This window comes from Enterobacter sp. IF2SW-B1, assembly GCF_001743375.1.
Taxonomy (GTDB): domain Bacteria; phylum Pseudomonadota; class Gammaproteobacteria; order Enterobacterales; family Enterobacteriaceae; genus Enterobacter; species Enterobacter bugandensis.
The window spans coordinates 1-57,671 of record NZ_MJAA01000015.1; the positions used below are offsets into that span (position 1 = coordinate 1).

General features: G+C 56.9%; 53 protein-coding genes and 4 tRNA genes (1 of these 57 running past the window's edge). 14 read left to right on the top strand and 43 right to left on the bottom strand.

The genetic code is table 11. The features are described from left to right. Positions 1–283 precede the first annotated feature (283 nt). The 4 genes from hemG to pepQ are packed head-to-tail and all read right to left on the bottom strand — an operon-like array spanning position 284 to position 4,277. Positions 284–829 (bottom strand): menaquinone-dependent protoporphyrinogen IX dehydrogenase, encoded by a 546-nt coding sequence (hemG, locus tag A6013_RS22425; protein WP_048959733.1) that lies wholly within the window; start codon positions 827–829, stop codon positions 284–286. Positions 830–839: 10 nt separating this feature from the next. Further along, the gene (trkH, locus tag A6013_RS22430; RefSeq protein ID WP_013099227.1) at positions 840–2,291 is read right to left on the bottom strand and encodes a Trk system potassium transporter TrkH; all 1,452 of its coding nucleotides are present in this window, start codon (positions 2,289–2,291) and stop codon (positions 840–842) included. A 40-nt stretch (positions 2,292–2,331) separates the two neighbouring features. Beyond that, positions 2,332–2,946, bottom strand: coding sequence for an IMPACT family protein (locus A6013_RS22435; protein WP_059357721.1), 615 nt, complete (start codon positions 2,944–2,946; stop codon positions 2,332–2,334). Continuing rightward, positions 2,946–4,277 carry a Xaa-Pro dipeptidase gene (pepQ, locus tag A6013_RS22440; protein ID WP_028014769.1) on the bottom strand — a complete coding sequence of 444 codons (1,332 nt, stop codon included), beginning with the start codon at positions 4,275–4,277 and terminating at the stop codon, positions 2,946–2,948. The genes A6013_RS22435 and pepQ overlap by 1 nt, the downstream gene beginning before the upstream one ends. Before the next feature lie 190 nt (positions 4,278–4,467). Between pepQ and fadB the strand changes: the two genes are divergently transcribed. Then, positions 4,468–6,657, top strand: coding sequence for a fatty acid oxidation complex subunit alpha FadB (gene fadB / locus A6013_RS22445; RefSeq protein WP_045260977.1), 2,190 nt, complete (start codon positions 4,468–4,470; stop codon positions 6,655–6,657). Positions 6,658–6,666: 9 nt separating this feature from the next. After that, positions 6,667–7,830, top strand: coding sequence for an acetyl-CoA C-acyltransferase FadA (gene fadA / locus A6013_RS22450; protein ID WP_008501515.1), 1,164 nt, complete (start codon positions 6,667–6,669; stop codon positions 7,828–7,830). Between the two features lie 182 nt (positions 7,831–8,012). On the opposite strand, the gene fre is transcribed toward fadA, so the two are convergent. Together fre and ubiD are read right to left on the bottom strand one after the other, a co-directional pair. Next, a complete protein-coding gene (gene fre, locus A6013_RS22455; protein WP_028014772.1) occupies positions 8,013–8,714 on the bottom strand; it encodes an NAD(P)H-flavin reductase in 702 nt (233 codons plus the stop codon). Positions 8,715–8,756: 42 nt separating this feature from the next. Continuing rightward, positions 8,757–10,250, bottom strand: coding sequence for a 4-hydroxy-3-polyprenylbenzoate decarboxylase (gene ubiD, locus A6013_RS22460; protein ID WP_028014773.1), 1,494 nt, complete (start codon positions 10,248–10,250; stop codon positions 8,757–8,759). A 170-nt stretch (positions 10,251–10,420) separates the two neighbouring features. Between ubiD and rfaH the strand changes: the two genes are divergently transcribed. Further along, positions 10,421–10,912, top strand: a complete 492-nt coding sequence (gene rfaH, locus A6013_RS22465; RefSeq protein ID WP_047366709.1) for a transcription/translation regulatory transformer protein RfaH — start codon at positions 10,421–10,423, stop codon at positions 10,910–10,912. On the opposite strand, the gene tatD is transcribed toward rfaH, so the two are convergent. The 9 genes from tatD to udp all read right to left on the bottom strand — a co-directional run bounded on the left by tatD (position 10,909) and on the right by udp (position 18,819). Beyond that, positions 10,909–11,691 carry a 3'-5' ssDNA/RNA exonuclease TatD gene (gene tatD, locus A6013_RS22470; protein WP_069733801.1) on the bottom strand — a complete coding sequence of 261 codons (783 nt, stop codon included), beginning with the start codon at positions 11,689–11,691 and terminating at the stop codon, positions 10,909–10,911. The two genes, rfaH and tatD, sit on opposite strands and share 4 nt — an antisense overlap. A 41-nt stretch (positions 11,692–11,732) precedes the next feature. Continuing rightward, a complete protein-coding gene (gene tatC / locus A6013_RS22475; RefSeq protein ID WP_069733802.1) occupies positions 11,733–12,503 on the bottom strand; it encodes a Sec-independent protein translocase subunit TatC in 771 nt (256 codons plus the stop codon). A 2-nt stretch (positions 12,504–12,505) separates the two neighbouring features. Next, a complete protein-coding gene (gene tatB / locus A6013_RS22480; protein WP_028014776.1) occupies positions 12,506–13,048 on the bottom strand; it encodes a Sec-independent protein translocase protein TatB in 543 nt (180 codons plus the stop codon). A 3-nt stretch (positions 13,049–13,051) separates the two neighbouring features. After that, complete coding sequence (gene tatA, locus A6013_RS22485) at positions 13,052–13,306, bottom strand: Sec-independent protein translocase subunit TatA (protein WP_013099238.1); 255 nt, start codon at positions 13,304–13,306, stop codon at positions 13,052–13,054. A 76-nt stretch (positions 13,307–13,382) separates the two neighbouring features. Continuing rightward, on the bottom strand, positions 13,383–15,023 hold the full coding sequence (gene ubiB / locus A6013_RS22490) for a ubiquinone biosynthesis regulatory protein kinase UbiB (protein WP_028014777.1): 1,641 nt from the start codon (positions 15,021–15,023) through the stop codon (positions 13,383–13,385). After that, the gene (gene ubiJ, locus A6013_RS22495) at positions 15,020–15,625 is read right to left on the bottom strand and encodes a ubiquinone biosynthesis protein UbiJ (RefSeq protein WP_028014778.1); all 606 of its coding nucleotides are present in this window, start codon (positions 15,623–15,625) and stop codon (positions 15,020–15,022) included. Before ubiJ ends, ubiB begins: the two co-directional genes overlap by 4 nt. A 13-nt stretch (positions 15,626–15,638) precedes the next feature. Further along, on the bottom strand, positions 15,639–16,394 hold the full coding sequence (gene ubiE, locus A6013_RS22500; protein WP_028014779.1) for a bifunctional demethylmenaquinone methyltransferase/2-methoxy-6-polyprenyl-1,4-benzoquinol methylase UbiE: 756 nt from the start codon (positions 16,392–16,394) through the stop codon (positions 15,639–15,641). A gap of 66 nt (positions 16,395–16,460) precedes the next feature. Next, the gene (rmuC, locus tag A6013_RS22505) at positions 16,461–17,918 is read right to left on the bottom strand and encodes a DNA recombination protein RmuC (protein ID WP_063944120.1); all 1,458 of its coding nucleotides are present in this window, start codon (positions 17,916–17,918) and stop codon (positions 16,461–16,463) included. Positions 17,919–18,057: 139 nt separating this feature from the next. After that, positions 18,058–18,819 carry a uridine phosphorylase gene (gene udp / locus A6013_RS22510; RefSeq protein ID WP_003860792.1) on the bottom strand — a complete coding sequence of 254 codons (762 nt, stop codon included), beginning with the start codon at positions 18,817–18,819 and terminating at the stop codon, positions 18,058–18,060. 255 nt (positions 18,820–19,074) lie between these two features. On the opposite strand from udp, the gene A6013_RS22515 reads away from it, so the two are divergent. Beyond that, positions 19,075–19,881, top strand: a complete 807-nt coding sequence (locus A6013_RS22515) for a dienelactone hydrolase family protein (protein ID WP_045631330.1) — start codon at positions 19,075–19,077, stop codon at positions 19,879–19,881. A 43-nt stretch (positions 19,882–19,924) separates the two neighbouring features. Here the strand turns inward: A6013_RS22515 and metE are convergent, their stop codons facing one another. After that, positions 19,925–22,186, bottom strand: coding sequence for a 5-methyltetrahydropteroyltriglutamate--homocysteine S-methyltransferase (metE, locus tag A6013_RS22520; protein WP_069733803.1), 2,262 nt, complete (start codon positions 22,184–22,186; stop codon positions 19,925–19,927). A gap of 115 nt (positions 22,187–22,301) precedes the next feature. Here metE and metR point away from each other — a divergent pair, with 115 nt between their 5' ends. Beyond that, positions 22,302–23,255, top strand: a complete 954-nt coding sequence (metR, locus tag A6013_RS22525; protein ID WP_028014783.1) for an HTH-type transcriptional regulator MetR — start codon at positions 22,302–22,304, stop codon at positions 23,253–23,255. Here metR and A6013_RS22530 read toward each other — a convergent pair. The 3 genes from A6013_RS22530 to pldB form a co-directional block, all read right to left on the bottom strand. After that, positions 23,143–24,042, bottom strand: a complete 900-nt coding sequence (locus A6013_RS22530; RefSeq protein WP_032644934.1) for a carboxylate/amino acid/amine transporter — start codon at positions 24,040–24,042, stop codon at positions 23,143–23,145. The two genes, metR and A6013_RS22530, sit on opposite strands and share 113 nt — an antisense overlap. Before the next feature lie 82 nt (positions 24,043–24,124). Next, entirely contained in the window at positions 24,125–24,925 is an 801-nt protein-coding gene (gene yigL / locus A6013_RS22535) for a sugar/pyridoxal phosphate phosphatase YigL (RefSeq protein ID WP_028014784.1), read from the bottom strand. Positions 24,926–24,950: 25 nt separating this feature from the next. Continuing rightward, positions 24,951–25,943 (bottom strand): lysophospholipase L2, encoded by a 993-nt coding sequence (gene pldB, locus A6013_RS22540; protein WP_041911835.1) that lies wholly within the window; start codon positions 25,941–25,943, stop codon positions 24,951–24,953. Positions 25,944–26,054: 111 nt separating this feature from the next. Between pldB and rhtB the strand changes: the two genes are divergently transcribed. Continuing rightward, positions 26,055–26,675: a homoserine/homoserine lactone efflux protein gene (gene rhtB, locus A6013_RS22545; protein WP_028014786.1), complete on the top strand. Its 621-nt coding sequence runs from the start codon at positions 26,055–26,057 to the stop codon at positions 26,673–26,675. Here the strand turns inward: rhtB and rhtC are convergent. The 3 genes from rhtC to pldA all read right to left on the bottom strand — a co-directional run bounded on the left by rhtC (position 26,672) and on the right by pldA (position 30,143). Next, a complete protein-coding gene (rhtC, locus tag A6013_RS22550; RefSeq protein ID WP_010426287.1) occupies positions 26,672–27,292 on the bottom strand; it encodes a threonine export protein RhtC in 621 nt (206 codons plus the stop codon). The two genes, rhtB and rhtC, sit on opposite strands and share 4 nt — an antisense overlap. 61 nt (positions 27,293–27,353) lie before the next feature. After that, positions 27,354–29,183: an ATP-dependent DNA helicase RecQ gene (gene recQ / locus A6013_RS22555; protein ID WP_032644788.1), complete on the bottom strand. Its 1,830-nt coding sequence runs from the start codon at positions 29,181–29,183 to the stop codon at positions 27,354–27,356. A 90-nt stretch (positions 29,184–29,273) separates the two neighbouring features. Further along, the gene (gene pldA, locus A6013_RS22560) at positions 29,274–30,143 is read right to left on the bottom strand and encodes a phospholipase A (protein WP_047362648.1); all 870 of its coding nucleotides are present in this window, start codon (positions 30,141–30,143) and stop codon (positions 29,274–29,276) included. A 162-nt stretch (positions 30,144–30,305) separates the two neighbouring features. Here pldA and yigI point away from each other — a divergent pair, with 162 nt between their 5' ends. Further along, the gene (gene yigI, locus A6013_RS22565; RefSeq protein WP_028014789.1) at positions 30,306–30,773 is read left to right on the top strand and encodes an acyl-CoA thioesterase YigI; all 468 of its coding nucleotides are present in this window, start codon (positions 30,306–30,308) and stop codon (positions 30,771–30,773) included. 51 nt (positions 30,774–30,824) lie between these two features. Further along, positions 30,825–31,721, top strand: coding sequence for an EamA family transporter RarD (gene rarD / locus A6013_RS22570; protein WP_041911834.1), 897 nt, complete (start codon positions 30,825–30,827; stop codon positions 31,719–31,721). A gap of 42 nt (positions 31,722–31,763) precedes the next feature. Here rarD and corA read toward each other — a convergent pair whose 3' ends face one another. From corA to A6013_RS22605, 8 genes are all read right to left on the bottom strand, one after another. After that, positions 31,764–32,714 carry a magnesium/cobalt transporter CorA gene (corA, locus tag A6013_RS22575; RefSeq protein WP_008501540.1) on the bottom strand — a complete coding sequence of 317 codons (951 nt, stop codon included), beginning with the start codon at positions 32,712–32,714 and terminating at the stop codon, positions 31,764–31,766. Between the two features lie 150 nt (positions 32,715–32,864). After that, a complete protein-coding gene (gene ysgD / locus A6013_RS27400) occupies positions 32,865–32,921 on the bottom strand; it encodes a YsgD/CorL family protein (RefSeq protein ID WP_212743980.1) in 57 nt (18 codons plus the stop codon). A gap of 149 nt (positions 32,922–33,070) precedes the next feature. Continuing rightward, a complete protein-coding gene (uvrD, locus tag A6013_RS22580; RefSeq protein ID WP_069733804.1) occupies positions 33,071–35,233 on the bottom strand; it encodes a DNA helicase II in 2,163 nt (720 codons plus the stop codon). 79 nt (positions 35,234–35,312) lie between these two features. After that, positions 35,313–36,029, bottom strand: coding sequence for a 5-amino-6-(5-phospho-D-ribitylamino)uracil phosphatase YigB (gene yigB, locus A6013_RS22585; protein ID WP_069733805.1), 717 nt, complete (start codon positions 36,027–36,029; stop codon positions 35,313–35,315). Beyond that, positions 36,029–36,931: a tyrosine recombinase XerC gene (xerC, locus tag A6013_RS22590; protein WP_059357714.1), complete on the bottom strand. Its 903-nt coding sequence runs from the start codon at positions 36,929–36,931 to the stop codon at positions 36,029–36,031. Before xerC ends, yigB begins: the two co-directional genes overlap by 1 nt. Beyond that, the gene (locus tag A6013_RS22595; RefSeq protein WP_045260992.1) at positions 36,928–37,635 is read right to left on the bottom strand and encodes a DUF484 domain-containing protein; all 708 of its coding nucleotides are present in this window, start codon (positions 37,633–37,635) and stop codon (positions 36,928–36,930) included. Before A6013_RS22595 ends, xerC begins: the two co-directional genes overlap by 4 nt. Next, positions 37,632–38,456 carry a diaminopimelate epimerase gene (gene dapF, locus A6013_RS22600; RefSeq protein ID WP_041911831.1) on the bottom strand — a complete coding sequence of 275 codons (825 nt, stop codon included), beginning with the start codon at positions 38,454–38,456 and terminating at the stop codon, positions 37,632–37,634. Before dapF ends, A6013_RS22595 begins: the two co-directional genes overlap by 4 nt. 35 nt (positions 38,457–38,491) lie before the next feature. Further along, positions 38,492–38,695 carry a lipoprotein gene (locus tag A6013_RS22605; RefSeq protein WP_041911830.1) on the bottom strand — a complete coding sequence of 68 codons (204 nt, stop codon included), beginning with the start codon at positions 38,693–38,695 and terminating at the stop codon, positions 38,492–38,494. Between the two features lie 135 nt (positions 38,696–38,830). Here A6013_RS22605 and cyaY point away from each other — a divergent pair, with 135 nt between their 5' ends. Continuing rightward, positions 38,831–39,151 (top strand): iron donor protein CyaY, encoded by a 321-nt coding sequence (cyaY, locus tag A6013_RS22610; RefSeq protein ID WP_003860816.1) that lies wholly within the window; start codon positions 38,831–38,833, stop codon positions 39,149–39,151. A gap of 43 nt (positions 39,152–39,194) precedes the next feature. On the opposite strand, the gene cyaA is transcribed toward cyaY, so the two are convergent. Then, positions 39,195–41,738 carry a class I adenylate cyclase gene (gene cyaA / locus A6013_RS22615; protein ID WP_069733806.1) on the bottom strand — a complete coding sequence of 848 codons (2,544 nt, stop codon included), beginning with the start codon at positions 41,736–41,738 and terminating at the stop codon, positions 39,195–39,197. A 350-nt stretch (positions 41,739–42,088) separates the two neighbouring features. Here cyaA and hemC point away from each other — a divergent pair, with 350 nt between their 5' ends. From hemC to A6013_RS22640, 5 genes are all read left to right on the top strand, one after another. Further along, complete coding sequence (gene hemC / locus A6013_RS22620) at positions 42,089–43,030, top strand: hydroxymethylbilane synthase (RefSeq protein WP_032644935.1); 942 nt, start codon at positions 42,089–42,091, stop codon at positions 43,028–43,030. Further along, positions 43,027–43,767, top strand: a complete 741-nt coding sequence (hemD, locus tag A6013_RS22625) for a uroporphyrinogen-III synthase (RefSeq protein ID WP_045631336.1) — start codon at positions 43,027–43,029, stop codon at positions 43,765–43,767. Before hemC ends, hemD begins: the two co-directional genes overlap by 4 nt. Before the next feature lie 20 nt (positions 43,768–43,787). Next, entirely contained in the window at positions 43,788–44,975 is a 1,188-nt protein-coding gene (gene hemX, locus A6013_RS22630; RefSeq protein WP_041911826.1) for a uroporphyrinogen-III C-methyltransferase, read from the top strand. Positions 44,976–44,977: 2 nt separating this feature from the next. Then, positions 44,978–46,177, top strand: a complete 1,200-nt coding sequence (hemY, locus tag A6013_RS22635) for a protoheme IX biogenesis protein HemY (RefSeq protein ID WP_069733813.1) — start codon at positions 44,978–44,980, stop codon at positions 46,175–46,177. Between the two features lie 173 nt (positions 46,178–46,350). Further along, the gene (locus A6013_RS22640; RefSeq protein ID WP_069733807.1) at positions 46,351–47,562 is read left to right on the top strand and encodes an MFS transporter; all 1,212 of its coding nucleotides are present in this window, start codon (positions 46,351–46,353) and stop codon (positions 47,560–47,562) included. Between the two features lie 506 nt (positions 47,563–48,068). Here A6013_RS22640 and A6013_RS22645 read toward each other — a convergent pair. From A6013_RS22645 to wecC, 12 genes are all read right to left on the bottom strand, one after another. Next, positions 48,069–48,145, bottom strand: a tRNA-Pro gene (locus A6013_RS22645). Positions 48,146–48,191: 46 nt separating this feature from the next. Continuing rightward, positions 48,192–48,277: transfer RNA gene (locus A6013_RS22650), tRNA-Leu, on the bottom strand. A 21-nt stretch (positions 48,278–48,298) separates the two neighbouring features. After that, positions 48,299–48,374: transfer RNA gene (locus tag A6013_RS22655), tRNA-His, on the bottom strand. A gap of 68 nt (positions 48,375–48,442) precedes the next feature. After that, a tRNA-Arg gene (locus A6013_RS22660) sits at positions 48,443–48,519 on the bottom strand. Positions 48,520–48,621: 102 nt separating this feature from the next. Then, on the bottom strand, positions 48,622–50,007 hold the full coding sequence (locus A6013_RS22665; protein WP_069733808.1) for an amino acid permease: 1,386 nt from the start codon (positions 50,005–50,007) through the stop codon (positions 48,622–48,624). Between the two features lie 197 nt (positions 50,008–50,204). Next, positions 50,205–50,945, bottom strand: a complete 741-nt coding sequence (gene wecG / locus A6013_RS22670) for a lipopolysaccharide N-acetylmannosaminouronosyltransferase (protein ID WP_045631338.1) — start codon at positions 50,943–50,945, stop codon at positions 50,205–50,207. 12 nt (positions 50,946–50,957) lie between these two features. Beyond that, entirely contained in the window at positions 50,958–52,310 is a 1,353-nt protein-coding gene (wzyE, locus tag A6013_RS22675; RefSeq protein ID WP_028014806.1) for an ECA oligosaccharide polymerase, read from the bottom strand. Further along, the gene (locus A6013_RS22680; RefSeq protein ID WP_041911821.1) at positions 52,307–53,386 is read right to left on the bottom strand and encodes a TDP-N-acetylfucosamine:lipid II N-acetylfucosaminyltransferase; all 1,080 of its coding nucleotides are present in this window, start codon (positions 53,384–53,386) and stop codon (positions 52,307–52,309) included. The genes wzyE and A6013_RS22680 overlap by 4 nt, the downstream gene beginning before the upstream one ends. Further along, complete coding sequence (gene wzxE, locus A6013_RS22685) at positions 53,383–54,633, bottom strand: lipid III flippase WzxE (protein WP_045260999.1); 1,251 nt, start codon at positions 54,631–54,633, stop codon at positions 53,383–53,385. Before wzxE ends, A6013_RS22680 begins: the two co-directional genes overlap by 4 nt. Before the next feature lies 1 nt (position 54,634). After that, the gene (gene rffA, locus A6013_RS22690) at positions 54,635–55,765 is read right to left on the bottom strand and encodes a dTDP-4-amino-4,6-dideoxygalactose transaminase (protein WP_041911819.1); all 1,131 of its coding nucleotides are present in this window, start codon (positions 55,763–55,765) and stop codon (positions 54,635–54,637) included. Between the two features lie 4 nt (positions 55,766–55,769). Beyond that, on the bottom strand, positions 55,770–56,447 hold the full coding sequence (gene rffC, locus A6013_RS22695; RefSeq protein WP_069733814.1) for a dTDP-4-amino-4,6-dideoxy-D-galactose acyltransferase: 678 nt from the start codon (positions 56,445–56,447) through the stop codon (positions 55,770–55,772). Then, on the bottom strand, positions 56,444–57,671 hold the 3' portion of the coding sequence (gene wecC, locus A6013_RS22700; RefSeq protein WP_069733809.1) for a UDP-N-acetyl-D-mannosamine dehydrogenase. The gene runs 35 nt beyond the window's last position; 1,228 of the gene's 1,263 nt are visible here — the last part of the coding sequence; its start codon lies off the right edge, out of view; the stop codon is at positions 56,444–56,446. Before wecC ends, rffC begins: the two co-directional genes overlap by 4 nt.

Genomic DNA, 57,671 nt, shown 5'->3' on the forward strand with positions numbered 1-57,671 from the left:
TTTCGTCCGAGGACGTTAAGAATCCATGTCACTTTGAGTGCCCACACAGATTGTCTGATAAATTGTTAAAGAGCAGTGCCGCTTCGTTTTCGCTGCGGCGCGGGGTGTGCATATTACGCTTTCCCGCTTCAGAGTCAAGCGTTTATTTTGCTTTTCTCTGCTGACCCGGCGGCGTGTGTGCCGTTGTTCCGTGTCAGTGGAGGCGCATTATAGGGAGTTATTCTGAAGTGACAAGCACAAAATACAAAAAACTTTTCGTTCGCTCACTTTTCAAACTTAACGCTTATTTAAGTCGCGAATCGCCCGCTAAATGGGCAATTTCCCGCGCAAAACTGGCCACCTGCGACCAGTCGGTATAAACCACTTCTTTACGCGTATCGGTTTCGCCACCCGTCATCTTCATTATCAGGCGAATCATGAAGCGGTCATACCAGCGGTAGCGAGGATAGCGCAGCGCACCGGCAAAGACGGCGCACAGATCCGGTTGCCACGGCGAGCTGAGTAAAAACTTACGCGTGTAGCTGTTGGTCTGCGGCGTACGCTTCTCAGCTTTACGGGCAACCAGATTGACCGAGTAAAACGCGCCCGGCAATGTGTTGAGTACCGCCGTATGCTTTTTCACAAAGCGATCCAGCGCCGGATGGAAGTGTCCGTAACGAATGGAGGCGCCAATCACCACGCGATCGTACTCCTGCCAGGCAATCTCCTCCGCGCGATTCAGGTTCACCACATCCGAGTAAATGCCCAGCTCTTTTAATTCCGACGCCAGATACGCGGCAATCTCACGCGTTTGTCCGTCTCGCGTAGAGAAAAGAATCAGTGTTTTCATCAACGGCTCCTTATTCGCGCCAGAATGTTGGGGTAAACAGTACCAGCAGCGTAAAGACCTCAAGACGACCAAACAGCATATTGGCAATAAGGATCCATTTCGCAACCGGGTTCATGCTGGCAAAGTTATCCGCCACAACCCCCAGGCCAGGCCCGAGGTTGTTCAGTGTTGCGACGACGGACGCAAAGGCGGAGAAATCATCCACTCCCGTCGCGATGATCGCCAGCATGCTGACGATAAAGACCAGCGCATACGCCGAGAAGAACCCCCACACCGCTTCGAGGATACGTTCCGGCAGCGCGCGGTTCCCCAGCTTAATGCTGTAGACCGCGTTCGGGTGGACCAGGCGCTTCAGCTCACGGTTCCCCTGTTTGAACAGCAGCAGAATACGAATCACCTTCAGGCCACCGCCCGTCGACCCGGCGCAGCCGCCGATAAACGCGGAGCACAGCAGAAGTACCGGCAGGAACAGCGGCCAGCGCGCGATGCTGTCCGTGGTAAACCCGGCGGTCGTCGCCATCGACACCACCTGGAAAAACGCCTGATTGAGCGTGGTCAGCGCCGAGTTGTAAACATCATGGAACCACAGCACCAGGGTGCAGATGACGACCAGGGTAAGCTGGACGCCAATGAACATGCGAAACTCAGGATCGCGCCAGTACACCTTCAGACTACGTCCGCTCAGTAAAGAGAAGTGCAGGCCGTAGTTACAGCCAGAGATCAGCAGGAAAATCGCAATGATGGTGTTAATCGTTGGGCTGTCGAAGTACCCCACGCTGGCATCGTGAGTGGAGAACCCGCCAATGGCAATTGTCGCAAAGCTGTGCCCGATAGCATCGAAGGCAGGCATCCCGGCAAACCACAGCGCCAGCGCGCAGGCTACCGTCAGCAAAACATAAATCAACCACAGGGTTTTCGCCGTCTCGGCAATACGCGGACGCATCTTGTTGTCTTTCAACGGCCCCGGCATTTCAGCCCTGTACAGCTGCATCCCCCCGACGCCCAGAATCGGCAGGATGGCCACCGCCAGGACGATGATCCCCATCCCCCCGAACCACTGCAGCATCTGGCGATAAAAGAGAATAGCGTGGGGTAACGAATCCAGCCCCACCAGCGTCGTCGCACCGGTGGTCGTTAAACCGGAAAACGATTCAAAAAAGGCATCCGTGATGCTGAGGTTAGGCTGCTCAGAGAAGATAAAGGGCAGCGAACCGACGCTTCCCAGCACCGTCCAGAACAGGACCACAATCAGAAAGCCTTCGCGAGATTTCAGCTCACCTTTCTGACGACGGTTCGGCCACCACAGCAGCGAGCCGATCGCCAGCGCGACAAAGAAGGTCTGGGTAAAAGCCCGCCCCGCGCCGTCCCGGTAGATAAGCGCCACCAGTCCAGGGAGAATCATCGTCCCCGAAAAGAGTATGACCAGCAGTCCAACGATTCGGGTTATGGCACGAAAATGCATCTCTGCCGCTTCCTTTGGTATTCAAAAAGTGAGGTGGGGATTATTCTTCAATCGGCAGCAATTGCAACGAACCGCGACTGAAATCAGCCAGTTTTGCTGAAAAAGCAGCCAGTTCTGCCTGAGGAAGCGCCACGCGTAATTGCACCATTGCCTGGTAATCACTGTGCGCAATCACGCCGTTAAATTGTTTGAGCAGTGTTTCAATGCCCGATAGCTGAGCGTAATCGCACAATAAAGTATATTCGGTGAGCGGCGTTTTGCGGGTGGTCGTCAGGATATTCAGTGCCTGCTGAACGCCACCGCCATACGCTTTAACCAGCCCGCCCGTACCTAACAGGATGCCGCCGTAGTAGCGCACCACCACGGCGGTAATTTCACCCACGCCGCTGCCCATCAGCTGGGAGAGCATGGGTTTACCGGCTGTGCCCGCCGGTTCACCGTCGTCTGAAAAACCGAGCTGTTGCGAATCGTCCGGTGTCCCTGCCACCCACGCCACGCAGTGGTGACGTGCGTCAGGGTGCTCCGCGCGAACGGACTCGACAAACGCTTTCGCCGCCTCTACGCCGTCGGTGTGCGCCAGCAGCGTAATAAAGCGGCTTTTCTTGATTTCCTCAACAAAGGTGACCGGTTCAGCCGGTATCAGCCAGCTTTCCATCAGGCCAGCTTCAGGTCTCGCGTCATATTCTCGATACCGTTCTCGTGAACCACCACGTTATCTTCGATACGAATGCCGCCAAACGGTTTCAGCGCGTCGATTTTTTCCCAGTTGAAGTGCTTGCTGAACTGCCCTTCACGCCACGGCGCCAGCAGGGATTCAATAAAGTAGATCCCCGGCTCGATGGTCAATACCATGCGCGGCTCAAGAATACGGGTGCAGCGCAGGTAAGGATATTTAGACGGTGCCGCCAGGTGCGTGCCGGTATCATCCTGCATGAAGCCCGCAACGTCGTGAACCTGCAGGCCCAGCGGGTGGCCGATACCGTGCGGCATGAATGGTCCAGTCAGGTCGTTTTCGACCATCGCCTCTTCGCTCATGTCTTTCACAATCTGATGCTTACGCAGCAGTTTAGCAATGCGCTGATGGAACTGGATGTGGTAATCCACGTAGCTGGTTCCGGCCTTCATGGTGCCAATCAGCGCCAGCTGTTCGTCGTTGACGTCCTTAATAAGCTGCGCAAAATCGGTATCCGCATTCGCCGCCCAGGTGCGGGTCAGATCGGCCGCATAGCCGTTGTACTCTGCGCCTGCGTCCAGCAGGAAGCTGCGCATCTCAGACGGAACCTGATGATCCAGTTTGGTGTAGTGGAGAACAGACGCGTGCTCATTCAGCGCGACGATGTTGCTGTACGGTACGTCGGTGTCACGATGACCGGTTGCGGTCAGGTAGGCCAGGTTGATATCGAACTCGCTCATGCCTGACTGGAACGCTTCGTGCGCGGCGCGGTGGCCATTCACCGCCGTTTTTTGCGCTTCACGCATGCAGTAGAGTTCATAGTCGGTTTTATACGCGCGGTAATAGTGCAGGTAATCCAGCACGCCTTTCGGATTGAGTTTGTCTGCCGGAATATCCAGACCGAGCGCACGTTCAGGTACAGGGCCAATGTAGCCGATGTTGCCGCGCGCCGCTGGCAGCTGGCTGCCAATGCCGTCCGCTTTTGGCAGGGCGATCACCTCAATTTCTTCGGTCCAGAAAGAGGTCGGCAGCGGTTCGACGTTGTGCCAGTAATCAACCGGCAGGTAGAACCACAGTTTCGGCTTGTTCACGCCGTCCACCAGCAGCCAGCAATTCGGAACCTGTGTCACCGGCACCCAGGCTTTAAACTGCGGGTTAACCTTAAACGGATAGGCGTGGTCATCAAGAAAAGTATTCATCAGCTCGCCGGAGTGGATCAGAAGAGCATCCAGCTTGAAGCGGGCCAGTACATCGCGGGTACGTTCCTGTAGGGTAACGATATGATTTTTATAAAGCGAAGCCAGTGAGTCCATCATTCTTCCTTTCGTTTTTTTGACCTCAAGTCATCGCATCTTAGCACACCTCACTCCGGCTGCGTGATTTCCACCGACCGTGATCAACGCAGCAATTTCTTAATGAGTAATTTGCATTTTATTAACATAAATTCCACACTCCGTCTCATCTGGTATGACCAGATCCACTTGCTGGATTCAGGAGACTGACATGCTTTACAAAGGCGACACCCTGTACCTCAACTGGCTGGAAGATGGCATTGCCGAACTGGTGTTCGATGCCCCCGGCTCAGTGAATAAGCTTGATACCGCGACGGTGGCCAGTCTTGGCCAGGCGCTAGAAGTACTTGAAAAGCAATCTGAATTAAAAGGGCTGCTGCTGCGTTCTAACAAAGCGGCCTTTATCGTCGGTGCCGATATCACCGAATTCCTTTCGCTGTTCCAGGTTCCGGAAGAACAGCTGAGCCAGTGGCTGCACTTTGCCAACAGCGTCTTTAATCGTCTGGAAGATCTGCCTGTTCCAACGATCTCTGCCGTGAACGGCTACGCGCTGGGCGGCGGCTGCGAGTGCGTGCTGGCGACCGACTACCGTCTGGCGACGCCGGACCTGCGTATCGGCCTGCCGGAAACCAAGCTGGGCATCATGCCGGGCTTTGGCGGTTCCGTGCGTATGCCCCGCATGCTGGGCGCCGACAGCGCCCTGGAAATCATTGCCGCCGGTAAAGACGTGGGTGCAGAACAGGCGCAGAAAATTGGTCTGGTCGACGGCGTCGTGAAACCAGAGAAGCTGGTTGAAGGTGCACTCGCCATTCTGCGTCAGGCGATTAACGGCGACCTCGACTGGAAGGCCAAACGTCAGCCGAAGCTCGAGCCGTTAAAGCTCAGCAAGATTGAAGCCACCATGAGCTTCACCATCGCCAAAGGCATGGTGATGCAGACGGCGGGTAAACACTACCCGGCGCCAATCACGGCGGTGAAAACCATTGAAGCGGCAGCCCGCTTTGGCCGCGACGAAGCCCTGAAGCTGGAAAACCAGAGCTTTGTTCCACTGGCGCACACCAATGAAGCCCGCGCGCTGGTTGGCATCTTCCTCAACGATCAGTTCGTGAAAGGCAAAGCCAAACAGCTGACCAAAAACGTTGAGACGCCAAAACACGCGGCGGTACTCGGCGCCGGTATTATGGGCGGCGGCATCGCTTACCAGTCGGCCTGGAAAGGCGTGCCGGTAGTGATGAAAGACATCAACGAGAAATCTCTGACGCTGGGCATGACCGAAGCCGCCAAGCTGCTGAATAAACAGCTTGAGCGCGGAAAAATTGACGGGCTGAAGCTCGCAGGCGTGATCTCAACCATCCAGCCTGTGCTGGAATACAGCGGTTTCGACCGTGTGGACGTGGTGGTTGAAGCGGTCGTTGAGAACCCGAAAGTCAAAAAAGCGGTGCTGGCGGAAACGGAAGACAAGGTTCGCCCGGACGCCGTCCTGGCCTCAAACACCTCCACAATCCCCATCAGCGAACTGGCGAGCGTGCTGAAGCGTCCGGAAAACTTCTGCGGAATGCACTTCTTCAACCCGGTACACCGTATGCCACTGGTCGAAGTGATCCGTGGAGAAAAAACCTCTGACGAAACCATCGCTAAAGTCGTGGCGTGGGCAAGCAAGATGGGTAAAACGCCGATCGTCGTTAATGACTGTCCAGGTTTCTTCGTGAACCGCGTGCTGTTCCCGTACTTCGCCGGCTTCAGCCAACTACTGCGCGACGGCGCGGACTTCCGCAAAATCGACAAAGTAATGGAAAAACAGTTCGGCTGGCCGATGGGCCCGGCGTATCTGCTGGACGTCGTCGGCATTGATACCGCCCACCACGCGCAGGCCGTCATGGCGGCGGGCTTCCCGCAGCGCATGCAGAAAGATTATCGCGATGCCATTGACGCCCTCTTTGACGCCAACCGCTTCGGACAGAAAAACGGCCTGGGCTTCTGGCGTTATAAAGAAGACAGCAAAGGCAAACCGAAGAAAGAAGAAGATGCGGCGGTGGATGGCCTGCTGGCCGACGTATGCCAGCCGAAACGCGACTTCACCGACGACGAAATTATTGCCCGCATGATGATTCCGATGATCAACGAAGTGGTCCGTTGCCTGGAAGAAGGCATTATCGCCAGCCCGGCAGAAGCGGATATGGCGTTGGTATATGGCCTGGGCTTCCCTCCGTTCCACGGCGGCGCGTTCCGCTGGCTGGATACGCTCGGCAGCGCCCGCTATCTCGATATGGCGCAACAGTATCAGCACCTCGGCCCGCTTTATGAAGTGCCGGAAGGGCTGCGTAACAAAGCGCGCCATAACGAACCCTACTATCCAGCAGTTGAGCCAGCCCGTCCGGTTGGCGCGCTGAAAACGGCTTAAGGAGTCACAATGGAAAAGGTTGTCATTGTTGATGCGATTCGCACCCCGATGGGCCGTTCAAAAGGCGGTGCGTTCCGTAACGTGCGAGCGGAAGATCTCTCCGCGCACCTGATGCGTAGCCTGCTGGCGCGTAACCCGGCGCTGGACCCAGCAGCGCTCGACGATATCTACTGGGGCTGCGTGCAGCAAACGCTGGAGCAGGGCTTCAACATCGCCCGCAACGCGTCGCTGCTGGCGGAGATCCCGCATTCGGTTCCGGCCGTTACCGTCAACCGCCTGTGCGGTTCGTCGATGCAGGCCCTGCACGACGCGGCGCGCATGATCATGACCGGCGATGCGCAGGCCTGTCTGGTCGGCGGCGTTGAACACATGGGCCACGTGCCGATGAGCCACGGGGTCGATTTCCATCCGGGCATGAGCCGCAACGTGGCGAAAGCCGCAGGCATGATGGGCCTGACCGCCGAGATGCTCTCCCGCCTGCACGGCATCAGTCGTGAAATGCAGGATGCTTTTGCCGCGCGCTCTCACGCCCGCGCCTGGGCCGCCACGCAGTCCGGTGCCTTCAAGAATGAGATCATCCCGACCGGGGGCCACGATGCAGACGGCGTACTGAAGCAGTTCAGCTACGACGAAGTCATTCGTCCGGAAACGACGGTCGAAGCGCTTTCTACCCTGCGTCCGGCATTTGATCCGGTCACCGGTACGGTAACGGCAGGGACGTCGTCGGCGCTGTCCGACGGTGCCGCCGCGATGCTGGTGATGAGCGAAAGCCGCGCCCGCGAGCTGGGCCTGACGCCACGCGCTCGCGTGCGTTCGATGGCGGTGGTGGGCTGCGATCCTTCAATCATGGGTTACGGCCCAGTTCCGGCCTCGAAGCTGGCGCTGAAAAAAGCGGGCTTAACTGCCAGCGATATCGATCTGTTCGAGATGAACGAAGCGTTTGCCGCGCAGATCCTGCCGTGCATTAAAGATCTGGGGCTGATGGAGCAGATCGACGAGAAGATTAACCTCAACGGCGGCGCGATCGCCCTCGGTCACCCGCTGGGCTGTTCCGGGGCGCGTATCAGCACGACGCTGATTAACCTGATGGAACGCAAAGATGCCCAGTTTGGTCTGGCAACGATGTGTATCGGCCTGGGTCAGGGTATCGCGACGGTGTTTGAGAGAGTGTAAGTAAGGAAAAGTATCTCAAAGCCAATGACGTCAGAACAAGGCGGCAAGCGAGCGAATCCCGATGAGCTTACATTAGTAAGTGATTCGGGTGACCGAGCGCAGCCAACGCAGTTATGGCGTCATTGGCGAAGAGAGACAGTTTAGTTGCCGTTCTTCCCGCCTGTCAGGGGCGGGCTTTTTATTTAGATAAACGCAAACGCATCGCCAAACAGGCGATCTTCACGCGCATCGCGTTCGTTACAGAACAGGTCGCGGGCAATTTTCGCCATCTCGAAACGGCCTGCAATGTAGATATCATGTCCTGCCAGCGTGCCGTGATCCTGCAGTACCGCCGTCAGCACCGTCCCGCTACGTCCACGCCAGCCCTCTTCCGGCTGCTCGACCACTGGCTCAATGCGCAGGTTAGGATGGTTAACGCTCAGCGCTTCCAGTTCAGACAGGTCGTACAGGTGCTTCTCTTCGCGGCCGCCCCAGTAGATGGTGATGTCACGGTCTGGATTACGCGCCAGCGCGGTCAACAGAATAGAGCGCACATAGGAGAAGCCCGTACCGCCCGCGATCAGAATCAGCGGACGGTCTTCGTCATCACGCAACCACGCGTCGCCGTGAGGAATGTCGACCACAATCTCACGCTCTTTCAGGATGCGGTCCATCACGGCCATCGCGTACAGGTTAAGCTCAGACGCACCAATATGCAGCTCAATAAATTCCTGCTCTGCTGGCGTAGAGGCCATAGAGAAAGGACGCTTATCACGCTCATCCATCACCACCATCAGGTACTGGCCGGCACGGAATGAGAATGCCGCTTCAGGAACCAAACGGACGCGATATACGGTGTCGGTAATAGCATCTACCGACGTCACTTTACAGCTTAAGGTTGTCATTCGCTCTCTCTGTCGGGAAGTCTATAGGGCTTAACGGTCAGCTCAGGGTTTACCGTTATTCATTATGGCCAGTTCGTCCCAGATCGCGTCAATTCGCGCGGTCACAGCAGGATCTTTTTTGATCGGGCGACCCCATTCACGGTCGGTTTCGCCAGGCCATTTATTTGTGGCATCCAGTCCCATCTTTGAGCCAAGACCGGAAACCGGCGAGGCAAAATCCAGATAATCTATCGGCGTATTTTCGACTAACACCGTATCACGCGCAGGATCCATTCGCGTGGTTATCGCCCAGATAACGTCGTTCCAGTCACGGGCGTTAACGTCATCATCGCAGACAATAACAAATTTGGTATACATAAACTGGCGCAGGAAAGACCATACGCCCATCATCACGCGTTTAGCATGTCCGGGATACTGCTTCTTCATCGTGACCACCGCCATGCGATACGAGCATCCTTCAGGCGGCAGATAAAAATCAACGATTTCCGGGAACTGCTTTTGCAGGATCGGCACAAATACTTCGTTCAGCGCCACGCCGAGCACCGCCGGTTCATCCGGTGGGCGGCCAGTATAGGTGGAGTGATAAATCGCATCTTCACGCTGAGTAACATGCGTGACGGTAAACACCGGGAAGTTATCCACTTCGTTGTAATAGCCGGTATGGTCGCCGTATGGGCCTTCTGGCGCCATTTCACCCTGCTCAATGTAACCTTCCAGCACAATTTCGGCGCTGGCCGGCACTTCGAGATCGTTGGAGATACACTTCACGACCTCGGTTTTAGTCCCGCGCAGCAGGCCAGCAAACGCATATTCAGAGAGCGTATCCGGTACGGGCGTGACCGCCCCCAGAATGGTGGCCGGATCGGCACCTAACGCGACAGACACCGGGAACCGTTCACCCGGATGTGCAGCACACCACTCCTGGAAATCCAGCGCGCCGCCGCGGTGCGACAGCCAGCGCATGATGAGCTTATTCTTGCCAATTAGCTGCTGGCGATAAATACCGAGGTTTTGCCGCTCTTTATGCGGTCCGCGCGTCACGGTGAGGCCCCAGGTTATCAGCGGCGCAGCATCTTCAGGCCAGCACTGCATGATAGGGATTTTGGTGAGATCCACCGCATCGCCTTCCAGCACTTTCTGCTGACACGGCGCGCCGCGCAGGCGTTTGGTGGGCATGTTCAACACCTGCTTAAACTGCGGCAGCTTATCGAACAGATCGCGGAAACCTTTCGGTGGCTCAGGCTCTTTCAGAAATGCCAGCAGTTTCCCCACTTCACGCAGCGCGGTAACGTCTTCCTGCCCCATTCCCAGCGCGACACGACGCGGGGTGCCAAACAGGTTGCACAGCACCGGCATTGAGTAACCTTTTGGATTTTCAAACAGTAATGCAGGGCCACCGGCACGCAGGGTGCGGTCAGCAATTTCTGTCATTTCCAGATAAGGATCAACAGGAAGTGTAATGCGTTTCAGTTCACCCTGCTTTTCCAGCAGCGTCAGGAAGTCGCGGAGATCGTGGTATTTCATGCAGTTAGTCATGGCCTCTCTGTAAGCGCTTCATTATACGGCGTAAGCCTGCTTGATGCTGTAATTTTGTTAAATTAGCGTGAACTTATCCGCTGTGTTCGAATTTCCCCCATTATAATCAACTTAGCGATCCCTCCAGGGTTTTGATATGCTTGCGCCCCGAACTAAGGGAAAGAGTGATTATGCAGGCCTGGTATTTACTGTATTGCAAACGCGGGCAACTTCAGCGCGCGCAGGAACATCTTGAACGTCAGTCTGTAAATTGTCTGACACCCGTGATCACGCTTGAAAAAATGCAGCGCGGGAAGCGCACAACCGTCAGTGAGCCTTTATTCCCGAACTATCTGTTTGTGGAGTTCGACCCTGAGGTGATCCACACCACTACCATCAGCGCAACGCGCGGCGTCAGCCACTTCGTTCGTTTTGGTGCCCACCCGGCAATCGTTCCGTCGACCGTCATTCATCAGCTGTCTGTTTATCAACAGCCTGAAGGGATCACCGACCCGGAAACCCCTTACGCGGGTGATAGCGTCGTCATTACCGAAGGCGCATTCGAAGGCCTGCAGGCGATTTTCGCCGAGCCGGACGGTGAAGCGCGCTCCATGCTGTTGCTCAATCTGCTGAACAAGCAGGTGCTGCAGAGCGTGAAAAACACCGACTTCCGCAAAGTTTAAACGTTTATCCCGAACAGGCGACGCACGTTGTCATCCGTCTGAGCGGAAAGCCAGTGCGGATCCTCTCCACGCCAGTGCGCTACGCGCTCAACTATGTGCCCCAGCAAGGCGGGCTCGTTTCGCCGCGATGCCGGTTTGGGCTTCATATCTCGCGGCAGCAGGTATGGCGCATCGGTTTCAAGAAGCAAACGGTCTGCCGGGATTATCGGCAGCAGCTCGCGAAGCTCAAGCCCGCGGCGCTCATCACACACCCAACCGGTGATCCCCAGATACAAACCGCGGTTCAGGCAATCCAGCGCTTCCTGGCGAGACCCGGTGAAGCAGTGGAGCACTGCGCCGGTCAGTTTATCCAGCCACGGGTCCAGCAGTGCGAGAAAACGTTCATGCGCGTCGCGACAGTGCATAAAGACGGGCATTTCAAGCTCTGCCGCCAGCGCAAGCTGGGCAGTGAACGCCTTTTCCTGTTCTTCAGGCGTGGAGAAGTTGCGGTTAAAATCGAGCCCGCACTCGCCAATAGCCACCACCTCTGCCGTTTTTGCCAGCCTGCGCAGGGTTTCTGCGCTCTCCGCCGTCCACTGGCTGCTGTCATGAGGGTGGACGCCGGCGGTTGACCAGCAGTGTTGATAGCGTTGCGCCAACAGCAGCGCCTGCTCGCTCTCATGCAGGTTGGTCCCGGTCAGGAGCAGCCCTTTTACGCCAGCCTCAAAAGCACGCGCAACCACCTCGTCACGATCTTTGGCAAACTGCGAGCTGGTCAGGTTGAGTCCGATATCAAACATGCGATTCCCCATAGAACAACCGCCCTGACGGGCGGCTGGTTTTACTCTTCAGTGGTCTTTTCGGACGCATCGTCTTCATCGTCCGACCGGCGTCCTTTTCCCACGTAGAAACGCGAGAAGAATACGCCAACCTCAAACAGGCAGTACATCGGTATTGCCAGCAGCGTTTGTGAGAAGACGTCCGGCGGCGTCAGCAGCATGCCGACTACGAAGGCGCCCACCAGAATATAGGGACGCTTCTTACGCAGGTCATCAGGGGTGGTTACCCCAACCCAGCAGAGCAGCACAATGGCCACCGGCACTTCAAACGCCACACCGAACGCCATAAACAGCGCCATCACAAAGCTGAGGTAGCTGGCGATATCCGTCGATACCTGAACCCCTTCCGGCGCGGTATGCGTCAGGAAGCTAAAGGCCAGCGGGAAGACAACGAAGTAGGCAAACGCCATGCCGATATAGAACAGCAGCGAACTGGAGACCAGCAGCGGGATCACCAGTTTACGTTCGTGCCTGTACAGTGCTGGCGCCACAAATGCCCATACCTGATAAAGGATGACGGGTGCAGACGCAATCAACGACACCCAGAAGGTGAGCTTAATAGGGGTGAAAAACGGTGATGCAACGTCTGTTGCAATCATCGTTGCCCCCAGCGGCATCTGCTTGATCAGCGGCGCAGAAACCACCTGATAAATATCGTTGGCGAAATAGACCAGGCACAGGAATATGAGGAATACCGCAATAATGCAGTTTAACAGGCGCTTACGCAGCTCAATAAGGTGCGTAATAAGCGGTTGAGTATCATCTACTGCCATAGTTACGCTTTATCACTCGACGAGGGGGATGATTCGGAAACGGGCGCGGCGGGTTTCGCTTCAGCCGCTTTTACCACCGGCTCTTCCGGCTGCGCCTGTTTTTTCAGTTCAGTTTCCTGCGGCGTTTGTTCAGGCGCTGCGGCCTGGTGCTCCGCACTCGCTGGCGTCACGCCCTCACGCTGCGCTTCGCTGTCCTTCACCACCGGGTTATGAATAGTGTTCGCTTCATCGCTCGCTTTTTCAGGATCGTTAACGCTGTAAGAGCGCTTCATGGATTCCGCCGCTTCGCGCAGCTCATCCATTGAGGCTTTCAGTTCCGGCGTCAGGTTATCCATGCTCGCCTTCTCAACCTTTTTCAGGCTTTCCTGAAACTCCTGCAGCTTAAGTTCCTGCGCCAGCTCGTTCTGAACGGTCGAAGCCAGCGATCTTAGCGCTCGAACCCAGCCCACGACGGTTTTCACCGCTACCGGCAGACGCTGCGGCCCCAGCACGATCAGACCAATCACAAAGACCAGCAGCAGCTCACTAAAACCAATGTCGAACACGACTTACACCTGCTCTTTATCGTGGCGTTTAGCGTCTTCCTTTTTGGCATCTTCTTGCTTATCGGAGATGGATTTAGCAGTAAAGTCAGCGTCCTGGCTGGTTTTATCCTGCTTGCTCTCATCATCGCTCATTGCTTTCTTGAAGCCTTTGATAGACGCGCCCAGATCGGAACCAATAGAACCGAGCTTTTTGGTGCCAAACAGCAGCACAACGATGACGGCAATAATGACTAATTGCCAGATACTGATACCACCCATACATATTCCTCAGGGATAGATGATTAATTGGTCAGGTCGCATTATACGTATGCGACCTGTCGATGGCGATGCAAACTCAGCGCGTTTTTCTCCATCCTGCAAGCCAGACAACAACCCCGCCAGCCATCAGCCAGGCGGGCATCATCTGCCAGTCAGGACGGTTGATCAGCAGCAACGTACCGCTCAGCAGCAGCGTTGCGCCAATGCCAAAGAGGTAGCGTGACTGTCCCTGGCGCACACGGCTGGACTGAAGCTCGCGGGCGATTTTATCCATGCTGTGCTGAAGATTCTTGCTCTGACGCAAACTGTCGTAAACCAGTTCAGGAATTTCAGGCATTTTTTCGATCCAGAACGGTCCTTTCTCTTTCAGCGAACGCACCAGCGCTGGAAGGCCAACCTGATCCTTAATCCAGGATTCCAGGAAAGGTTTAGCCGTCTTCCACAAGTCTAACTGAGGATAGAGTTGTCGACCTACACCCTCAACGTAAAGTAATGTTTTCTGAAGTAAAACTAACTGTGGCTGAACTTCCATATTAAAGCGGCGGGCCGTATTGAACAGGTTTAACAGCACGTGTCCAAAAGAGATCTCTGCCAGCGGTTTTTCAAAAATCGGTTCGCAAACGGTACGGATAGCAAACTCGAACTCTTCGACGTTGGTGTCTGGCGGAACCCAGCCGGAATCCACATGCAGCTCGGCCACCTTACGGTAGTCGCGGTTGAAGAAGGCGATGAAGTTCTCAGCCAGATAACGTTTATCTTCTTTATTCAGCGAGCCCACAATTCCGCAGTCGATACCGATGTATTTCGGATCCTCAGGATGCTCATAGCTCACGAAGATATTGCCCGGATGCATGTCCGCATGGAAAAAACTGTCGCGGAATACCTGGGTAAAGAAGACCTGCACGCCACGTTCGGCCAGCAGCTTCATGTTCGTTCCCTGCTTCTCCAGGGCCACCACATCCGAAACCGGAATACCGTAGATGCGCTCCATGACCATCATGTTCTGGCTGCAATAGTCAGAATAGACTTCAGGCACGTAGAGCATCGGGCTGTTTTCAAAATTGCGGCGCAGCTGAATGGCGTTTGCCGATTCACGCAGCAGATTAAGCTCATCAATCAGCGTTTTTTCATATTCCCGCACCACTTCCATCGGGCGCAGTCGACGGCCGTCCGGCAGCAGACGCGGAACCCAGCGCGCCAGACGATAAATTAGCTTCATGTCGGCTTTGATAATCGGCAGGATATCCGGGCGGATCACCTTGATCACCACCTCTTTGCCGTTCTCTTTCAGACGCGCAGTGTGCACCTGAGCGATAGAAGCCGACGCCAGCGGTTCTATTTCGAAATCGTCAAACCAGGTTTCAACGGGAAGGTTACCCATCGCCTCCTCGATCTGTTTCTTCGCTCTCACCCCGTCAAACGGGGCGACACGGTCCTGCAGCATCGCCAGTTCATCGGCAATGTGCGGCGGGAAGAGATCGCGGCGGGTTGAGAGCATCTGTCCGAACTTAATCCATACCGGGCCGAGCTCCTGCAGTGCCAGACGCAGGCGTTCACCCAGCGGCTGACCTTTATGTCGATTTGGCATCCAGAACAGCGTCCGCCGCCAGATCCTGAGCGGCAGCGTGATACGCATTTTGGGGATGAGCTCGTCGAGCCCGTAACTCAAAAAGGTGTGGATGATAAAATAGAGGCGCCGAATTTCACCAGGCGTCATTTGCCCTCCAGTTTTTCCAGCCGTTTGCTTAGGGCATCAACCGCACGTTCAACCGCGGCCGTCTCTTCTGCGAACCACGCAACTTCCAGCGGCCCGGGCGCCATGCGCCACTCTTCGGTCAGCACTTCCGCGGCATAACGCTGTTGGCGTTGCAGATTTTTGCGCAGGAACGCCGTGCCGCCATGAATAACTTTCCCGATCCCTTCAGCGGCGATGTCGCCAATAAAAGGCGCCAGCAGCTCTGCCGGGTCAAACTCAGCCAGATCGCTGAGCGCAACGAAGTTCTGCACGACCTGGATGTCGCCTTCCACTTCCAGCTCACCGCTGCGGATAAGCGCCGTTAATTGCTGGCGATCGCGCAGTTTTGGCAGCACGCTCATATGGGTAATGACCGAGCAATCAGCTTCACCTTCCCACTCACCCAGAACGTCAAGCTGACGTTCGCTGAAAACCAGCACGAGCGGCGTCGAGAACTCTTTTAACACAATGCGCAGTACCTTCCCGTTTAGCCGCTGACGTGCGGCTTTCAGCGCCGGAGCGCGATACAGGAAGGCATTCAGCACATTCTCGATGCCTGCAGTGACTAAGGGTTTAAAGGGCACGGGACACCTCCACTCAGAATTTGTAACCGCGATGCAGCGCGACGACACCCGCCGTCATGTTGAAGTACTCAACGTTCTCAAATTCCGCATCCTGCATCATGGCTTTTAAGGTGTCCTGATCCGGATGCATGCGAATTGATTCCGCCAGATAGCGATAGCTTTCCGCGTCGTTTGCCACCAGTTCGCCAATACGCGGCAGCACGTGGAAGGAATATGCGTCGTAGGCTTTGCTCAGCGGATCGATAATCGGTTTAGAGAACTCGAGCACCAGCAGGCGTCCACCCGGCTTCAGCACGCGGTACATGGAACGCAGTGCTTTTTCTTTATCGGTGACGTTACGCAGACCGAAGGAAATCGTGATGCAGTCAAAAGTATTGTCCGGGAACGGCAGCGCTTCGGCGTTGGCCTGCACGTATTCCACGTTACCCACCACGCCGATGTTACGCAGCTTTTCGCGTCCCATTTTAAGCATGGAGTCATTAATATCAGCCAGTACAACGCGACCGGTTTCGCCCACCAGACGGGAGAATTTCGCCGTCAGATCGCCCGTACCGCCAGCCAGATCGAGAACCGTTTGTCCACGACGCACACCGCTGCAGTCGATGGTGAAGCGCTTCCACAAGCGATGAATGCCGAACGACATCAAGTCATTCATCACATCGTACTTCGCCGCCACGGAATGAAATACGTGGGCCACCATGTCAGCTTTCTGCGCTTTGGCTACAGTCTGAAAGCCAAAGTGCGTCGTGTCTTGTGAATCGTCAACCATCTCAGAGCCTGCTAATCAGTCAAATGTTCGTGAAGTGTAACAGATTGGGCGCAATTGCCCTACGATTCAACCACCGCGAAAGAAACGCGCTGGCTGCTCGTCTGGCGATAAATCCGCCGCTAAATCGTTGTCCTGGTTGGGGGTATTTTGTTCATCCCCGCCCTCACGCAGTCGGAACTCTTCGTCCTGCGCTGTGGCCTGTTCGACCAATTCCGGATTAATCTCGCGTTTAACCTCCACTCCCAGGCTGCGGAATGCTTCAGCCTGCGCAAGCAGGTTGCCACGCCCGGAGGAGAGCTTTTTCATCGCCTGGCGGTAGTTATCCTGCGCACGATCCAGGCTTTGCCCGACGGAGGACATGTCGTCCACGAAGAGGCGCATTTTGTCGTACAGCTTGCTGGCGCGGTCGGCAATCTGCTGCGCGTTACGGCTCTGGTGCTCATAGCGCCACAGGTTCGCAATGGTGCGTAAGGCCACCAGCAGCGTGGTGGGGCTGACCAGCATAATGTTATTTTTCAGCGCTTCGGTGATCAGTTCGGGCTGTCTGTCGAGCGCCAGCAAAAACGCGGGTTCGACCGGGATAAACATCAGCACGTAGTCCAGCGAGCGCAGCCCCGGCAGTTGCTGATAATCCTTTCTACCCAGCAGGCGAATATGGTTACGCACGGAGGCAATGTGCTCCTGCAGCGCCGATTCGCGCGTATAGTCATCTTCAGCGTTGAAGTAGCGCTCATAGGCCACCAGCGTCATTTTGGCGTCAATGACCACATCTTTGCCCTGCGGCAGACGCACAATCACATCCGGCTGCATTCGCGAGCGGGCATCGTTTTCGATACTCACCTGCGTTTCGTATTCATACCCTTCCCGCAGGCCAGAGGCCTCCAGCACGCGGGTGAGCACCACTTCCCCCCAGTTACCCTGGGTTTTGTTATCGCCTTTCAGCGCCCGCGTCAGGTTGACCGCTTCCTGCGCCATCTGGGCATTCAGCTGTTGAAGATTGCGGATCTCATGCGCCAGCGTGTGGCGTTCGCGGGCTTCCTGACCAAAGCTGTCCTGTACCTGACGGCGAAAGCCGTCCAGCTGTTCGCGCAGCGGCGTCAGCAGGCTGTTCAGGCTCTGGCGATTTTGCTCATCAACGCGGCGGTTGCTGTGCTCGAAAATGCGGTTGGCGAGGTTCTCGAACTGCTCGCTGAGGCGCTGCTCGCTGTTGATCATCTGGCGGATTTTGTCTTCGGCATGCAGCTGGGTGGATTCAAGGCGGGTAGTCACTTCGCGGAGATCGGCCTCCAGCGAGGTGTTGATATCACGCAGGTTACGCAGTTCGTTATTGAGCAGTTCACACTCGTCGCGCCAGTGGTCGCTTAGGGCAAGCTGCTGTTTTGCGGCGCTTAAATCGGCGACGATCTCTTCGCGTTCAGCCAACTGCTCGGCCTTCTGCTGTACATGCTGATAGCTGGATATCAGCCAGCCTATCGCCACGCCCGCCAGCGCAATTACCGCATAAATCAGGATTGAGATATCCACAATGCCCCCTGCATCAACGTATTACCCGCACAAAATAAGATTGTGCTGTATAAACGTCCAGTTTGAAAGGGTTTTCCTGCGAGGCGCTACGCAAAAAATAAAGGCCGAACGCGTCGGCCTTTTATCTCAGAGAGGAGGACTAGATCAGGCGGCGAGCCGCTTCAACCACGATTTTCACCGCGTGACTTTCTGTCTGCTTCATGGTTTCGGCGTTCGGGATCTCCTGCTGGGTACGGTTGACGATAACGCCCGCCACCATACCGGCACGCAGACCCTGGCTTGCGCACATGGTCAGCAACGTTGCGGATTCCATCTCGTAGTTCATCACGCCCATGGATTGCCACTCTTCCATTGAGCCTTTGAAGCGGCTCACTACGCGGCCTGAGAAGGTGTCGTAACGCTCCTGGCCCGGATAGAAGGTATCAGAAGAGGCAGTTACGCCCACATGAGTGGTTGCGCCCACGGATTTCGCCGCTTCAACCAGCGCGGTGGTGCACTCGAAGTCAGCCACTGCCGGGAATTCCATCGGTGCAAAGTGCAGGCTTGCGCCGTCCAGACGCACGGATGCGGTCGTCACCAGCACGTCGCCGACGTTAATGTGCGGCTGAATCGCGCCGGTGGTGCCGATACGCAGGAAAGTACGAATGCCCAGCTGCGCCAGCTCTTCCACGGCAATAGAGGTAGACGGGCCACCGATACCGGTAGAGCACACAATCACCGCTTTGCCATCCAGCTCTGCGCGCCAGGTGGTGAATTCACGATGGGCAGCCAGCTTGACCGGCTTATCCATCAGCGCGGCGATCTTTTCCACACGCTCTGGGTCGCCAGGGACGATAGCGAGCGTAGCCCCTTGTAAATCATTTTTAGTGAGGCCGAGATGAAAAACATCAGACTTAGACATAGGTGACTCCTCTGTGGGTCGGTTAGTCAGAAGAAGTAAAACGGTACTTTACAGAAGCGGTAAGCATAATTTCGTGACACATCTCACCATGAATGAAAATGATTGCATTGAATTTCCATCAAAAGGTGACTCACATCACATTAACAAGTTATATCGTCCGGTGCTGCACAAAAGATAGACCGTTTAAGGCACTGTGAGTTGTTAACCTGGTGTCTATATTTACCTTTGCGCTAACTCATTGGTACGGAGAATGCCATGACTGAAAAAACCGGATTTGCACCTGCTGCGGCTCCACATGCTTCAACCATCGTCTCAACCTCAGAAGAGGCCATTACGGCAGGCGAGACCTCCATCCCCTCTCAGGGAGAAAATATGCCTGCCTGGCACGCGCGGCCAAAGTCAGCAGACGGCCCGCTGCCCATCGTGATTGTGGTTCAGGAGATTTTCGGCGTTCACGAACATATTCGCGACCTCTGCCGCCGCCTGGCGCTAGAGGGTTATCTGGCCGTTGCGCCAGAGCTCTACTTCCGTCAGGGCGATCCGAATGACTACAGTGATATCCCGACGCTCTTCAGCAACCTGGTCAGCAAAGTGCCGGACGCGCAGGTGCTGGCAGACCTAGACCACGTCGCCAGCTGGGCGGCGCGCAACGGCGGCGACCCGCACCGCTTAATGGTCACCGGTTTCTGCTGGGGTGGACGCATTAGCTGGCTGTATGCCGCGCATAACCCGCAGCTGAAAGCCGCCGTTGCCTGGTACGGCAAACTGGTGGGCGAAAAGACGCTGAACTCACCGAAGCATCCGGTTGATATCGCTACCGATCTCAATGCCCCGGTGTTAGGGCTGTATGGCGGCCAGGATACCGGCATTCCGCTTGATACCGTCGAGACGATGCGCCACGCGCTGCGGGCGGCGAACGCGAAGGCCGAAATCGTGGTGTATCCCGATGCCGGACACGCGTTTAATGCCGATTATCGTCCGAGCTATCACGCGGAATCCGCGAAAGATGGCTGGCAGAGAATGCTGGCATGGTTTAGCCAGTACGGTGGGAAGAAAGCATAAAAAAAGCCCGGGGGCGACTGCGCCTTACCGGGCCTGCGCGTCATCAAGCCTGACGTAAGTTCTGCGCCGCCTTCACCATGTTGGCGAGCGCCGCACGCGTCTCCGGCCAGCCGCGGGTTTTCAGGCCGCAGTCCGGGTTTACCCACAGGCGTTCTGCCGGGATACGCTGGGCAGCTTTCCTCAGCAGCACTTCAATCCACTCCACGCTCGGCACGTTCGGGGAGTGAATGTCATATACGCCCGGCCCAATTTCGTTCGGGTAGTCGAACTCTTCAAACGACTCCAGCAGCTCCATGTCTGAACGCGAGGTCTCGATGGTGATCACGTCTGCATCCAGCGCGGCAATCGAATCCATGATGTCGTTAAATTCGCAGTAACACATATGGGTGTGGATCTGGGTGTCGTCCTTCGCCACTGCGGCGTTGATGCGGAACGCTTCCACGCCCCACTGCAGGTAAGCATCCCAGTCGCTGCGGCGCAGCGGCAAACCTTCGCGCAGCGCCGGTTCGTCAATCTGGATGATGCCAATCCCCGCCGCCTCCAGATCCGCCACTTCATCACGCAGCGCCAGCGCGATCTGTTTGGCGATGGTTTCACGGGTCACGTCTTCGCGCGGGAACGACCAGCAGAGAATGGTCACCGGGCCGGTCAGCATGCCTTTTACCGGCTTGTCGGTCAGGGACTGGGCGTACTTCGCCCACTCCACCGTGATCGGTTCCGGGCGGCTGACGTCCCCAATGACCACCGGCGGCTTCACGCAGCGGGAGCCGTAGCTCTGCACCCAGCCATTCTGGGTAAAGACGAAGCCGTCCAGGTGTTCACCGAAGTATTCGACCATGTCGTTACGCTCGGCTTCGCCGTGCACCAGCACGTCCAGCCCGAGGCGTTCCTGCTCGATAATCGCCTGCTTGATGTGTTCCGCAATGCCGGTGCGGTAATGATTCGCGTCCAGATTGCCCTTTTTGAAGTCCAGACGCAGGCCGCGGATCTCGGTAGTTTGCGGGAATGAACCGATGGTCGTGGTCGGCCACGCGGGAAGATTGAAGCGGGCGCGCTGGGCTTCGGCACGTACCTCGTACGGGCTCTGACGCTGGCTGTCCCGGGCGGTGATGGCCGCCAGACGTTTTTCCACCGCCGGGTTGTGCACGCGAGCCGAGTGACGACGCGCCTGAATCGGTGCGCTCCATTCGGTAATCGCCGCCGTATCGCCGCTGTTGAGCGCATCGCGCAGCAACGCCAGCTCTTCACATTTTTGCAGGGCGAAGGCAAACCAGCTTTTCACTTCAGGGTCGAGACGGGTCTCCACGCTCAGATCGATCGGACTGTGCAGCAGAGAGCATGATGATGCCACCCACAGCTCGCGTTTGCCGACGATGTCTTTAATTTGGGCGTATTTCTCGCTCAGATCGGCGCGCCAGACGTTACGGCCGTTGACCAGACCGGCGGAGAGTAACCACTCCTCAGGCAGGCGCTTGTGCAGCTCTGCGACATCGTCCTTACCGTGAACCAGGTCAACGTGCAGGCCCTGAACCGGCAGCGCGGTGATAGTGTCGAGGTTTGGCGTCACGCCCTCGAAATAGGTGGTCAGCAGCAGCTTCACCTGTCCGGTGAGCGCGTCATACGCCGGTTTGAAGGCATCGAGCCACTCCTGCGGCAGCTCCAGCACCAGCGCGGGTTCGTCGATTTGCACCCACTGAATGCCGCGCTTGCCCAGCTCAATCAGCACCTGCTTATAGACCGGCAGAATATCGTTCAGCAGGCTGAGGCGGTCAAATTGTTCGCCCTTCACTTTACCCAGCCACAGGTAGGTTACCGGCCCCAGCAATACGGGCTTCACCTGGTGGCCCAGCGCCAGCGCTTCATCCACTTCGTCCAGAAGCTGCGTCCAGGCCAGCGTAAACTGCTGACCTTTGACGAACTCCGGCACCATATAGTGATAGTTGGTGTTAAACCACTTGGTCATTTCCGCCGCTGCCGCTGGCTCACCCGTTGGCGCGCGGCCACGGCCGATGCGGAACAGGGTGTCGATATCCACCGATCCATCTTTGTTCTGATGACGAGCCGGCACGTTGCCCAGCAGCAGGCTGGTCGTCAGAACATGGTCGTACCAGGCGAAATCGCCCACAGGCAGCAGGTCAATACCCGCCTGTTTTTGCTGATCCCAGTGACGGGCGCGCAGCTCCCGCCCCACCGCCAGGAGTTCTTCACGGGTGGCGTTGCCCGCCCAGTAGCTTTCTTGCGCTTTTTTCAGCTCGCGACGCAGGCCAACGCGAGGAAAACCGAGAGTGTGAGTGCGGATTGTCATGGTATGCCCCTTGTGAAATTTGTTATTTAGACGTCCAGATGTTTACACATCTATAATTGGCAGGTACTGTATATTCCTCAAGCGCAAAATGTTCATGGCGGAGTGAAGGACTTTCATGATCGAGATTAAACACCTGAAAACGCTACAAGCGTTGCGGAACTGCGGTTCGCTCGCGGCGGCGGCGGCCACGCTGCACCAGACCCAGTCCGCCCTTTCTCACCAGTTCAGCGATCTGGAACAACGCCTCGGATTTCGTCTTTTTGTGCGTAAGAGCCAGCCTTTGCGCTTTACGCCGCAGGGTGAAATTCTTCTTCAACTGGCGAATCAGGTACTGCCGCAGATCGCCAGCGCGCTGCAGGCGTGTAACGAGCCGCAGCAGACCAAACTGCGGATCGCCATTGAGTGCCACAGCTGTATTCAGTGGCTGACCCCCGCGCTTGAGAACTTCCGCCAGAAGTGGCCGCAGGTGGAGATGGACTTTAAATCCGGCGTGACCTTTGACCCGCAGCCCTCGCTCCAGCAGGGCGAGCTGGATCTGGTGATGACGTCCGACATCCTGCCGCGGAGCGGCCTGCACTATTCGCCGATGTTCGATTTTGAGGTGCGTCTGGTGCTGGCGCCGGACCATCCGCTGGCGGCCAAAACGCGCATTACGCCGGAAGATCTGGCGACAGAAACGCTGCTGATTTACCCGGTTCAGCGCAGCCGCCTGGATATCTGGCGTCATTTCCTGCAGCCGGCAGGCATCAGCCCGCAGCTGAAAAGCGTGGATAACACCCTGCTGCTGATCCAGATGGTGGCGGCCAGCATGGGTATCGCGGCGCTGCCGCACTGGGTGGTGGAGAGCTTTGAACGCCAGGGTCTGGTGGTCACCAAAACCCTGGGGGAAGGACTGTGGAGCCGGCTGTACGCCGCCGTGCGCGACGGCGAGCAGCGTCAGCCGGTTACGGAGGCGTTTATTCGCTCAGCGCGGAACCACGCGTGCGACCATCTTCCGTTTGTGCGGAGCGCGGAGCGACCCAGCGGCGATGGACCCACAGTGAAGCCAGGATCACCGCCCCCCCAATAAGGAAGCTCGGCCAGTGCGGCTGTTCCTGCCAGATGGCAAGGTTCACCAGCAGCCCCGCCGGGACGTGCACGTTGTTCATGATCCCCAGCGTACCGGCGTCTACCTGCGTAGCGCCGTAGTTCCACATAAAGTACCCCAGCCCCGACGCCACCACGCCCAGCCAGACCAGAACGCTCCACTGCACGGTGGTGGTCGGCAGCTTTTGCGGGTTGCCGAGCATAAACCACGCCGCCACCGCGACGATCGCCGCGCCCATATAGAACCACGCAAACGCGTTGTGCTGCGGCATCGGGCGGGTTTCCATCAGGCGCTTATAGCCCACCATACCAATGGCAAAGCTGATGTTGGCAAGCTGGACGAACATCAGCCCTGTCCAGAAGTGATCGCTCACTTTGTCGTAGCGAATGATCGCCGCGCCAATAACCGCCAGCGCGGCGCTTAGCAGATATCCCCAGCGCAGGCGGCGCCTGCTGAGCAGGTCGTAAATCAGCGTGATATAGAGCGGCGTCAGCACGGTAAAGAGCAGGAATTCGGAGACGGACAGGTAGACGTAAGCCCGGAAGCTGAACAGATACATGATGCCAAGCTGCATCGCCCCCACCAGCATGTACAGCAGAATGGTTTTCAGCGATTGCCCGCGCGTGCGCAGGAACGGCAGGAACACCAGCGCCGCCAGCCCCACGCGCATTAGCACCGAGAAGTAACTGTCGACCGAACCGGCAAGGTATTCGCCAATCAGGCTAAAGGAGAAGGCCCACAGGATAGTGGTGATAATGAGTAGCGCCACAATGCTTGTCTCTCAGAAAGAAGGACAGGCATTGTAGCGAACTCTTTAGTTGACAACTGAACAATAAACAACCAAATGAAGATTATTCAAGGAACAGTTTGCGCAGGTATTTCGGTACCGCGTTGTCTGCGTTGGTGCCGATGACTTCCAGCTCCGGATGCAGATCCTTCAGACGCTGGTGCGCGTTTTCCATGATGCAGCCTTTGCCCGCCATAGAGAGCATCTCGGCGTCGTTCATGCCGTCGCCAAAGGCGATACAGTCTTTAAGCGCGAAGCCCAGACGTTTCGCAACCGCTTCGAGCGCGTGACCTTTAGAAACGCCGCCCGCCATCACTTCCAGACAGGTCAGGGTAGAGAAGCTCACGTTGACGCGATCGCCCCAGCGGGCGTTGATCGCCTGCTCAAGCGGCAGCAGCTCTTCGTGGCTGTCGCAGGTGAAGAACACCTTGCTGATCCCCTCTGGATCCAGCAGGCCCGGCTCATACAGGGAGTAGTTGAATACCGCTTCCTTGAAGAAACGCATTTCATCCGGGCGGTGGCGGTTCATGAACCATTCGTCGTCACGGTATACGTTGGTGACGATAGCCGGATTGTTATGCACCACGCCGAAGAGATCGGCAGCAATATCGCGATCCAGGTTATGGGTGAAGATCAGGTTGCCGTCGGTATCATGCACGCGCGCACCGTTGGAGGTGATCATGTACGACTTGATCTCCAGATTATCGCGGATCTGCCCCACGTCCACGTGGTGGCGGCCGGTAGCGAACACAAAGTTCACGCCACGGGCGGTCAGAAGCTTTAAGGTCTCTTTCGCATAAGGCGACAGGGTGTGGTCGGGGGAAAGCAGCGTGCCATCTAAATCAGATGCAACAACCTGGTACATAGGAAAATTTAACCTCAATAGAAAATCAGTTATGCCGGTCGAAAAACTCGACGATGGCGTTAAGCGCGACTGAGCGCATAGCGTCCTTTTCAAAAAGGATCTCATGGTACGCGCCGTTGATGACCAGCGGTTTACCCCCTTCACAAGGGTGACCGGCGGCAGCGCGCAGTTCACAATAGCGGTCATGCATGCGGTTATCCACCACACGCTCTTCCTCCGCCTGAATCAGAAGCGTCGGCGTGTCATCATCGCCTACGCCTGCCAGCACCTGCTCACCGGCCAGAATACCCTCACGCACCCAGTGCCAGGTCGGGCCGCCGACGCGCAAGCGCGGTTCATCGGCATAAAAGCGCAGGTTGCGGCGATAGCGCTGCCGACTGTGGGTTAAGACGTTGATGGCGAACGGCAATGCGCGCCAGCGTCCGGTTCCGATGGCATAGCCTTCACGAATGCGCTGATGGCCCTCAGCCCAGTCGAGAAGATGGCGCACCATCCAGTCGGGAAAACGAATGACAATACCGTACATCGGCGCGGTGAGCGCAATGGCGTCGCACTGGTGCTCATACCGCTGCAAAAACAGCGTCGAAATGGCGCCGCCCATGGAGTGCGCAAGGATGTACCGCTTGCGCCAGGGGCCGGGCTGAACTTCCTGCTGCCAGAACGCGGCAAAATCGTCGACATAATCGCTGAAGTGATCCACATGCCCGCGGTGCGTATCCGGCAGCATGCGCCCGGACAGCCCCTGCCCACGGTGGTCGATGATCAGCACGTCAAACCCCATGTTGACCAGGTCGTAGGCCAGTTCGGCATATTTAACGTAGCTTTCGATACGCCCGGGGCAGACCACGATCACCCGGTCATTTTTTTCATTGCGGAAGCGAACGAAGCGCACCGGGATGCCACCGACGCCCGTAAACTCGTCTTCCTCACGCTGCCGCCAGAAATCGGTCAGCGGCCCCATTGAGAAAGCAGCAAACGCGTTTTCTCGTGTTTCCCAGTCCTTTTTCTGCTGAAACATTGGGTTTCCACTCACGTAATCCAGGGAATATCGTTTTTTTTCGTCACTGGTCACAAAATGACTCAACAATAGCGTATTGTGGCATAAAAATAGACGGTTCGGGAGCTTCAAATGACCTTCGAGTGGTGGTTCGCCTACCTGCTGACATCAATCATCCTTAGCCTTTCACCTGGCTCTGGCGCCATTAACACTATGACCACCTCCATCAACCACGGCTATCGCGGTGCGGCGGCGTCCATTGCCGGTTTACAGACCGGGCTCGGCATTCATATTGTGCTGGTGGGGATTGGTCTGGGGACGCTGTTCTCTCGTTCGGTGCTGGCGTTTGAAGTGCTGAAGTGGGCCGGTGCGGCGTATCTGATTTGGCTCGGTATCCAGCAGTGGCGCGCGGCAGGCTCGATTGACCTGAATACGCTCTCCAGGACGCAAACGCGCGGCCATCTGTTTAAGCGCGCGGTGTTCGTGAACCTGACGAACCCGAAAAGCATCGTGTTCCTCGCCGCCCTGTTCCCACAGTTTATCGTGCCACATCAGCCCCAGGTGATGCAGTACGTGGTGCTGGGCGCGACAACCATCATCGTCGATATCATCGTCATGATTGGTTACGCGACGCTGGCGCAGCGGATAGCGGCGTGGATCAAAGGGCCTAAGCAGATGAAGGCCCTGAATAAAGTCTTTGGTTCGCTGTTTATGCTGGTTGGCGCGCTGCTTGCGTCAGCGCGTCATGCTTAGCGAGAAATGATGAGATGAATGCCGAAGCCGGCGAACAGCGCGCCGGCAAAGCCGTCGATCCACTTCGCGATGCGCTGATAGCCGCGGCGCATCGCCGGTAAGGCGAACAGGCTGGCAACAATAGTGAACCAGGCGAACGTCTCAACAACGATCAGCAGGAAGATCCCCCAGCGCGCGCCTGCGCCGACGCTGTCACCCACAAACAGCGAGAACACGGAGCCGAAATAGATAATCGCTTTCGGGTTTGCCAGGTTAGTCAGGAGCCCTTTTACAAAGCTGCGGCCGCCCGTTGCCAGCTCTACCTTTGGCTCTTCCGGTTTTTTCTCTTCTTTCTTCAGCGCCCCGCGCAGCATCTGGTAGCCCATCCAGCACAGGTACAGCCCGCCGCCAACCATAATGATGTTATGCAGCCACGCCATCTTCGCCAGGATCAGGTTCAGACCGAGCAGCGCGACCGCCGCCCAGACCATAACGCCCATGGTAATACCGAGCACGCCCATCATCGCCTCTTTGCGGGAGCGGCTGACGGCAGTTTGCGACACGAAGAAAAAGTCTGGGCCAGGGCTCATCAGCGCAACGATGTGCACTAACGCCACGGTGAGAAATAGCATTAACATAATTAGCTCGCGGGGAAATAATTCAGTGAGTCATCATCCTGGCACTTTTTCGCCCGTCTGACTACTCCTCATCATCACCATCGGCGTGAGAGCGGATAAGCGCCATAAACTCTTTACCAAAGCGCTCCAGCTTGCGCGTGCCGACGCCGTTGACGCTGAGCATCTCGCTGGCGCTGAGCGGCATCTGTTCCGCCATCTCAATCAGCGTCGCGTCGTTGAACACCACGTATGGCGGGATGTTCTCTTCGTCAGCGATAGCTTTACGCAGCTTGCGAAGCTTGGCAAACAGCTTGCGGTCATAGTTACCGCCGTAGGATTTCTGCATCACGCGCGGCTTGAGGGCAACCACGCGCGGCACGGCGAGCTTGAGCTCAACATCACCGCGCAGCACCGGACGCGCTGCTTCGGTCAGCTGTAGCGCGGAGTGTTGAGCAATGTTCTGCGTGGCAAAGCCGAGGTGGATCAGCTGACGAATAATGCTGACCCAGTGCTCGTGGCTCTGGTCTTTACCGATGCCGTAAACCGGCAGCTTGTCGTGCCCCATGTCGCGGATACGCTGGTTATTGGCACCGCGCAGTACTTCCACCACGTAGCCCATCCCGAAGCGTTGATTCACGCGGTAAATGGTCGAGAGCGCTTTGCGCGCGTCCATCAGGCCATCGTACTGCTTTGGCGGATCCAGGCAGATATCGCAGTTACCGCACGGCTCCTGACGCCCCTCTCCAAAGTAGTTGAGCAGCACCAGACGGCGGCAGGTTTGCGCTTCAGCGAAGGCACCCATCGCGTTGAGCTTGTGGCGCTCGATGTCCTGGAGTTGTCCCTGAGGCTTCTCTTCCAGACAACGGCGCAGCCACGCCATATCGGCCGGATCGTAAAACAGCATCGCTTCCGCAGGCAGGCCGTCACGGCCGGCGCGGCCGGTCTCCTGATAGTAGGATTCGATATTGCGCGGAATGTCGAAATGCACCACAAAGCGCACGTTGGGCTTGTTGATCCCCATCCCGAACGCCACCGTTGCGACGACGATTTGCAGGTCGTCGCGCTGGAATTTCTCCTGCACGTCGGCGCGGATGTGGTTCTCCAGCCCGGCGTGATAGGCCGCGGCGCTAAAGCCGCGATTTTGCAGACGCGCGGCGGTGTCTTCCACCTTCGCACGGCTGTTGCAGTAGATGATACCGGACTTGCCGCGCTGCTCCTGAACGTAGCGTAAGAGCTGGTCCAACGGCTTGAATTTTTCCATCAGCATGTAGCGGATGTTCGGGCGGTCGAAGCTGCTGACCTGAATATACGGGTCGTTCAGCCCCAGCAGGCGAACAATGTCCAGACGCGTGGTGTCATCCGCCGTGGCGGTCAGAGCCATAAACGGCAGCTCGGGGAAGCGCTGACGCAGCTGGCCGAGGGCAGCGTATTCCGGACGGAAATCGTGTCCCCACTGGGAGATACAGTGCGCTTCATCCACCGCCAGCAGGACCGGGTTCCAGTGCGCGAGATGGTCGAGGAAGTTATCGAGCATCAGGCGCTCTGGCGCGATATACAGCAGGCGGATCTGCCCGGTGCGGCATCCAGCCATCACCTCTTGCTGCTGCTCGCGGGTTTGCGTCGAGTTCAGACAGGCCGCCGCCACGCCGTTGGCGAGCAGCTGGTCAACCTGGTCTTTCATCAGGGAAATGAGAGGCGATACCACGACCGTCAGGCCGTTCAGCACCAGCGCAGGCACCTGATAGCAGAGGGATTTACCGCCGCCGGTCGGCATCACCACCAGGCAGTCTCGGCCTTCCAGCACCGTTTCAATGATGGTTTCCTGGCCGGGGCGGAACTGCTGGTAGCCAAAGGTTTCATGCAAAACCTGTTTAGCCAGCGACTCCTGATTCAATACTTCCGCCTGCGCCACGTTAACCCCATTTGCGAAAAATAAAACAGGCGCTATTTTCAGCGCCTGAGAGAGAAACTTCAACGTTTAACGCAAAAACATTCGAGCAACCTAGAGAATATCGTTCAGCATTACGCCCACGCCAACGCGAGTCTGATTGAAGTTGTAGTCGATCAGCGACTCGCCGTAGCCGCTATACACCTGGGTATAGAGACGCACGTGCTTCGTCACCGGGTAGCTCAGACCGAGCTCCGCACCGCCGTAGCCGGTGTTCCAGTTGTACTGCCCCTTCGCGCTCAGCACGGCTTCACCTAACTGGTAGCCAACTTTGAGCTGGTAGTAGCCCATATATTTGGTGATATCCGGGTTGTCATCGGTGCTGCCGAGCACATACCACGGCTTCACTTCCACCATCCAGTTACCGTTCTGCGCCATCAGGCGCGTATAGGCGCGGTTCCAGCTACGGGAGGTTGGATCGGAACGTCCGTTAGAATCATGGTTAAAGCCCACTTCGACGTCGCGCAGCGTCCAGCCAGCAAATTCATAATCCGTTGCGAAGCCGAGGAAAAGCTGCGGCTCATAGTTGGTTTCACGGAACGGTGAAGATTCGCCGCTGTTGGAGAGCTGCCACCAGGATTTCTGCGTATAAGACGCGCCGAGCACCGAGTTTGGCCCCAGAATACCGCGCCAGAACGGGAACGCGAGGCTAAGCTGGAACTTCACCTCATCCTTACGCGCATTATCAGACCAGTTATAGGAGCTTATCGCTTCTTTGTTGAGATCGCTGGTTTGGGTATAAATCACGTAGTTCGTGTCATACGGGTAGAGCGTGAACGGATTGTCATGCTCCTGCAGCATATTGGCGATAATGCTGCCCTTAACGGCAGGTTTATCATGGACTTCTTTAATCGTCGCTTCCTGCGCATATGCTGTGAGGGGCAGCGCAACCGCCGCCAGTAACCAGGCCAGATACGTCCGCATCGGTGGTGTTCTCCTGCAAAGAGTAAAATTACCTGAATAGTTATGAGGCGAACATTCTACAGACTTCTGCGATAACTGCTGCATCCTCGTTTCTGAAAGTGGAATTCCTTATTGCTGAAGCATAAAATCAACATTTCATTAACAATAAGGATGTAATGTCTCATGTCAGCCATGCTTACCGCCGAAGAAGTGTTAAAACTCGTGGGCGAGATTTTTGTTTACCATATGCCGTTTAACCGTGCACTGGGTCTTGAGCTGGAGCGTTACGAGAAAGAGTTTGCCCAGCTGAGTTTCAACAACCAGCCGATGATGGTGGGTAACTGGGCGCAAAGTATTCTGCACGGCGGGGTGATTGCCTCCGCGCTGGACGTGGCGGCAGGCCTGGTCTGCGTGGGCAGTACGCTGACGCGCCATGACACCATCAACGAAGATGAACTCCGCCAGCGTCTGGCGCGCATGGGCACCATTGATTTACGCGTCGACTATCTTCGCCCGGGGCGCGGAAACCGCTTTACCTGCACCAGCAGCCTGCTGCGTGCCGGGAACAAAGTTGCCGTTGCCCGCGTTGAGCTGCATAACGAGGAGCAGGTTTATATCGCCAGCGCAACCGCCACTTATATGGTGGGTTGAGGCGGCAAATTCGGGTAAAATTGATTCACTTTTTTGTAACGGATTTTCCCGATGGATGCTAAACAGACGCGGCAGGGCGTTTTACTCGCCCTTGCCGCTTATTTTATTTGGGGTATCGCCCCGGCGTATTTCAAATTTATCGCCTATGTTCCGGCCGACGAGATCCTCACTCACCGCGTCATCTGGTCGTTCTTCTTCATGATCGCGCTGATGAGCCTCAGCCGTCAGTGGTCCGGCGTTAAAACGCTGCTGCAAACCCCTAAAAAGGTCTTCCTGCTGGCGCTTTCTGCGGTGCTGATCGGCGGCAACTGGCTGCTGTTTATCTGGGCGGTGAATAACCACCACATGCTCGAAGCGAGCCTGGGGTACTTCATTAACCCGCTGGTGAATATCGTGCTGGGGATGATTTTCCTCGGCGAACGCTTCCGCCGGATGCAGTGGGTGGCGGTGATTCTCGCCTTCTGCGGCGTGCTGGTGCAGCTGTGGACGTTTGGCTCGCTGCCGGTTATCGCCCTCGGTCTGGCGTTCAGCTTTGCTTTTTACGGCCTGGTACGTAAGAAAATCGCGGTGGAAGCGCAAACCGGGATGCTGTTTGAAACCCTGTGGCTGCTGCCGGTGGCGGCGATCTATCTGTTCGGTATCGCCGACAGCGCCACCAGCCATATGGGCAGCAACCCGTGGTCGCTGAACCTGATGCTGATGGCGGCGGGCGTAGTGACCACCATTCCGCTGCTGTGCTTCACCGGTGCGGCAACGCGCCTGCGCCTCTCCACGCTGGGCTTCTTCCAGTACATTGGCCCGACGCTGATGTTCCTGCTGGCGGTGGTGTTTTACGGCGAAGTGCCGGGTGCGGATAAGATGGTGACCTTCGCCTTTATCTGGGTGGCGCTGGCGATTTTCGTCGCCGATGCGATTTATACCCAGCGCAGAACCCGCAGAGGAATGTAGGTGTTTTGTAGGGCGGGTAAGCGCAGCGCCACCCGCCAGATTTTACAGCCAGTTCCGACGCTTAAAGTACAGATACGGCGCCAGCCCGGCGAGGATCATAAAGATAATCGCCCCCGGGTAGCCAAAGCTCCACTTCAGCTCCGGCATAAACTCAAAGTTCATCCCGTAGCTGGACGCCACCAGCGTCGGCGGCAGGAACACCACGGACACTACCGAGAAGATCTTGATGATGCGGTTCTGCTCGATGTTGATAAAGCCCATCGCCGCCTGCATCAGGAAGTTCACCTTCTGGAACAGAGATTCGTTGTGCGGCAGCAGAGATTCGATATCGCGTAAGATCTCACGCGCCTGCTCCAGCTGACCGCCCGGCAGACGCGCCTTGCGCACCAGGAAGTTCAGCGCGCGCTGGGTATCCATCAGACACAAACGCACCTTCCAGCCGATATCTTCCAGCTCTGCCAGCGTCGAAAGCGCTTCGTCGTACTCATCCCCCTGATGGCCTTCCATGATCACGCGGCTCAGCTTTTCCAGATCGCTGTAGATGTTTTCAATTTCGTCCGCCAGCTGTTCAATTTTAGTCTCGAACAGATCGAGCAACAGCTCGTAAGCGTTGCCGTCCACCATCGCCTGGCTGCGGGCGCGCATGCGGTAGAGACGAAACGCCGGCAGTTCGCGTTCACGCAGAGTAAACAGACGACCGTCGCGAATGGTAAATGCCACGGTGGAGTTGCCCGCGTGATCTTCCGCATCTTCAAAGAAGAAGAAGGAGTGAATGTGCAGGCCGTCTTCATCTTCAAAGAAACGCGCGGATGCTTCGATATCTTCCAGTTCCGGGCGGGTTGCCAGGCTTTGCCCCAGCTCAGATTGTACGCGAAGGCGTTCATCGTCGTCCGGCTCGACCAGATCCACCCATACGGCATCAATGAGGGGCTGTGACTCTTCGGCTTCAAGCCGAGTCAGTCGGTTATTTTCGAGTTGAAATGCGCTCAACATGACCGGGACTCCCAATGCAAAAAATATCGGACAGTTCGGTGGGCACACAGAAACAAATTGGGTTTCAGACCATTAAACAGCCTGACTCAGCGCGACGGGAATAATGCAGTCGCTGACAACCACTAAGGCCATCAGCATGAGGAGATAGCCTTAGGAGTTGTTCCTGGATGACAGGGAATTGAGCCAGTATCTACTGGGTGTGTCCAAGGCGAATGTCCTCTTAGCGTAATCGTGCGCGCATGTTACGCCAGCAATAACTGTGGCGTCAACACGCAACGGAACGCTGAAGGGCATTAATTGACCTTCACTGTATAAGGCTAGCAGATTATTGCAAAATAATGATATTTTTCTGAATGTTAGACTGTTTCCAGCTTCGCGTAGGCCGCCACCAGCCATTTGATCCCCTGCCCTTGGAACGCGACCTGCAGGCGGCTGTGCTCGCCGCTGCCTTCCAGATTCACAATGGTACCTTCGCCAAACTTCGAATGGCGCACGCGCTGGCCCAGCTTGTAGCCGGTGTCGGTTTCAGAGATCGGCGAGCCCATGCGCGGATGGCTAACCGGACGGCTGATGCTGGCGCGCAGACGTACCTCTTCCACGCACTCTTCCGGCAGTTCACCGATAAAGCGTGACGGACGGTGATAGACTTCTTTACCGTACAGGCGGCGGGTTTCAGCGTAGGTTAGCGTCAACTTCTGCATCGCTCGCGTCACGCCCACGTAAGCCAGACGACGTTCTTCTTCCAGACGCCCGCCTTCATCCAACGACATCTGGCTTGGGAACATGCCCTCTTCCATGCCGACGATAAACACCTGCGGGAACTCCAGACCTTTGGCGGAGTGCAGGGTCATCAGTTGAACCGCGTCCTGCCAGGTGTCCGCCTGCCCTTCACCCGCTTCCAGCGCGGCGTGAGAGAGGAATGCCTGCAGCGGCATCAGGTCTTCGTCTTCTTCGTTGTAGCTGAACTGGCGCGTTGCCGTGACCAGTTCCTCTAAGTTCTCGATACGGGTCTGCCCCTTTTCGCCTTTTTCCTGCTCGTACATGGTACGCAGCCCGGAGTCTTTAATCACCCGGTCGGTCTGCACATGCAGCGGCATGTCGGCGGTTTCCTGCGCCAGGGCATCAATTAATTCCAGGAAGCGCTGGAGCGCGCTGGCCGCACGTCCGGCGAGGGCTTTTTCCTGCAGAAGCTCGCGGCACGCCTGCCACAGCGTCAGCTGGCGGTCGCGCGAGGCCTGACGCACCACGTCCAGCGTACGGTCGCCAATCCCGCGGGTCGGCGTGTTCACCACGCGCTCAAACGCCGCGTCGTCGTTGCGGTTGGCGATCAGGCGCAGATACGAAAGCGCATCTTTGATCTCCTGACGTTCGAAGAATCGCATGCCGCCGTAAATGCGGTACGGCATGCTCACCTGCAGCAGCGCCTCTTCCAGCACGCGCGACTGGGCGTTGCTGCGGTAGAGAATGGCGCACTGCTCCAGCGCGCCGCCGTTGTCCTGCCAGGTTTTGATGCGGTTCACCACGAAGCGGGCTTCGTCGAGCTCGTTGAAGGCGCAGTAAATCGAGATCGGTTCGCCGTCGACGCCGTCGGTCCACAGCTTTTTGCCCAGACGCCCGTTGTTGTTCTCAATCAGGGCGTTGGCCGCGCTCAGGATGTTGCTGGTTGAGCGGTAGTTCTGCTCCAGACGGATGGTTTGCGCGCCGGGAAAATCGTTGAGGAAGCGCTGGATGTTCTCCACCTGCGCGCCGCGCCAGCCGTAGATCGACTGGTCGTCATCGCCCACGATCATCACCTTGCCGGTATCTCCGGCCAGCAGGCGGATCCACGCGTACTGGATGTTGTTGGTATCCTGGAATTCGTCCACCAGGATGTTGGTGAAGCGTTCGCGGTAGTGCTGCAGGATATGCGGTTTGTTGAGCCACAGCTCGTGGGCGCGCAGCAGCAGCTCGGCGAAATCCACCAGGCCGGCGCGGTCGCACGCTTCCTGATAGGCCTTATAGACGTTCTGCCAGGTCTGCTCGACCGGATTACCGAAGCTCTGGATATGGTGCGGGCGCAGCCCTTCGTCTTTCTGACCGTTGATGTACCACATCGCCTGACGCGGCGGCCACTGCTTCTCGTCGAGGTTCATCGCCTTGATCAGGCGCTTCAGCAGACGGAGCTGATCTTCGCTGTCGAGGATCTGGAAATCCTGCGGCAGGTTAGCGTCCATATGGTGCGCGCGCAGCAGACGGTGCGCCAGGCCGTGGAAGGTGCCAACCCACATGCCGCCCTGGCTGGTGCCCATCAGTTGGGCGATACGGTGACGCATCTCCGCCGCCGCCTTGTTGGTAAACGTCACGGCCATAATCGAGTACGGTGAGCAGTTTTCCACGCTCTGCAGCCAGGCGATACGGTGAACCAGCACGCGTGTCTTACCACTCCCCGCCCCAGCCAGAACCAGCAGGTTGTTGCGCGAGGCGGCAACCGCGTCACGCTGTTTGTCATTAAGGCTGTCGAGCAGGTAAGAAACGTCCATTGGCACCGTCACGTCATGTCGGGCAGGCAAATGTTTCCACTCGCCAAAACCCTGTTAATTTATACAGAACAATTGATGATTATATCAGCGTCGTGAGGGATGCCAACCGCGAAATTTCCACGTGCGGCAGAAGACGGCTGTCTGTTGCGGTCATCAGCTCCGCATTTTCTGGCTTGATCCAGCAGGCCTGCATGCCGCAGCGGATGGCACCCGCCACGTCGGTGGTCAGATCGTCGCCCACGTGAAGAATGTTACCGAGCGGCAAATTCAGTTTTTCCGCTGCCAGGTGATACATGTCGCTGAACGGCTTCGCGCGCCCGTGCGGACCCGCGCGCAGCACGAATTCAAAATAACCGCTGAGGCCAAACAGCTCCGGCTGGGCATTGCCGTTGGTGATGGCCACCAGCGGCCACTTTTCGGCAAGCTTCGCCAGCGTGTCGTGGGTTTCCTGCGGCACGTCGATACGGCTGCGCCATTTGGCGAAGTTTTCCATTGCCGCTTCGGCACCGACGGCGGCATCCTGTGCGCTCAGACCCGCGTTCAGCATCGCCTGCTCAACCGCGCGACGACGCCATTCGGTCACGTCGTGGTAAATGTCCGGCTCGGTCTCCCGCAGGGACTGACGCAGCTTCTGGAAGTCCTTGTTCTGCATCGCCTTCAGCGCGGGATGGTAGTTCTGCACAAACGCCAGTGACTCTTGCTCGGTACGCAGGATCACCTCGCGGTTGTCATAAAGGGTGTCATCAAGGTCAAACGTCAGGGCTGAGATCTGACCGAGTGGGCGGTAAAAACGCATTATTTCCCCCGTTTGGCGCGTGGATGCGCCGCGTCATACACCGAGGCAAGGTGTTGGAAGTCTAAGTGGGTGTAGATTTGAGTGGTCGACAGGTTCGCGTGGCCGAGCAGTTCCTGCACGCCACGGAGATCGCCGCTCGATTCCAGCATGTGTGTCGCAAAGGAGTGGCGCAGCTTGTGGGGATGCACGTGGCTGTTCAGCCCCTGCTTGATGCCCCACTCCGCAAAACGCTTCTGCACGTTACGCGCGGAGATCCGCTTGCCGAGCTTTGATAAAAACAGCGCATCCTCTTCCGCGCCAAACAGGCCACGCAGATCCAGCCAGTGCTCAATCCAGGAGACGGCGTTGCGGCCAATCGGCAGGCGGCGCTCTTTGCTGCCCTTGCCCATCACCCACACTTCGCCGGATTCCAGATCGAGATGCTTTAAGTCGAGGTTCACCAGTTCGGAGAGACGCAGGCCCGCGCCGTACATCACCTCCAGCATCGCGCGGTCGCGCACGGCGAGCGGATCGTTTAGATCGATATCCAGCAGGCGGTTTACGTCGTCGACGTCGATATTTTTCGGCAGATGGCGCGGGGCTTTTGGCGTGGCGATCCCTTTTGCCGGGTTAGCTTTCAGGCCGCCCTGGCTGACCAGCCAGTCGAAAAAGCTGCGCAGGGCAGAGAGCCGGAGCGCAAGGCTCGCCGGGCTAAGATTTTTTTTACGGCTACGCACGACGAACCCGCGTACCGTGGCGGCGTCACATTGTTGCCAGCTTTTCAGGCCGATTTCTTCGGCAATCTGCATGATGGCATCAAGCTGACGCTGATAGTTAAGCAGCGTGATGGGGCTGAGCTGACGCTCAACGCCCAGATAGCGCAGAAACCGGGTGACGTCAGTGGCGAGCAGTCCGTCCGTCATACGCGTTCAATCCAGCGCTCCAGCAGCTCGGGCAGCATCAGGGCGATCTCCTGCAGCAGGTGCGTGGCTTGCCCCTGCTCATAGTGGTGCGCGTCGCGGCTGGTAAATAATATTACCCCCAGGTCGCCATCGCGCCCCATCAGCGACATCGCTACCGAGCCAATCGCTTTGGCTTCCGGCAGCACTACCAGCAGCTCAGGTCCGTTCAGCGGCCCCAGATAGTGATGCTCATGGCCCAGGCGCTGAATGCGCAGCGGCTCAAACGCCTGACGGCTGAGCGCCAGATGGGTGAACCCCGACGGTGCGCCAATGCGCCAGCGATCAGGGAACAGACGAATCGTTGCGCCCGCCAGCCCCAGCTCGCGCGCCCAGCGGTGGAAGCGGCTGAGAAACTCTTCAAGGCTGTGCGCCGAGGCCAGACGCGCCTGCAGGTGCAGAAGGCGATAGAACAGGCTTTCGTTGGTGCTGGCCTGCTCCATCAACAGCGTCATGTTCTCTTCAAGCTGGTTGATGTGGTTACGGGCGCGCGCCATGTGCCATTCGACCAGCGACACGGTCCCGCGAACCGGATGCGGCACGCGCATTCGTTCGACGACGCGTGCATTGCGAATAAAAAACTCAGGATTGTTCAGCAGATAATCAACAACAGCGCTGTCGTCCAGTTCCGTCACTGTTTCCTGCAGTTCTTCCCCTGGTTGTTTCATAGATGGATAAACCCGTCATAAACATGTGTCGCCGGGCCAGTCATGTACAGTGGATGACCCGCTCCTTTCCAGGCGATATCAAGACGCCCGCCCGGTAATTCCACGCGAACCTCTTCTGCCAGTAACCCCTGGGAGATACCGACGGCCACCGCCGCACAGGCGCCGCTTCCGCAGGCCTGGGTTTCGCCCGCGCCGCGCTCGTAAACCCGCAGACGGATGTGTTCACGCTTCACCACCTGCATAAAGCCGATGTTCGCCCGCTCCGGGAACCGCTCGTGGCTCTCCAGCACCGGACCGAGCGTTTCGACCGCCGCAGTTTCCACGTCATCCACCTGAATCACGCAGTGCGGGTTACCCATCGAGACAACGCCGCACAATACTGTCTGCTCGGCCGCCCGCATAATATAGGTCTTTTCCGCTTTGTTTGCGCGAAACGGCACGGCGGAAGGCTCGAAGTTAGGCTCGCCCATATTGACGCGCACCAGCTCATCGTCGGTAACGCTGAGCACCATACGACCGTTGGCGGTACTGACGCGGATATCGCGCTTATTGGTGAGCCCTTTCAGGCGGACAAAGCGGGCGAAACAGCGCGCGCCATTGCCGCACTGGTTAACCTCACTGCCGTCAGCGTTGAAAATACGGTAGTGGAAATCGAGGTCAGGATCGTAGGGCGGCTCAACCACCAGCAGCTGATCGAACCCCACGCCCACGTGCCGATCCGCCAGGCGGCGGATCAGTTCCGGGGAGAAAAACACATTCTGCGTTACCGCGTCGACGACCATAAAATCGTTGCCAAGGCCATGCATTTTAGAGAACTGCATCATTTGCTCCATTGCGCGGGTACAGAACGTTGTCGTCAGAGGTTAACCTGAGTCGGACCGCCGTTATCGCCACGATCGTTAGTCTTTGGCGTGGAAGACTCGATGCCGCTGTTAACCGGTTTTGTCGGCGGCGGCGCGGTTTTATCCGCAGGCGGGAAGTAGAGTGGTCCCTTCAGTCCGCAGCCGGTCAGGCTAAACAGCGTGATGAGAACGGCAAGCGTTCGGAAAGCGTTTTTCATTATAAAGTTGCCCGTAAGTTCAAATCTGTTTCTATCATCGCAGGAGAAGACACAAAAGCAAGAGTTTGCCGCTTTCCTGCAACGGGAATTATTTAGCGTTATACTGCCGCCATCACGAAAAACAGGAACAAAACCATGAACGACAGTGAATTCCATCGCCTTGCCGACACCCTGTGGATGACCATCGAAGAACGTATCGACGACTGGGACGGCGACAGCGATATCGATTGTGAAATCAACGGCGGCATTCTGACCCTGAGCTTCGAAAACGGCAGCAAAATTATTATTAACCGTCAGGAGCCGCTTCACCAGGTGTGGCTGGCGGCCAAACAGGGCGGCTATCACTTTGATTTGAAGGGTGACGAGTGGGTTTGCGATCGCAGCGGCGAAACGTTCTGGGATCTGCTGGAACAGGCGGCGACCGCGCAGGCGGGCGAGGACGTGAGTTTCAGGTAGTTTTGTTGCCCGGTGGCGGCTGCGCCTTACCGGGCGAAAAGCCTCAGGAGAAATACTGCTGCAACAGCGGTGCGGTATCCTGATTCGCAGGCGCCGCAGGGGTAATCGCCTGCGTACGGAACGGGATCACCTGCGCTCGCCCATCCACGTTCACAATCTGGTAGAACTGCGGCAGGTTGAAGTTGATAAAGCTGGAACCGTAGGTGAAACGGTCATGCGAGGAAGAGTAGAAGCGGCTGACGTCGCGCACCAGCTCCTCTTTGCTGCCTTCACAGTGGTGATACACCTCGGCGCGGTTGGTCTCATCCAGAATGTAGATGTTGAACCCGGCATCGTCGCCCGACTCTTCAAAGAAGAACTGAATAATCCCTTCACTGGCAAAGCCATCCACCACCTGCGGCAGCTTGACGTGGTTGGTTTCCACCTGAACCGACAGGCCGTGCAGCTTGTTGTGTGAAATCGCGCCGTAGAACTCGATAGCGTTTTCCAGCTTCTGCACCGACACGTTCAGACGCTCGAAGAACAGGCCCCACGTCTGCCCGGAGACGCGCAGCGCTTTAAATCGCCCGGTTTCCTGGCGGGTGCTGGAGAGGCGCAGTTCGATGCATTCAGACACCAGCTGCTGCACGCGGGTACGAATTAAACCGCGAAGGTGCTGGCTGTAGCAGAACACTTCGACGCTGTCCGGCGGCGCGGCGTCCTGGTGCATCTTGCCGAGAATGGTTTTCAGCGCTTCAATCATCGCCTGCTCGCCGTTGAAGTGCAGGGTACGCACTTCGTTCCACGAGTTGCGGTACAGCAGGTCTACGCTGCCCACCAGGCAGTTTTGCTGCTCGCCAAAGCTGAAGACGTCCAGCTTGCGGAAGTCAAAATGGACCACCTGATTGCGGAAGGCCGCCGTCGGGTCGTATTCCAGGTTAACGATGATTGCCAGGTGACGGATCTCGCACGGGCTGTAGAGCGCTTTTGGCGTCGGCGCAGGCAGACGCAGCGGGAAGTGGTGCGAGACATCCGCCACCATCTCCTGCAGCTTAGCGAGATCGACCACCTCGTTGCCTTTGATAAACAGGCGCGTGCGCGAGGTCAGCAGGCCGTTAAACCAGGCCCACGCCACCAGCTTGTTCAGATAGCGGTTATATTCCAGCGGCTGATGGCTGATAATCGAATCCATGCTTGGCGCACGGTTGTACAGATACCACCCGGTGCGGTTTGCGCGGCCCGGCGGCACATAGATAAAGGTCAGGTTTGGTTCAGACAGGTCAGGCGAAATCTGCGGGTTAACCAGGGTCACTTTGCCCGGCAGCGCTTCAAACGCGGCGTACAGCTTACGGGTTAACACCCCGATATCCTGCGGGCTGGCGGAGACGCTAAGGTTATTACGGCGCGCAAAGCGGATCAGGTTACGGTAGCTTTGCATCATCGCGTCGAGCAGTTCGTTGTGCGCTTCACGCACCTGATCGATCTTCCAGTTGGCGCGGTTATCAAGCATGGACAGACGCGCTTCGTCCCATCCCCACTCTTTCACAAGCTGACTGACCACTTCACGACGCCAGCCCACGCAGGCGCGCTCACGGCTCAGCTTTTCACAGACCTTGAGATAGAAACATCGACGCACCAGGTCAAGACGCGTGTCGTCATCAATGGCTTTCAGGTATTCGGTAACGCGCTCCAGCATCATGCAGTAGGCGTCGAGCCCGTAGGAGACAATTTCGCCATCGTGCAGGCGCTGCTTGATATCTTTCGCCAGCAGGCGGGGCGTAGGGTATTCCCACGAGTAGGCTTCCAGCAGCAGGGTTTTCAGCACCGCTTTGTACGGTGAATCAATGCTCTTGTAGAGCTGCCAGAGGCTTGCGCCAAAGTACTCTTCGGCGGACAGGGAGCTGAGGCCGCCCAGATCCAGCCATTCGTTTGGCGTCAGTACGCCCTGCGCGTAAAGCGACATGACGTAGTCGTCGTAATGCTCTTCTTCTTCGCACGGGACCATATTCCACAGAATACGCTTCCCGGCCAGACGAACGGCAGTACGGTAAAATTCATCCAGCAACAGGATGTGCTGAGTCGAGCCGCAGTCCTCACCACCCAGACTGCCGCTTTCATTATGGCGGAAACGGTTTTCATCAATCAGGAAGAAGCTCACTTCCACGCCGAGCGAGGCCGCCCAGCTTTCCAGCAGGCTGCATTTACGCTGCAGCAGCTGGCGCTCTTCGTTATCGAGCCAGGATTGATGGCAGACCCAGATATCCAGGTCCGAAGAACAGCTCTGCCCTACCGATGAGGTGCTCCCCATCGAGTAAACGCCGGTAATCGGCAGTTCACCTTTCGGAGAAACCTGAGGCGGCATGCCGCGGTAGAGTTCCAGCTCGTTCAAATAATGCTGTTGGGTTTCATCAGGCGTGAAGAGGCAAATGCCCTGGGGAACGTTACCATCAAGGTAGCCAGGCATCAGCGGGTGGTGATAGTGCAATAATGTCGGCAGCAGACTGTATACCTGCTGGAAAGCAGGGCCCATGGCAGCAAGCGCGCGATCCACACGCAGTTGATTTATGGCATCCAGTCTCTGTTTCAGAGTCTCAATATAGAGGTACAAGACGTATCGCCTGATGTTTCCGGGTGTCGTAAGCTATTCAAAACACGAATAACAGCGAGCCCGCAGTATTTCAAAAAGATAACCGTTACCCTTTTTTCGCCCTTGTCATTATGGTGGTACCGACGAAAAAATGGTCTAAAACGTGATCAATTTAACACCTTGCCGGTTGACCGTAAAGAAAGATGCGCTACATACAAGTGTAGCACCGTTCTGTACGTGTAAATTCCTGAATACGGCTATGGCTGACGAATACGCCGCCTTGTCCCTCTCACGCTTCATCAACCGTAAAACTGCCATCCCAGAGTCAACAATGTTAGGATGGTTAGCGATTGATAATGACGGTAACAAGCATGTTAGACAATGTTTTGAGAATTGCCACACGCCAAAGCCCTCTCGCGCTCTGGCAGGCACATTATGTTAAGCAGCGCCTTGAAGCCTGCCACAGTGGATTGCGCGTCGAGCTGGTGCCGATGGTCACGCGCGGTGACGTGATTCTGGATACGCCGCTGGCGAAAGTGGGCGGCAAGGGCCTGTTTGTCAAAGAGCTGGAACTGGCATTGCTTGAGAACCGCGCCGATATCGCCGTACATTCGATGAAAGACGTGCCCGTCGAGTTCCCGGAAGGGCTGGGGCTGGTGACCATCTGCGAGCGCGAAGATCCGCGTGACGCGTTTGTCTCGAACCACTATGACTCGCTCGACGCGCTGCCGGCGGGTAGCGTGGTTGGCACGTCCAGTTTACGCCGTCAGTGTCAGCTGGCGGAGCGTCGTCCTGACCTTATCATCCGCTCGCTGCGCGGTAACGTTGGCACGCGTCTGGGCAAGCTGGATAACGGCGATTACGATGCCATTATTCTTGCGGTTGCAGGCCTGAAGCGCCTGGGGCTGGAGGAACGTATTCGCGTGGCGTTGCCGCCAGAGCTGTCGCTGCCGGCCGTCGGACAGGGCGCCGTCGGTATTGAGTGCCGTCTGGACGATGCGCGTACCCGCGAGCTGCTCGCTCCGCTGAACCATGACGAGACCGCAACCCGCGTAAAAGCCGAGCGGGCGATGAATACTCGCCTCGAAGGTGGGTGTCAGGTGCCGATTGGCAGCTATGCTGAATTAACAGACGGTGAACTGTGGCTGCGTGCGCTGGTGGGCGCGCCGGACGGTTCACAGATGGTGCGCGGCGAACGTCGCGGCAAGCCGCAGGATGCCGAAGCGCTTGGCGTGTCGCTGGCGGAAGAGCTGCTGAATAACGGCGCGCGTGAAATTCTGGCCGAGGTCTATAACGGAGAACCCCCTGCATGAGTATTCTTGTCACCCGCCCTTCTCCCGCAGGAGAGCAGTTAGTGAGCCGTCTGCGCGCACTGGGGCAGGTGGCCTGGAGTTTTCCGCTAATTGAATTCTCCCCCGGTCGGGAGCTCTCTGCGCTCGCCGACCAGATGAATACCCTGCAGGAAGGCGACCTGCTGTTTGCGCTATCGCAGCATGCCGTGGAATTTGCCCATGCGCAGCTGCAACAGGCGGGGACACGCTGGCCGACCGCTCCGCGCTATTTCGCTATCGGCAGAACCACCGCGCTGGCCTTACATACCGTGAGTGGAACAGACGTTCGCTACCCGTTGGATCGGGAAATCAGCGAAGTCTTGCTACAATTACCTGAATTACAAACTATTGCCGGAAAGCGCGCGCTCATTTTGCGCGGCAACGGTGGCCGCGAACTGCTGGGTGAAACGCTGCGGGAACGCGGGGCTGACGTCACGTTTGTTGAGTGCTACCAGCGCTGTGCGAAACACTACGACGGTGCAGAAGAGGCGATGCGCTGGCACGCGCGCGGTATTAATACGCTGGTGGTCACCAGCGGTGAAATGTTACAACAGCTTTGGTCGCTGATACCGCGTTGGTATCGCGAAAACTGGTTACTCCGCTGTCGGCTTCTGGTCGTCAGTGAGCGTCTGGCGAACCTCGCCCGGGAACTGGGCTGGCAGGATATTCGGATCGCTGATAACGCCGACAACGATGCGCTGCTGCGCGCATTACAATAACTCTCAAATGGGAAGCCATAATGACGGAACACGAAAAATCCTCCGCCGTGGTTGAAGAGACCAGGGAGACTGTGGAGACAACGCCACAGCCAGAGACGACTGAGAAAACCGCTGAGAAGAAAAACGGCAGCAATAAAACCAGCCTCGCGCTGAGCGCGATTGCCATCGCCATTGCGCTGGCAGCAGGCGTCGGCCTGTATGGTCTGGTAAAGCAACAGAGTGCTAACCAGACGGCCACCAGCGATACGCTGGTCAATCAGCTTACCTCCCTGCAAAAAGCGCAGGAAACGCAGAAAACCGAGCTGGAAGCGGTGATTAAGCAGCAGGCCGCCGCGCTTGCCGAGGCGAACAGCAAACAGGAAGAGCTGACCAAACAGCTGGGCGAAGTACAGCAGAAAGTCGCCACGATCTCCGGCACCGATGCCAAAACCTGGCTGCTCTCGCAGGCCGATTTCCTCGTCAAACTCGCCGGGCGTAAGCTGTGGAGCGATCAGGACGTGACCACCGCCGCCGCGCTGCTGAAAAGCGCCGATGCGAGCCTGGCCGACATGAACGATCCGAGCCTCATTACCGCGCGCCGTGCGATTACCGAAGATATCGCCAGCCTCTCCGCCGTTTCACAGGTGGATTACGACGGCATTATCCTCAAGGTGAACCAGCTTTCGAATCAAATAGATAACCTGCAGCTGGCGGATAACAATGACGACGACTCCCCGATGGACTCTGACGGTACCGAGCTGTCCAGCTCCCTGAGCGAATGGCGCATAAACCTGCAGAAAAGCTGGCAAAACTTTATGGACAGCTTCATCACCATCCGCCGTCGCGATGAAACCGCCGTACCGCTGTTAGCGCCGAATCAGGATATCTATCTGCGCGAAAACATCCGTTCCCGCCTGCTGGTCGCGGCGCAGGCCGTACCGCGCCATCAGGAAGAAACGTACAAACAGGCGCTGGATAACGTCTCGACGTGGGTACGCGCCTACTACAACACCGATGATGCAACGACCACCGCCTTCCTCGAAGATATCGACAAGCTGAGCCAGCAGAACATCACCATGAACGTGCCGGATAAACTGGCCAGCCAGCCGATTCTGGAGAAGCTGATGCAGACGCGCGTGCGTAACCTGCTGGCGCAGCCGGGCGTTCCGGCCGGGCAGACCGGCACAGCGGCGGCACCAGCGCCTGAAAGCGCGCCACAGGGAGAGTAATGATGCTAAAAGTCCTTTTACTCTTCATCCTGCTGATCGCCGGGATCGTCCTGGGCCCGATGCTTGCAGGTCATCAGGGATACGTCCTGATCCAGACCGATAACTACAACATTGAAACCAGCGTAACGGGTCTGGCGATCGTTCTGATCCTCGGCGTCGTGGTCCTGCTTGCCGTTGAATGGATCCTGCGCCGTATTTTCCGCACCGGTGCCCATACCCGCGGCTGGTTCGTTGGCCGTAAGCGTCGCCGCGCCCGTAAGCAAACGGAACAGGCACTGCTAAAGCTGGCCGAAGGCGATTACCAGCAGGTTGAAAAGCTGATGTCGAAAAACGCCGATCACGCGGAACAGCCGGTGGTGAACTATCTTCTGGCCGCCGAAGCGGCGCAGCAGCGCGGTGATGAAGCCCGCGCTAACCAGCATCTGGAACGCGCGTCAGAACTGGCGTCTGGCGACCCGATTCCAGTGGAAATTACCCGCGTCCGCCTGCAGCTCGCGCGCAATGAGAACCACGCGGCGCGCCACGGCATTGACCGTCTGCTGGAAATCGCACCGCGTCATCCGGAAGTCCTGCGCCTTGCGGAGCAGGCCTATATTCGTACCGGAGCGTGGGGCTCGTTGCTGGACATCATTCCGTCGATGGCGAAGGCCGAGGTGGGTGATGATGAACATCGTGATGAACTTCAGCGTCTGGCATGGATTGGCCTGATGGATCAGGCGCGCGCCGACCTGGGCAGCGAAGGCCTGAAAACCTGGTGGAAGAATCAGAGCCGGAAAACGCGCCTGCAGGTCCCCCTGCAGGTGGCCATGGCGGAACATCTTATTGAATGTGACGATCATGACACCGCCCAGGAGATCCTTCTCGACGGCCTGAAGCGCCAGTACGACGATCGCCTGGTCATGGTGATCCCGCGCCTGAAAACCAATAACCCTGAGCAGGTCGAAAAAGTGCTGCGCCAGCAGATCAAAACCGTCGGTGACCGTCCGCTGCTGTGGAGTACCCTGGGCCAGTCGCTGATGAAGCACGGCGAATGGCAAGAGGCGAGCCTGGCCTTCCGTGCGGCACTGAAACAGCGTCCGGATGCGTTTGACTACGCGTGGCTTGCCGATACGCTGGACAAACAGCATAAGCCAGAAGAGGCGGCCGCCATGCGGCGCGATGGGCTATTGCTGACGCTGCAAAATAACGGTAACCCGCAATAAATAAAAAAGGAGGCCAGACGGCCTCCTTTTTTAATCGCCTTTCTCCTGCTACATTCTTTACACCCACATCTGCAAACGAACCCGCCAATGTAACGATGTCTTTTCATTAACCTTTTTTCACACACGCGCACTTTCTGCAGCGTGGATTAAATCGTTTTTGAAAGGAAATCTTCATGAACTCGCTTTTGTATGCGCTTATTGAAGCGCTGCGCTGCCACCGCTGGCTGCGCCTGCTTGCCTGTGCTTTTATCTTTTCTTCGCTGGGAAATGGTTTAACCCAGGTCGTAGTCTTTGGTTTACTGTTAGCGTGGTCGGCCCCGCCCGCCCTGCTCACCCTCGCTTTTCTTTTCGCAACGGTTCCGGGATTCATCGGCAGCGCGATCGGCGAAAAGCTGTGCTCGCGCTATTCTCCAGTATTCCTGCTGCTACTGACCGAGGGGCTGGGATTGCTCGCCCTGCTCTTCCCCCTGCTCGGTGCGGGTTATCACAGCATTGCCTCGCTACTCGCCGTGCAATCCACCGAAGCGCTGCTCAGCGGGATGAGCTGGCCCGCGCTGACATTGCTCTTTAAACGCGGACTTAGCGAAACAGAGCTGCCTGCTGCGACCTGTCTGGAAAATGTGATTTTTGCTTCTCAGGTGTTATTAGGTACTGGACTCGGCGTGGTGCTATTCAAGCAGACCTCCGTGTTTACCTTACTGGCTATTGATGCCGCCAGTTTTCTCGGGTCGCTGCTGCTGCTGTGGCTGGCTGGGCGGCGGTTTTCTGCGCCATTGCTACCTCTCCCCGGTGAAGAGGCAGCCCCCGCGCCACTGCGCTGGCGGACGTTGACCGTTCGGCAAAAGCGCAGCCTGCTCATTTTGCCGGCGCTGGCGGCCGTCGGCTCACCGGCTATGGCGCTACTTCCGGCCCTGGCGCAGCAGCTCCATCCTCAGGATGCGGCGGGCCTTGCTCTGCCTCTGCTTTTCGCAAGGAGCATGGGACAACTTTGCGGCCCCATGCTGCTAAAAAAAGAGAGCCTGACGCGCTTTGCCGTCCACACGCCGCGAATCATCGTTTGTCTCGGTATTTTTCTTGTCGCTTATGGAATGCTGCCGTTGTTGTCCGGGTGGATGGCATGTGCGCTGGGGATGATCTTTATCGCGCATCTGGCCTCAAACGTTCTCTTCGCAGCCGGCACGTTTGGCGTACTCAGCAGTTTTCATTTCACGCAAACCGCGTCAGCCAGCGGTAAAGCCTGGCGCTGGCAAACGCTCAGCGCCTCGCTTTTCACCGGCATTACAGCGATAGTGGCTGTTGGGCTTGGCTCAGTGCTGGCGCTCTATACGGTCTCGTCAGCGGCCCTGCTGTTGGTCGCCCTGATCATGCGTGGGTATCGGGAATAAGACATAAAAAAACGCCTGCTATAAAAGCAGGCGTTAAAACAGGTCTGTAAGACAACATATTTGGTGCTTCACTCAACGTTATGTCCATGGTGTCTGATGAGGCCGAAGCGACATCTGTCAGTGGACGATAAGCACCGTAAATGGCTCTGCGTCATTCCTGAGTTTATGAGGCACTAAGGCGAACATAAGAGATGGAATGAGCATCTACGCGTATATTATTGCACGTAACGTGCCAGATTTACACGCAGAACTTTTACATGGCGCAACATTTTAAGATAAAAGGAAATTATGCTGTTAAGTAGCCTCTGAAGCTTCATAGCGTATCGGCAAAAGCAGAAATATGTCGCCAGGAAGAGACAGTAAATCCCAAAAATAATTATTTATTTTATTTTCAATGACTTACATGTCACTGAATCGCGACAATGATAAAGGGTGCTTTCTGGAGATAACGACAGGGAAGAAAACTTACAGAAAACAAAAAACCCCGCCGAAGCGGGGTTCAAAATTGGTCGGCGAGAGAGGATTCGAACCTCCGACCCACTGGTCCCAAACCAGTTGCGCTACCAAGCTGCGCTACTCGCCGATGTACTGCTTTTTTGAATTTTTAGTTCAATTCATTTAAAAAGTCGTGGTGCGAGGGGGGGGACTCGAACCCCCACATCCTAAGGACACTAACACCTGAAGCTAGCGCGTCTACCAATTCCGCCACCTTCGCAATTCACAACTCTTTCAATAATGGGGTGGCTAATGGGATTCGAACCCACGACAACTGGAATCACAATCCAGGGCTCTACCAACTGAGCTATAGCCACCACTGTATTCTTTCACGCGGTACTGACTACTTCTCAGACCACCGCAGCTCTAGCGCCGGGAACTAAAATGGCGCGCCCGACAGGATTCGAACCTGAGACCTCTGCCTCCGGAGGGCAGCGCTCTATCCAGCTGAGCTACGGGCGCTTAGCGCCGTTGCGGGGCTGGATATTACGTACCTCCGTCCCCGCTGTCTAGTGCTTTTTTGAAAAAAAAGCGCGTTTGGTTATGGTTTGCACATTTTGCCGCTTATTCCTCCACTTTCTGCGTGGTGGCACGGCGACCCAGGCCAAAAAACTTATACGCGACCGTCACTGCCGCCAGGAAGATCAGCCCGACAAACAGCGACATGCGGGTATCTTCATTAAAGTACATTCCAATTAATACGCAAATCAGGAACGCCATCGTCAAATAGTTCGCATACGGGAAAAGGATCGAGCGGAACGGATGGCTGGCGATCGCTTTTTTATGCGCATGGCGAAAACGCAGCTGGCTAATGAGGATAACAAACCACGGCACCATGCCCGGCAGCACGCTGGCGCTGTAAACATAAACAAACACGCGCTGCGGATTAGGGATGATGTAATTCAGGCAGGAGCCAATCAGCAGGATGACAATGGAGACCGCGACGCCCGCTACCGGCACGCCAGCACGTGAGACTTTACTCATTGCCGCAGGCAGCTGGTTATTTTTCGAGAGCGCGTAGAGCATACGGCCACAGCTGTACATCCCGCTGTTACAGCCTGAAAGCGCTGCCGTCAGGACCACAAAGTTGATGATACCCGCTGCTGCTGTAATCCCAATCTTCGCAAAGGTTAATACGAACGGGCTCCCCGTCGTGCCGATTTCGTTCCACGGGAAGATGGTCACAATAACGAAGATTGCGCCCACGTAGAAAATCAGGATGCGCCACAGCACTTTGCCCACCGCGCTACGCAGCGTAACCTGCGGGTTTTTCGCTTCCCCGGCGGTAATCCCGATCAGTTCCACGCCCTGATACGAGGCCACAACAATACACAGCGCCGTCAGGAAGCCCTTCCAGCCGCCGGCGAAGAAGCCGCCGTGTTCAGTCAGGTTGCCAAAGCCGATGGCGTGTCCGCCGTTGCCAAAGCCATAGAAAATCACGCCCAGGCCAATAACAATCATCACGATGATGGTGGTTACTTTGATCATCGCAAACCAGAACTCGATTTCACCGTAAAGGCGCACGGCGGCCAGGTTTGCCAGCGCCACCAGCCCCACGGCAATGAGTGCCGGTATCCACTGGACCATGTCCGGGAACCAGAACTGGACATAAACCCCTATGGCGGTGATTTCAGAGATGCCCACCGCCATCCACATAAACCAGTATGACCAGGCCGTCAGGTAGCCGAAGAACGGGCTCATATAGCGGTGTGCGTAAACGGCGAAGGAACCGGTCACCGGCTCCAGAAAGAGCATTTCGCCCATTGAGCGCATGATGAAGAAAACAAACAGCCCGGCGATGATATACGCCAGTAATACGGAAGGGCCTGCCCATTTGAGGGTGCTTGCGGAGCCCATAAACAGGCCAACGCCGATAGTGCCGCCCAGCGCTATCAGTTCGATATGACGAGCTTCCAGCCCACGCTGTAGCTCCGGTTGTTTCTCTGCCATAGATCCTCGATTGTGTTTGCTGTTTCCCGGCTTAATACCGGTTATTGTTTTTTAGGGGTACTAAAATACGGTGCGAATGGTTTCTTAAAATCGGCCAAATGGCAAACGATGCATTAAAAAAATGAATGCATTGCACAAATTATCAGCAGCTTTGCAGGTGAGTTGCAGCGCGAACAGCATATCGCGCTACATTTTGATTACATTTTACCGGTATAGTGCCAGGTGAGGTAGCGAAGCAGTCGAATCTGTCGTTTAATGCGGGTGGGTTGGGAGAGCAGGCGGTAGAGCCACTCCAGCCCCATATTTTGCCAAATCTTCGGCGCGCGCTTCACGTGGCCGGTAAAGACATCGTAGGTGCCGCCGACGCCCATATAAAGCGCATCCGGGCAGACCAGACGGCAGTCGCGCATCAGGATCTCCTGGCGCGGGGACCCCATCGCCACGGTGACGATTTTTGCCCCGCTGTCGCGCACGCGGGCAAACAAAGCCTGCTGGTCTTCAGGCTTGAAGTAACCATTCTGGCTGCCAACGATATTAACATTCCATTGACGACGCAGTTTCTCTTCGGTCTCGGCCAGCACCTCAGGCTTACCGCCAATCAGGAACACCGGCGTACCCTCCGCGCCAGCGCGGGCCATAAGCTGCTCCCAGAGATCGGCACCCGCCACGCGAGATACATTAGCGTCAGGATATTTTTTACGGATAGAGCGGACCACGCTGATACCGTCCGCGTATTTAAATTCAGCCGCTTCTATCAGGCTTTTGACTTCGGCGTTATCTTCCACCGCCAGCATCTTTTCTGCATTGATAGCGACCAGCGTACCGGATTTCATCTGCCCGTCGGCGAACAGAAAATCCAGCGCGTGCTGCATGTCGCGCCAGCCAATCAGCTGCAAACCACGAAGCGCATAGCGCGGTGCAGAAGTTTTATCAGTCATTACTTTCCCTACTCAGACTTGCGACAGCGTTGTGCTGCCCTGTGGCTCACGCTTGTGCACAAGCCCTGCGCTGTCGAACAGCCAGTACAACAGTTTGGCCAGTAACAGGCAGATGCCAAAAACGACCATGAAGAACACCACGCGCGAAACGAACGAGTCCAGCCCCTCGCGCGCCAGAACGATCATATTGAAAATGGCACCAAAGCAGAAACTGTGCAAAATGGCCGCTTTATAGCGGTTGGTCTCTTCGTTACCGCGCACGTAAAGCCAGTCAAACCACTTAATAATCAACCCGACGACAAACGCGCCCGGCAGGATAAACCAGCCTCCCCCCATCACCACCAGGGAACCAATCAAGGTTGGCGAGATCGCCAGGCCCGAATGGTTGTTCAGCACTTCCCAGGTAAAATAGTTCGCGGTATTGAGTACTACGCCAGGGCGGTCCGGCCAGAGCCAGCTCGGGATAAAGACGTAGAAATCGCGCACAATCGGCGCCAGCCCCTGGAAATCAATCTTGTCGTAGTTTTGCAGCAACAATGCCAGGTTTTCCCACGGCGAGAAGGTGTCGCGCGTCAGGTAGAGGAACGTGTAAAACGCCTCGTCGCCCGCCACGTTCATCCCGTAACGCTTCAGCGCCAGCCAGAACATCCCCACAATGCCAAATACCCCTGCCGCAACCAGCATCCACAGCGAGATCCAGCCGCGGATGATGCCGATGAAGAGGAAGATAGCGAAAGCGATGATAATGTTGGCACGCGTACCGCCCACGATCATGTAGGTCAGGATACCGAACGCAACCGTACTGACCAGGAAGAACAGCCATGCCTTGCTGTCCTGGCGAAGGAAGAAGATCACCAGCATCGCCGGGATGAAGAAATAGAAGAATCGCTTAAGCGCCACGCCTGAGACTTCAGCCGAAAAAATCTGGCTGTAGGAGTGGAGCTTAAACAGCAGGAAGCCGTTATGCATGAAGAAGATGCCGACGCTGACCAGGGCGATCGTCATGAGCATCACCCACGTCAGATGGGTCTCCACCCGGTTCATGGTAAAGAGCGCCCGACGCGGGGCAGCGGCCTGCGCTGGTCGCAGACGCGTTTTATAGGTGACGTAGTAAACACCATAGAAGCAGGTCGCCGCCAGCAGGGCCTGGAGAAGAATTTCCGGCGGCGCGACGCTCACGTCAAAACGGAAGACCAGAATACTGGTCAGCGGGAAGCCGAAAAAGAAGGTCAGCAGAAACAGCAACGAGAAGAACACGTTAAAGTTGAAGCGCACCCGGCGGAACTCAAACCAGGTGAGCGTGGCGATAAATAGCGTGCTCAGAAGCCAGACAACCAGTAAGCCGCTAAACTGCAACTGACTCATGCGTTGTCTCCTGAAGCGATACGCAGCGCGCGGTGCCACGGCGTGAGGTAATTCGGGCTGAAAAAGTCGATGCTATTTTTATCCACCAGCGTGAGCTGGCGTTGTGCTTCACGTACCACTTCGACATTCAGCGCGTCTGAGGTGAACAACACCGGAATATGCTGCTCGGCCATGTCCTGCCAGAACGGGTTTTCACGATTAAGCACGCACGGTACACCAGCCTGAATCAGCAGGCACAGCGTACCAATCCCCTGCTGGCGAGCAAAGATGAAATAGCCCAGATCGCATTTTCGCAGCAGCGCAAGATAGTCATCAAACTCCAGCTTTTCGCTGAGAATGTGCAGATTTTCTTCGCTGAATAACGCAAGCCCCTGCTGGCGAACCTCATCAATGTAGGCGTCGTTGTTGGCCGGATAACCCATCGGCACCACCACGTTCACCGTGTCGCCAAACTGCTGGTGTACCGCCCGGAGCGCGGCGACATGTTCGTTACTGCGGTCGCCGGAATTCCCCACCAGCACCGTCAGCTTGCCTTCGCGAACCGCGTCATTCGCCATGGTGTTCAGCGCCGGATCCATACGGGTTGGGAAATAGAGTAGCTCACCGCGCACGTTAGGGTGCTGCTTCGCAAAATAATTCAGATCGCCACGGGTGGCAAAAACGCGGCCCACCCTTCCCTGCGCCATGCGACGCAGCGGATAGAAAAGACGGAATTTCCAGCCGCGCGAGACTTCGTAGAGATCGGCTCCCCAGATATGCCAGCTGCACTGGGAGGGTTTAATTCCCCCGCTGAGCAGAGCCAGCCACAGGCCGGTATTGAACTGCCCGTGGAAAAAGAAACGTTGCTCACGATCCGCTTTGGCTTTGGCAATAACCGCCTTCGCCAGGGTAGCTTTATCCGGCCAGAAGGTGATTGTCAGCGCCGGAAACGCCGCGCTCAGGCCATTATCCTGACCTGCAACCATAAACTCGCGCGCATCAGGATTGCCCGATGCCAGCTCGTCGTTGAAGAACCGCAAAACGGTCTGGTTATGGTGTGGGATATCCGATCCCAGGATGTGAATCAGTGCAGTCATGCGCGTTTACGCCACAATAAAAATACGCCGCAGCAGGCAGCGAAATAAACGATATAGGTTGCCATGTAGGCCTGAGCCGCCCCCAGCGCACCGTGCGCGGGTATCAGCCAGTGCGAAAATGCTGTCAGCAATGCAAACTGGCTAACCTCCGCGAGGATATACAGCCGCAGCGAGGCTTTCGCAATCACCAGATAGCCGAAAACGTAAGCACCCACTTTCAGCACATCACCCACCAGTTGCCAGGCAAAAAGATCGCGCATGGCGGTAAACTTCGCCGAGAACAGCAGCCAGATGGCGACATCACGCAATAACCAGACGGTCAAACTGGCCGCCGCCACTGCGGGTAATACAAAACGCAGGGAGCGGAAAATTTCGCGGGTAATATCCTGCCTGGACGTCAGACGCGATAAGGTTGGCAGCAAATAAACGCTAAAGGAAGCCGTTATAAACTGGAGGTAAGCATCGGAAATACTGCTTACGCCCTGCCAGATCCCCACCTCATCCCAGCTGTAATGCGCCGCCAGCAGGTTTCGCATCATCACGTAGGCCACCGGCAGCGTGACGGAAGTAATGAGCGCCATCAGGGTAAACTTACCCAGCTGGCTGGCAAGCACCTTGTCCCATTGCGGTTTCAGGTAGCTCAGAGGGATAACGCCCTGGCGCATCAGCATGAACGCCGCAGGCACAACAACCAGTGCCGGAACCAGCGCCAGCCCAAGCAGTGCGCCTTCATAGCCACCCAGGCGGTAGCAGAAATAATAGGCAATCACGCCGATGACGCTACCCAGGATGAGCGCAAGCGCGTTCCCGGCTGCATCGCGAAAACCTTTCATCAGCGCCAGCAGCAGGTTAGCCCAGGCAATGCCCATCTGGACCAGCGCGACCAGACGCACCAGCCCCTGATAATGGGTGTGCCCGAACAATCCCTGGCTAATGGGCGCCGCGGCCAGCAGAAACACAATCGCCAACAGGGTCGAAAAGCCCGTGACCATTGCCGACGCGGTGCCCACTACCCTGCGAAGCTGGGCCGCATCATCATGATACTGGGCAACGTATTTGGTTACGCCGTTGAAGATTCCGGCACCGGCCAGCACCCCAAGGACGGTAACAAGCTGGCGGAAGTTGCCCGCCAGCCCGACGCCTGAGGGGCCGAATGAGACGGCCAGCAGCTTGACGACCAGCAGTCCGGCACCAATTTTTACAAGCGTGGACGCGGCGGTCCACACCGATGCTTTTGCCAGAGACATATCAGCCGAAATAGCTCAGAAGGGTATTGATCACCGTACGCTGGTTAACTGGCGCGAGGTTGAAGAACAGTGGCAGGCGAAGCAAACGCTCACTTTCTTTCGTGGTGTAACGGTCTTCACCTGCGAACATCCCAAACGCTTCGCCCGCCGGGCTGGAGTGCAGCGGAATATAGTGAAAGACCGCCATAATTTCGGCTTCTTTAAGCCAGGCGATGAGCTGGCTGCGATCGTCGTTATCGCGCAGCTTGATGTAAAACATGTGGGCGTTGTGAACGCAATCGGCCGGAATGGTTGGCAGCTCAATACGTCCGGCTTTTGCCAGCGGCTCAAGCGCATCGTAATAGGTTTGCCACAGGGACAGTCGCTGGAGATTAATTCGCTCTGCCGCTTCCAGCTGTGCCCACAGGTACGCTGCCTGCAGGTCGGCCATCAGATAGCTTGAGCCGATATCGCGCCAGGTGTACTTATCAACCTGACCGCGGAAGAATTGGCTGCGGTTGGTGCCTTTTTCACGGATCACTTCCGCACGCTCAACCAGGGCACGATCGTTAATCAACGTCGCACCGCCTTCGCCACCCGCCGTGTAGTTTTTCGTTTCGTGGAAGCTAAAGCAGCCGATGTGGCCGATAGTGCCCAGCGCGCGCCCCTTGTAGGTGGACATCACGCCCTGCGCGGCATCTTCTACCACAAACAGGTTGTGCTTTTTGGCGATTGCCATGATGGTGTCCATTTCACAGGCCACGCCCGCGTAGTGAACCGGCACAATCGCACGCGTTTTGTCGGTGATCGCCGCTTCAATCAGCGTCTCATCAATGTTCATGGTGTCCGGGCGGATATCCACAAAGACGATTTTCGCTCCGCGCAGGACAAATGCATTCGCGGTAGATACGAAGGTATAGCTCGGCATGATCACTTCATCACCGGGTTGGATATCCAGCAGCAGGGCCGCCATTTCCAGCGATGCCGTGCAGGACGGGGTCAGCAGCACTTTAGCACTGCGAAAACGCTGCTCCATCCACTGCTGACAGCGACGGGTAAAACCGCCGTCACCGCAGAGTTTGCCGCTGCCCATAGCAGACTGCATATAGTCGAGCTCGGTTCCCACGACGGGTGGTGCGTTAAATGGAATCATCTTGTCACCTGTATAACCAGTAGGCGGTGGCGTCGATGTTGGCACCACTCGCAATATAACGTTTAAGCGCGGCGGTGTTGCCCACCTGGGTCGCCACCCGCAGCGTCTCAACCTGCTGCAGCTGCGCCCAGTGCAGCGCCGCCTGCATGAGTTTCTCCCCCATGCCGCGCCCGGCTAATAAGCCAATACGCGCCTCGCGCTCGTTAAGCTTGCGCAGCGAGACAAATCCCTGGATCTGGCCGTTCGCTGCACGGAAAATCAGGCAGACGTGGTCAAAGGTACCTTTGACCGCATTCTCTACCCACTGGGCATAGAAACGTCCGCTATCGTCAGGCGCATACCAGGGCGTGCGAAAGCGGCTCTGCGCAAACGCCCGGCCCGCCATCTGGCGCAGCACAGGAATGTCCTGTTCCGTTGCAATTTCCGCGCCGGACGCATCGTGCCGGGTGAGGGTGATGGAAAGGTCTACCTCGCCTTCAACCAGCTGAAAACCGTGTTGCTGGAGCGCGTCAAGCAGGTCGGCACGGTCCGCCGGGATCTTAGCCTGCACGCGCTGCCAGGCGCTGAAGTCAGCGTCCTGCAAAGCTGGCGCATTCTCACGCCAGCGGACTATCGCCGAGGGGCGGGCAAAAAATGCGCTTTCCCACTCAAGGGATTCCAGCACGCCGTGGAGTGCACTCAACGCCATACGCCTTTCGTATCAACCACATACTGCTGACGCACTGCATCACCGGACGTCGCTTTAAACTCTTTATGGTCCACCAGCAGCACCAGCACGTCCGCCGTAGCCAGCGCGTCATTGAGCGCCGTCAGCGTGCAGTGCCCCGCCAGTTTTGCCGGCAGTTCATGAATATTTGGCTCGACCACCAGCGTTTCGCCCTTGTGCCATTCGGCAATCATCTCAGCAATTTCCATCGCCGGGCTTTCGCGCAGATCGTCAATATTGGGTTTAAATGCCAGACCAAAGCAGGCAATTTTCAGCTCGCTGGCGCGCTTGCCGCTCTCTGCCAGACAATCCGCTACAGTCGCTTTAACCTGGTTGAGCACCCAGTGAGGTTTGCTATCGTTCACTTCACGTGCGGTGCGAATCAGGCGCGCCTGCGCCGGGTTCTGCGCCACGATAAACCACGGGTCGACGGCGATACAGTGACCGCCCACCCCTGGGCCAGGCTGGAGAATGTTGACGCGCGGATGGCGATTCGCCAGGCGGATTAACTCCCAGACGTTAATCCCCTGATCGGCACAGATCAGCGACAGTTCGTTTGCGAAGGCGATGTTAACGTCACGGAAGCTGTTTTCCGTCAGCTTGCACATCTCGGCGGTGCGGGAGTTGGTTACTACGCATTCGCCTTCCAGGAAAATCTTGTACAGCGAGCTGGCGCGTTCAGAACAGACCGGCGTCATGCCGCCTATCACCCGGTCGTTTTTAATCAGTTCGACCATCACCTGCCCCGGCAGCACGCGCTCCGGGCAGTAGGCGATGTTGATATCCGCCTGCTCACCGGCCTGCTGTGGGAAGCGTAAATCAGGACGCGCATCGGCCAGCCACTGCGCCATCTGCTCGGTAGCGCCGACGGGAGAAGTCGACTCCAGAATTACCAGCGCCCCTTTCTTCAGCACGGGGGCAATAGATTTTGCCGCCGCCTCGACGTAGACCATATCGGGCTCGTGGTCGCCTTTAAAGGGCGTTGGAACGGCAATCAGGTAGGCATCCGCTTCCACTGGCGTCGTGCTGGCGCGCAGGAAGCCGCCATCAACCGCCTCTTTCACCACGCGGTCAAGATCGGGCTCCACAATATGAATTTCGCCACGATTAATGGTTTCTACCGCACGTGCGTTGATATCCACACCAACAACCTGCTTTTGACGGGAGGCGAATGCCGCCGCAGTAGGCAGGCCAATGTAG

Coding starts and splice junctions, on each gene's coding strand:
- hemG (WP_048959733.1), bottom strand. CDS start 829: ATGAAAACACTGATTCTTTTCTCTACGCGAGACGGACAAACGCGTGAG.
- trkH (WP_013099227.1), bottom strand. CDS start 2,291: ATGCATTTTCGTGCCATAACCCGAATCGTTGGACTGCTGGTCATACTC.
- A6013_RS22435 (WP_059357721.1), bottom strand. CDS start 2,946: ATGGAAAGCTGGCTGATACCGGCTGAACCGGTCACCTTTGTTGAGGAA.
- pepQ (WP_028014769.1), bottom strand. CDS start 4,277: ATGGACTCACTGGCTTCGCTTTATAAAAATCATATCGTTACCCTACAG.
- fadB (WP_045260977.1), top strand. CDS start 4,468: ATGCTTTACAAAGGCGACACCCTGTACCTCAACTGGCTGGAAGATGGC.
- fadA (WP_008501515.1), top strand. CDS start 6,667: ATGGAAAAGGTTGTCATTGTTGATGCGATTCGCACCCCGATGGGCCGT.
- fre (WP_028014772.1), bottom strand. CDS start 8,714: ATGACAACCTTAAGCTGTAAAGTGACGTCGGTAGATGCTATTACCGAC.
- ubiD (WP_028014773.1), bottom strand. CDS start 10,250: ATGACTAACTGCATGAAATACCACGATCTCCGCGACTTCCTGACGCTG.
- rfaH (WP_047366709.1), top strand. CDS start 10,421: ATGCAGGCCTGGTATTTACTGTATTGCAAACGCGGGCAACTTCAGCGC.
- tatD (WP_069733801.1), bottom strand. CDS start 11,691: ATGTTTGATATCGGACTCAACCTGACCAGCTCGCAGTTTGCCAAAGAT.
- tatC (WP_069733802.1), bottom strand. CDS start 12,503: ATGGCAGTAGATGATACTCAACCGCTTATTACGCACCTTATTGAGCTG.
- tatA (WP_013099238.1), bottom strand. CDS start 13,306: ATGGGTGGTATCAGTATCTGGCAATTAGTCATTATTGCCGTCATCGTT.
- ubiB (WP_028014777.1), bottom strand. CDS start 15,023: ATGACGCCTGGTGAAATTCGGCGCCTCTATTTTATCATCCACACCTTT.
- ubiE (WP_028014779.1), bottom strand. CDS start 16,394: ATGGTTGACGATTCACAAGACACGACGCACTTTGGCTTTCAGACTGTA.
- udp (WP_003860792.1), bottom strand. CDS start 18,819: ATGTCTAAGTCTGATGTTTTTCATCTCGGCCTCACTAAAAATGATTTA.
- A6013_RS22515 (WP_045631330.1), top strand. CDS start 19,075: ATGACTGAAAAAACCGGATTTGCACCTGCTGCGGCTCCACATGCTTCA.
- metE (WP_069733803.1), bottom strand. CDS start 22,186: ATGACAATCCGCACTCACACTCTCGGTTTTCCTCGCGTTGGCCTGCGT.
- metR (WP_028014783.1), top strand. CDS start 22,302: ATGATCGAGATTAAACACCTGAAAACGCTACAAGCGTTGCGGAACTGC.
- yigL (WP_028014784.1), bottom strand. CDS start 24,925: ATGTACCAGGTTGTTGCATCTGATTTAGATGGCACGCTGCTTTCCCCC.
- pldB (WP_041911835.1), bottom strand. CDS start 25,943: ATGTTTCAGCAGAAAAAGGACTGGGAAACACGAGAAAACGCGTTTGCT.
- rhtB (WP_028014786.1), top strand. CDS start 26,055: ATGACCTTCGAGTGGTGGTTCGCCTACCTGCTGACATCAATCATCCTT.
- rhtC (WP_010426287.1), bottom strand. CDS start 27,292: ATGTTAATGCTATTTCTCACCGTGGCGTTAGTGCACATCGTTGCGCTG.
- pldA (WP_047362648.1), bottom strand. CDS start 30,143: ATGCGGACGTATCTGGCCTGGTTACTGGCGGCGGTTGCGCTGCCCCTC.
- yigI (WP_028014789.1), top strand. CDS start 30,306: ATGTCAGCCATGCTTACCGCCGAAGAAGTGTTAAAACTCGTGGGCGAG.
- rarD (WP_041911834.1), top strand. CDS start 30,825: ATGGATGCTAAACAGACGCGGCAGGGCGTTTTACTCGCCCTTGCCGCT.
- corA (WP_008501540.1), bottom strand. CDS start 32,714: ATGTTGAGCGCATTTCAACTCGAAAATAACCGACTGACTCGGCTTGAA.
- uvrD (WP_069733804.1), bottom strand. CDS start 35,233: ATGGACGTTTCTTACCTGCTCGACAGCCTTAATGACAAACAGCGTGAC.
- yigB (WP_069733805.1), bottom strand. CDS start 36,029: ATGCGTTTTTACCGCCCACTCGGTCAGATCTCAGCCCTGACGTTTGAC.
- xerC (WP_059357714.1), bottom strand. CDS start 36,931: ATGACGGACGGACTGCTCGCCACTGACGTCACCCGGTTTCTGCGCTAT.
- A6013_RS22595 (WP_045260992.1), bottom strand. CDS start 37,635: ATGAAACAACCAGGGGAAGAACTGCAGGAAACAGTGACGGAACTGGAC.
- dapF (WP_041911831.1), bottom strand. CDS start 38,456: ATGCAGTTCTCTAAAATGCATGGCCTTGGCAACGATTTTATGGTCGTC.
- A6013_RS22605 (WP_041911830.1), bottom strand. CDS start 38,695: ATGAAAAACGCTTTCCGAACGCTTGCCGTTCTCATCACGCTGTTTAGC.
- cyaY (WP_003860816.1), top strand. CDS start 38,831: ATGAACGACAGTGAATTCCATCGCCTTGCCGACACCCTGTGGATGACC.
- hemC (WP_032644935.1), top strand. CDS start 42,089: ATGTTAGACAATGTTTTGAGAATTGCCACACGCCAAAGCCCTCTCGCG.
- hemD (WP_045631336.1), top strand. CDS start 43,027: ATGAGTATTCTTGTCACCCGCCCTTCTCCCGCAGGAGAGCAGTTAGTG.
- hemX (WP_041911826.1), top strand. CDS start 43,788: ATGACGGAACACGAAAAATCCTCCGCCGTGGTTGAAGAGACCAGGGAG.
- hemY (WP_069733813.1), top strand. CDS start 44,978: ATGCTAAAAGTCCTTTTACTCTTCATCCTGCTGATCGCCGGGATCGTC.
- A6013_RS22640 (WP_069733807.1), top strand. CDS start 46,351: ATGAACTCGCTTTTGTATGCGCTTATTGAAGCGCTGCGCTGCCACCGC.
- A6013_RS22665 (WP_069733808.1), bottom strand. CDS start 50,007: ATGGCAGAGAAACAACCGGAGCTACAGCGTGGGCTGGAAGCTCGTCAT.
- wecG (WP_045631338.1), bottom strand. CDS start 50,945: ATGACTGATAAAACTTCTGCACCGCGCTATGCGCTTCGTGGTTTGCAG.
- wzyE (WP_028014806.1), bottom strand. CDS start 52,310: ATGAGTCAGTTGCAGTTTAGCGGCTTACTGGTTGTCTGGCTTCTGAGC.
- A6013_RS22680 (WP_041911821.1), bottom strand. CDS start 53,386: ATGACTGCACTGATTCACATCCTGGGATCGGATATCCCACACCATAAC.
- wzxE (WP_045260999.1), bottom strand. CDS start 54,633: ATGTCTCTGGCAAAAGCATCGGTGTGGACCGCCGCGTCCACGCTTGTA.
- rffA (WP_041911819.1), bottom strand. CDS start 55,765: ATGATTCCATTTAACGCACCACCCGTCGTGGGAACCGAGCTCGACTAT.